The 54,509-nt window shown below is 43.4% G+C and carries 52 protein-coding genes, 4 tRNA genes and 1 pseudogene (1 of these 57 only partly in view); 15 read left to right on the forward strand and 42 right to left on the reverse strand.

Going from position 1 to position 54,509, the window contains the following annotated elements; all coding sequences use genetic code 11:
• The 4 genes from JMF81_RS15340 to JMF81_RS15355 form a co-directional block, all read right to left on the reverse strand.
• Positions 1 to 513, reverse strand: partial view of a PTS transporter subunit EIIC gene (locus JMF81_RS15340; protein ID WP_201312301.1) — the start only. 840 nt of this gene lie to the left of the window's left edge; only the first 513 of its 1,353 coding nucleotides appear in the window; it begins with the start codon at positions 511 to 513; the stop codon falls past the left edge of the window.
• Positions 514 to 703: 190 nt separating this feature from the next.
• Positions 704 to 1,531 (reverse strand): PRD domain-containing protein, encoded by an 828-nt coding sequence (locus JMF81_RS15345; protein ID WP_201312302.1) that lies wholly within the window; start codon positions 1,529 to 1,531, stop codon positions 704 to 706.
• Positions 1,532 to 1,718: 187 nt separating this feature from the next.
• Positions 1,719 to 2,270 (reverse strand): CDP-alcohol phosphatidyltransferase family protein, encoded by a 552-nt coding sequence (locus JMF81_RS15350; protein WP_201312303.1) that lies wholly within the window; start codon positions 2,268 to 2,270, stop codon positions 1,719 to 1,721.
• Positions 2,271 to 2,383: 113 nt separating this feature from the next.
• Entirely contained in the window at positions 2,384 to 2,803 is a 420-nt protein-coding gene (locus JMF81_RS15355) for an EamA family transporter (protein ID WP_201312304.1), read from the reverse strand.
• 215 nt (positions 2,804 to 3,018) lie between these two features.
• On the opposite strand from JMF81_RS15355, the gene JMF81_RS15360 reads away from it, so the two are divergent.
• The 3 genes from JMF81_RS15360 (at position 3,019) to JMF81_RS15370 (ending at position 6,123) form a co-directional block, all read left to right on the forward strand.
• Positions 3,019 to 3,873, forward strand: coding sequence for a hypothetical protein (locus JMF81_RS15360; protein ID WP_201312305.1), 855 nt, complete (start codon positions 3,019 to 3,021; stop codon positions 3,871 to 3,873).
• On the forward strand, positions 3,870 to 5,372 hold the full coding sequence (locus JMF81_RS15365) for a PEP/pyruvate-binding domain-containing protein (RefSeq protein ID WP_201312306.1): 1,503 nt from the start codon (positions 3,870 to 3,872) through the stop codon (positions 5,370 to 5,372). Before JMF81_RS15360 ends, JMF81_RS15365 begins: the two co-directional genes overlap by 4 nt.
• A gap of 70 nt (positions 5,373 to 5,442) precedes the next feature.
• Positions 5,443 to 6,123, forward strand: a complete 681-nt coding sequence (locus tag JMF81_RS15370) for an HAD family hydrolase (RefSeq protein ID WP_201312307.1) — start codon at positions 5,443 to 5,445, stop codon at positions 6,121 to 6,123.
• A gap of 50 nt (positions 6,124 to 6,173) precedes the next feature.
• Here JMF81_RS15370 and JMF81_RS15375 read toward each other — a convergent pair whose 3' ends face one another.
• The 9 genes and pseudogenes from JMF81_RS15375 to JMF81_RS15410 all read right to left on the reverse strand — a co-directional run bounded on the left by JMF81_RS15375 (position 6,174) and on the right by JMF81_RS15410 (position 17,398).
• Positions 6,174 to 8,060, reverse strand: coding sequence for a heavy metal translocating P-type ATPase (locus JMF81_RS15375; RefSeq protein WP_201312308.1), 1,887 nt, complete (start codon positions 8,058 to 8,060; stop codon positions 6,174 to 6,176).
• Between the two features lie 122 nt (positions 8,061 to 8,182).
• Positions 8,183 to 8,401: a cation transporter gene (locus JMF81_RS15380; RefSeq protein WP_201312309.1), complete on the reverse strand. Its 219-nt coding sequence runs from the start codon at positions 8,399 to 8,401 to the stop codon at positions 8,183 to 8,185.
• A gap of 206 nt (positions 8,402 to 8,607) precedes the next feature.
• Positions 8,608 to 9,027 (reverse strand): arsenate reductase ArsC, encoded by a 420-nt coding sequence (locus tag JMF81_RS16950; protein WP_243282713.1) that lies wholly within the window; start codon positions 9,025 to 9,027, stop codon positions 8,608 to 8,610.
• Positions 9,016 to 9,681: pseudogene (locus JMF81_RS16955) on the reverse strand (DUF5714 domain-containing protein); the annotation flags it as partial. The gene JMF81_RS16950 and the pseudogene JMF81_RS16955, both read right to left, overlap by 12 nt.
• Before the next feature lie 61 nt (positions 9,682 to 9,742).
• Positions 9,743 to 12,220, reverse strand: a complete 2,478-nt coding sequence (locus JMF81_RS15390) for an excinuclease ABC subunit UvrA (RefSeq protein WP_201312348.1) — start codon at positions 12,218 to 12,220, stop codon at positions 9,743 to 9,745.
• Positions 12,221 to 12,275: 55 nt separating this feature from the next.
• The gene (locus JMF81_RS15395) at positions 12,276 to 13,064 is read right to left on the reverse strand and encodes a helix-turn-helix domain-containing protein (protein ID WP_201312310.1); all 789 of its coding nucleotides are present in this window, start codon (positions 13,062 to 13,064) and stop codon (positions 12,276 to 12,278) included.
• 142 nt (positions 13,065 to 13,206) lie between these two features.
• Complete coding sequence (locus JMF81_RS15400; RefSeq protein ID WP_201312311.1) at positions 13,207 to 15,027, reverse strand: DUF262 domain-containing protein; 1,821 nt, start codon at positions 15,025 to 15,027, stop codon at positions 13,207 to 13,209.
• 41 nt (positions 15,028 to 15,068) lie between these two features.
• Positions 15,069 to 16,448, reverse strand: a complete 1,380-nt coding sequence (gene rlmD / locus JMF81_RS15405) for a 23S rRNA (uracil(1939)-C(5))-methyltransferase RlmD (RefSeq protein WP_201312312.1) — start codon at positions 16,446 to 16,448, stop codon at positions 15,069 to 15,071.
• Positions 16,449 to 16,456: 8 nt separating this feature from the next.
• Entirely contained in the window at positions 16,457 to 17,398 is a 942-nt protein-coding gene (locus tag JMF81_RS15410) for a CRISPR-associated endonuclease Cas3'' (RefSeq protein ID WP_201312313.1), read from the reverse strand.
• A 285-nt stretch (positions 17,399 to 17,683) separates the two neighbouring features.
• On the opposite strand from JMF81_RS15410, the gene JMF81_RS16455 reads away from it, so the two are divergent.
• Complete coding sequence (locus tag JMF81_RS16455; RefSeq protein ID WP_243282710.1) at positions 17,684 to 18,178, forward strand: PD-(D/E)XK nuclease family transposase; 495 nt, start codon at positions 17,684 to 17,686, stop codon at positions 18,176 to 18,178.
• 157 nt (positions 18,179 to 18,335) lie between these two features.
• Positions 18,336 to 18,533, forward strand: coding sequence for a hypothetical protein (locus JMF81_RS16460; RefSeq protein ID WP_243282711.1), 198 nt, complete (start codon positions 18,336 to 18,338; stop codon positions 18,531 to 18,533).
• A gap of 83 nt (positions 18,534 to 18,616) precedes the next feature.
• Here the strand turns inward: JMF81_RS16460 and ppk1 are convergent, their stop codons facing one another.
• Positions 18,617 to 20,674 carry a polyphosphate kinase 1 gene (gene ppk1 / locus JMF81_RS15420; RefSeq protein WP_201312314.1) on the reverse strand — a complete coding sequence of 686 codons (2,058 nt, stop codon included), beginning with the start codon at positions 20,672 to 20,674 and terminating at the stop codon, positions 18,617 to 18,619.
• A 236-nt stretch (positions 20,675 to 20,910) separates the two neighbouring features.
• Between ppk1 and JMF81_RS15425 the strand changes: the two genes are divergently transcribed.
• From JMF81_RS15425 to JMF81_RS15435, 3 genes are all read left to right on the forward strand, one after another.
• The gene (locus JMF81_RS15425; RefSeq protein ID WP_201312315.1) at positions 20,911 to 23,310 is read left to right on the forward strand and encodes an endonuclease MutS2; all 2,400 of its coding nucleotides are present in this window, start codon (positions 20,911 to 20,913) and stop codon (positions 23,308 to 23,310) included.
• 21 nt (positions 23,311 to 23,331) lie between these two features.
• The gene (locus tag JMF81_RS15430; RefSeq protein ID WP_201312316.1) at positions 23,332 to 24,123 is read left to right on the forward strand and encodes an EAL domain-containing protein; all 792 of its coding nucleotides are present in this window, start codon (positions 23,332 to 23,334) and stop codon (positions 24,121 to 24,123) included.
• A gap of 84 nt (positions 24,124 to 24,207) precedes the next feature.
• Positions 24,208 to 24,585: a DUF3783 domain-containing protein gene (locus JMF81_RS15435; RefSeq protein ID WP_201312317.1), complete on the forward strand. Its 378-nt coding sequence runs from the start codon at positions 24,208 to 24,210 to the stop codon at positions 24,583 to 24,585.
• 55 nt (positions 24,586 to 24,640) lie between these two features.
• Here JMF81_RS15435 and JMF81_RS15440 read toward each other — a convergent pair whose 3' ends face one another.
• The 23 genes from JMF81_RS15440 to JMF81_RS15550 all read right to left on the reverse strand — a co-directional run bounded on the left by JMF81_RS15440 (position 24,641) and on the right by JMF81_RS15550 (position 45,602).
• Positions 24,641 to 25,033: a pyridoxamine 5'-phosphate oxidase family protein gene (locus tag JMF81_RS15440; protein WP_201312318.1), complete on the reverse strand. Its 393-nt coding sequence runs from the start codon at positions 25,031 to 25,033 to the stop codon at positions 24,641 to 24,643.
• 52 nt (positions 25,034 to 25,085) lie between these two features.
• Entirely contained in the window at positions 25,086 to 25,628 is a 543-nt protein-coding gene (locus tag JMF81_RS15445) for a GNAT family N-acetyltransferase (protein WP_201312319.1), read from the reverse strand.
• A 27-nt stretch (positions 25,629 to 25,655) separates the two neighbouring features.
• Positions 25,656 to 26,192, reverse strand: coding sequence for a cysteine hydrolase family protein (locus tag JMF81_RS15450; RefSeq protein WP_201312320.1), 537 nt, complete (start codon positions 26,190 to 26,192; stop codon positions 25,656 to 25,658).
• On the reverse strand, positions 26,189 to 26,635 hold the full coding sequence (locus JMF81_RS15455; RefSeq protein ID WP_201312321.1) for a GatB/YqeY domain-containing protein: 447 nt from the start codon (positions 26,633 to 26,635) through the stop codon (positions 26,189 to 26,191). The genes JMF81_RS15450 and JMF81_RS15455 overlap by 4 nt, the downstream gene beginning before the upstream one ends.
• A gap of 63 nt (positions 26,636 to 26,698) precedes the next feature.
• On the reverse strand, positions 26,699 to 27,307 hold the full coding sequence (locus JMF81_RS15460) for a hypothetical protein (RefSeq protein WP_201312322.1): 609 nt from the start codon (positions 27,305 to 27,307) through the stop codon (positions 26,699 to 26,701).
• A gap of 62 nt (positions 27,308 to 27,369) precedes the next feature.
• Positions 27,370 to 28,755 carry an asparagine--tRNA ligase gene (gene asnS, locus JMF81_RS15465; RefSeq protein ID WP_201312323.1) on the reverse strand — a complete coding sequence of 462 codons (1,386 nt, stop codon included), beginning with the start codon at positions 28,753 to 28,755 and terminating at the stop codon, positions 27,370 to 27,372.
• Between the two features lie 28 nt (positions 28,756 to 28,783).
• Positions 28,784 to 29,203, reverse strand: a complete 420-nt coding sequence (locus tag JMF81_RS15470) for a PPC domain-containing DNA-binding protein (RefSeq protein ID WP_201312324.1) — start codon at positions 29,201 to 29,203, stop codon at positions 28,784 to 28,786.
• A gap of 178 nt (positions 29,204 to 29,381) precedes the next feature.
• Positions 29,382 to 30,500, reverse strand: a complete 1,119-nt coding sequence (locus tag JMF81_RS15475; RefSeq protein WP_201312325.1) for an iron-containing alcohol dehydrogenase family protein — start codon at positions 30,498 to 30,500, stop codon at positions 29,382 to 29,384.
• Positions 30,501 to 30,511: 11 nt separating this feature from the next.
• On the reverse strand, positions 30,512 to 31,849 hold the full coding sequence (locus JMF81_RS15480; protein ID WP_201312326.1) for an aminotransferase class III-fold pyridoxal phosphate-dependent enzyme: 1,338 nt from the start codon (positions 31,847 to 31,849) through the stop codon (positions 30,512 to 30,514).
• A 128-nt stretch (positions 31,850 to 31,977) separates the two neighbouring features.
• Positions 31,978 to 33,144, reverse strand: a complete 1,167-nt coding sequence (locus tag JMF81_RS15485; protein ID WP_201312327.1) for a PucR family transcriptional regulator — start codon at positions 33,142 to 33,144, stop codon at positions 31,978 to 31,980.
• 33 nt (positions 33,145 to 33,177) lie between these two features.
• On the reverse strand, positions 33,178 to 33,888 hold the full coding sequence (locus JMF81_RS15490; RefSeq protein WP_201312328.1) for a sulfite exporter TauE/SafE family protein: 711 nt from the start codon (positions 33,886 to 33,888) through the stop codon (positions 33,178 to 33,180).
• Positions 33,885 to 34,697 carry an ABC transporter ATP-binding protein gene (locus JMF81_RS15495; protein WP_201312329.1) on the reverse strand — a complete coding sequence of 271 codons (813 nt, stop codon included), beginning with the start codon at positions 34,695 to 34,697 and terminating at the stop codon, positions 33,885 to 33,887. Before JMF81_RS15495 ends, JMF81_RS15490 begins: the two co-directional genes overlap by 4 nt.
• A gap of 19 nt (positions 34,698 to 34,716) precedes the next feature.
• Positions 34,717 to 35,760: a taurine ABC transporter substrate-binding protein gene (locus JMF81_RS15500; protein ID WP_201312330.1), complete on the reverse strand. Its 1,044-nt coding sequence runs from the start codon at positions 35,758 to 35,760 to the stop codon at positions 34,717 to 34,719.
• A 27-nt stretch (positions 35,761 to 35,787) separates the two neighbouring features.
• A complete protein-coding gene (locus tag JMF81_RS15505) occupies positions 35,788 to 36,567 on the reverse strand; it encodes an ABC transporter permease (protein ID WP_201312331.1) in 780 nt (259 codons plus the stop codon).
• Positions 36,568 to 36,613: 46 nt separating this feature from the next.
• A complete protein-coding gene (locus tag JMF81_RS15510; protein WP_201312332.1) occupies positions 36,614 to 36,952 on the reverse strand; it encodes a P-II family nitrogen regulator in 339 nt (112 codons plus the stop codon).
• Between the two features lie 12 nt (positions 36,953 to 36,964).
• Positions 36,965 to 37,291, reverse strand: coding sequence for a P-II family nitrogen regulator (locus JMF81_RS15515; protein WP_201312333.1), 327 nt, complete (start codon positions 37,289 to 37,291; stop codon positions 36,965 to 36,967).
• A gap of 233 nt (positions 37,292 to 37,524) precedes the next feature.
• Positions 37,525 to 38,676 (reverse strand): iron-containing alcohol dehydrogenase, encoded by a 1,152-nt coding sequence (locus tag JMF81_RS15520; RefSeq protein ID WP_201312334.1) that lies wholly within the window; start codon positions 38,674 to 38,676, stop codon positions 37,525 to 37,527.
• 10 nt (positions 38,677 to 38,686) lie between these two features.
• The gene (locus JMF81_RS15525; RefSeq protein WP_279323902.1) at positions 38,687 to 40,051 is read right to left on the reverse strand and encodes an aminotransferase class III-fold pyridoxal phosphate-dependent enzyme; all 1,365 of its coding nucleotides are present in this window, start codon (positions 40,049 to 40,051) and stop codon (positions 38,687 to 38,689) included.
• Between the two features lie 87 nt (positions 40,052 to 40,138).
• A complete protein-coding gene (locus tag JMF81_RS15530; protein WP_201312335.1) occupies positions 40,139 to 41,287 on the reverse strand; it encodes a PucR family transcriptional regulator in 1,149 nt (382 codons plus the stop codon).
• 165 nt (positions 41,288 to 41,452) lie between these two features.
• Complete coding sequence (locus JMF81_RS15535; RefSeq protein ID WP_201312336.1) at positions 41,453 to 42,499, reverse strand: glycerol-3-phosphate dehydrogenase; 1,047 nt, start codon at positions 42,497 to 42,499, stop codon at positions 41,453 to 41,455.
• 46 nt (positions 42,500 to 42,545) lie between these two features.
• A complete protein-coding gene (locus tag JMF81_RS15540) occupies positions 42,546 to 42,896 on the reverse strand; it encodes a DUF1667 domain-containing protein (protein WP_201312337.1) in 351 nt (116 codons plus the stop codon).
• Position 42,897: 1 nt separating this feature from the next.
• A complete protein-coding gene (locus JMF81_RS15545) occupies positions 42,898 to 44,163 on the reverse strand; it encodes an NAD(P)/FAD-dependent oxidoreductase (RefSeq protein WP_201312338.1) in 1,266 nt (421 codons plus the stop codon).
• Complete coding sequence (locus JMF81_RS15550) at positions 44,163 to 45,602, reverse strand: NAD(P)/FAD-dependent oxidoreductase (RefSeq protein ID WP_201312350.1); 1,440 nt, start codon at positions 45,600 to 45,602, stop codon at positions 44,163 to 44,165. Before JMF81_RS15550 ends, JMF81_RS15545 begins: the two co-directional genes overlap by 1 nt.
• A 372-nt stretch (positions 45,603 to 45,974) precedes the next feature.
• On the opposite strand from JMF81_RS15550, the gene JMF81_RS15555 reads away from it, so the two are divergent.
• From JMF81_RS15555 to JMF81_RS15585, 7 genes are all read left to right on the forward strand, one after another.
• The gene (locus JMF81_RS15555; protein ID WP_201312339.1) at positions 45,975 to 47,054 is read left to right on the forward strand and encodes a LacI family DNA-binding transcriptional regulator; all 1,080 of its coding nucleotides are present in this window, start codon (positions 45,975 to 45,977) and stop codon (positions 47,052 to 47,054) included.
• A gap of 185 nt (positions 47,055 to 47,239) precedes the next feature.
• Positions 47,240 to 47,701, forward strand: a complete 462-nt coding sequence (locus JMF81_RS15560; protein ID WP_201312340.1) for a PTS sugar transporter subunit IIA — start codon at positions 47,240 to 47,242, stop codon at positions 47,699 to 47,701.
• A 1-nt stretch (position 47,702) separates the two neighbouring features.
• Entirely contained in the window at positions 47,703 to 49,151 is a 1,449-nt protein-coding gene (locus tag JMF81_RS15565; protein ID WP_201312341.1) for a PTS mannitol transporter subunit IICB, read from the forward strand.
• A gap of 73 nt (positions 49,152 to 49,224) precedes the next feature.
• Entirely contained in the window at positions 49,225 to 50,421 is a 1,197-nt protein-coding gene (locus JMF81_RS15570; RefSeq protein WP_201312342.1) for a mannitol dehydrogenase family protein, read from the forward strand.
• A 26-nt stretch (positions 50,422 to 50,447) separates the two neighbouring features.
• Positions 50,448 to 51,974 (forward strand): BglG family transcription antiterminator, encoded by a 1,527-nt coding sequence (locus JMF81_RS15575; RefSeq protein WP_201312343.1) that lies wholly within the window; start codon positions 50,448 to 50,450, stop codon positions 51,972 to 51,974.
• Positions 51,967 to 52,401, forward strand: a complete 435-nt coding sequence (locus tag JMF81_RS15580) for a PTS sugar transporter subunit IIA (protein WP_201312344.1) — start codon at positions 51,967 to 51,969, stop codon at positions 52,399 to 52,401. The genes JMF81_RS15575 and JMF81_RS15580 overlap by 8 nt, the downstream gene beginning before the upstream one ends.
• 88 nt (positions 52,402 to 52,489) lie before the next feature.
• Positions 52,490 to 53,173, forward strand: a complete 684-nt coding sequence (locus JMF81_RS15585) for a transaldolase family protein (protein ID WP_201312345.1) — start codon at positions 52,490 to 52,492, stop codon at positions 53,171 to 53,173.
• Positions 53,174 to 53,241: 68 nt separating this feature from the next.
• On the opposite strand, the gene JMF81_RS15590 is transcribed toward JMF81_RS15585, so the two are convergent.
• From JMF81_RS15590 to JMF81_RS15610, 5 genes are all read right to left on the reverse strand, one after another.
• On the reverse strand, positions 53,242 to 53,871 hold the full coding sequence (locus JMF81_RS15590) for a PepSY domain-containing protein (RefSeq protein ID WP_201312346.1): 630 nt from the start codon (positions 53,869 to 53,871) through the stop codon (positions 53,242 to 53,244).
• 177 nt (positions 53,872 to 54,048) lie between these two features.
• Positions 54,049 to 54,122, reverse strand: a tRNA-Met gene (locus JMF81_RS15595).
• A gap of 36 nt (positions 54,123 to 54,158) precedes the next feature.
• Positions 54,159 to 54,229 (reverse strand) — tRNA-Cys (locus JMF81_RS15600).
• A 35-nt stretch (positions 54,230 to 54,264) separates the two neighbouring features.
• Positions 54,265 to 54,336 (reverse strand) — tRNA-Glu (locus JMF81_RS15605).
• A 53-nt stretch (positions 54,337 to 54,389) separates the two neighbouring features.
• A tRNA-Asn gene (locus JMF81_RS15610) sits at positions 54,390 to 54,462 on the reverse strand.
• Between the last annotated feature and the right edge of the window lie 47 nt (positions 54,463 to 54,509).

A 54,509-nucleotide genomic window follows, 5' to 3' on the forward strand; every position in this document is an offset into this window, starting at 1 on the left:
AGCAGAAAATGCAAGCCATACCGGAAGATAACTAAATGCCAGCTGTGCGAAAGAATTCCAGACGGTATACGTGCTTCCCTGATTATCCAGTCCAAACTGGACTGCGATCGCAAGAACCGCATTGATCAGTCCTGCTGCCACGATGACGGTGATCGTTGGCGCAATGCTGGCAGAAACATAACTCATGACTGTCTGCAGCGGACTTTTCTTTTCCTCTGTACTTTCTTTGGCTTCCTCTTTTTCTCCTTCCGGATTATCCTGCTCTACATTCGGTAAAAACGGGGCAAGCTCATTAAAAACTCTCTCTACATCGCTTCCGATGACAATCTGATATTGTCCTCCACGGTCAACAATGCCCATAACTTCCTTTAATTCTCTCAGCCCGTCTTCGTCTACCTTGCTCTTATCTTTCAGGATAAAGCGAAGTCTGGTGATGCAGTGTGTATATAAGGTTACATTTTCACTGCCTCCTATTTTTTCTACAATGGTCTTTGCCAGTTCTTTGTGTGTCATAATACGTCTTATCCTCCTTTTTCTTTTTACATTGCCTGTATCTCTGGATTTATCCGCAAAACCGTACGCTTTCTGCCAAAATCCGAAAAAAAACGGACCTGACCACAAAATGACATTTCTGTCTTTCATAGTCAGATCCTGCCTCTTTCTAAAGAGTAACAATTCTGTTTATCTATGCTCCATATTTTATTTAAGGGTTTAGAATCAGCTGTATATGTACGATCAGATAGGTAATTTCCTCATCGTCAATCTTACAGTTGAGTTTCTTTTCCACAAATTTCTTCACTTTTTCCGCAATCTCATATGCCTGTGGATACTGTTTTACCACAATATCATACAGCGGATTTTTCGTTTTCTGCTTTTCCTTTTTATATAATCTCTGTACAAAAAATTTTACATGAGTGACAAGTCTTTGATAGTTCAGATTATCTTCATCCTGTTTCGAACCGGTCTGAAAACAAATGATCTGCAGAATATCGTCTACCAGATGGATCGATTCCATTCCCTGATGCACCGACTGTCCGCCAATCTCCGCATTTACAATATGGAGTGCGATCGACGCCGCCTCGTCATCATTTAGCTCGATCTCGAATTCGTCTTCCAGCAATTCCACCACTTTTTTACTCAGTCTGTATTCTTCCTGATAATAGCGGCTGATCTCCCATTTCATTGTGTTTTTCGGAAGCATTCCTTTTTCCGCTCTTTCCTTGATGAAAGAAATATGATCCATCAAAGTCAGATAAATGGAATTTCCAAGTTCTACTTTAAGATTTCCCTGTATATATTCTATGATCTCACAGGATATATCAAAATATCTCTGCGGGATATCTTCAATCAGCTGCCACAGCAATGTCTTTTCTTTTTGATAGAAGACTCTCTCGATCTTTTCTTCAGGAATGATTTCTTTTTCCTTTACCTGAAATGCAATTCCCTTTCCAAATACAACGCATTCTGCTCCGTTTTCATCTGCCGCAGTGACCGCGCTGTTATTTAACCGTTTTTTTACTACCAGGGTCAATGTTCTCCTCTCTCCTTTTCAAAAAAATTAAAAAAGACCAAAACTGAAAGTCATGCACTTCACCTGCACTCCTTCAACTTTGGTCTTGCCTTTCGTAACAGCCACAATTGAACTATGTTTTAATTTAGTTATGACTATAACGTACCAATATGCTTTTGTCAAGTATTTCTGGATTTTTTTATTGTATTCAATATTTCCTGTTTTTTAACAGTTTCAGATTTCTTATTCCATACAGGATAAAAGAAATCAGCATCATTGCCGTACAAAGCGCCGTCAGTGCGATGGACCATACATCCGGAATCTCATACCATGCCAGATGCAGAAAAATCGTTATGTACAACAGTACTGTCGTTACTTTTCCATGCCAGTCAGCGCCTTCTACGATTCCGGTTTTCCGAATGACCGCCATCTTCAAAATACCCGTAAGGATCTCTTTGACCAGGATCAGGCACATTGGTACCAGGATCCAGTGAAATCTCACTGCCAGACAGACCAGCATGGCAAACTGTGTCAGTTTGTCCGCCACCGGATCAAATGCCTTTCCAAAATTACTTACCATATTAAAACGCCGTGCAACAATCCCATCTGCAACGTCTGTTATTCCTGAAACCACAAGAGTAAAAGCCGCAAGACCGTACATTTCCTTTTTATGGTACAGCCACACGATCAGCGGAATCAGGCATAATCGAAACAATGACATCAGATTAGGAATCGTCAGGATTTGATGTTTCCTTTTCATACCTTTTTCCTTTCCATTTGATTATTTTTATCTGTTTTCTTATTCTAGCACAATGGATTTCTTCTTTCTACCAGATATCTGCTTCGCTTAAAAGAATCCCGCCCTGCAGGGTTCTATGAAATGAACGCCATCGCCGCTGTTCCTGCCGTCAAAAGAATCAGCCCTATACCGGCTTTCCTGCTTAAAGTCTCCCCAAACACAAAATAAGAAAATACTGCCGTCACCAGCACACTCAGCTTGTCAACCGGCGCCACCACACTGGCCGGACCTTCCTGAAGAGCACGGTAATAGCACAGCCAGGAAGCCCCTGTCGCAAGTCCTGATAAAATCAGAAACCACAGAGTCTTCCCGTCAACTGATCTGACCTGATCCACAGATCCCGCAGCCCCGGCAATCAGCCAGGAAAAAATCAGCACTACCTCAGTCCGCACCGCTGTCGCCACTGTAGAATCTGTTTTCCGTATCCCGCATTTGGCAAGAATTGACGTAATGCCCGCAAAGAACGCGGAACCCGCCGCATACATAAGCCACATATATCACTCCTTCTTTCTCTTTTCCCAAAATCTCAGATAAAAAACCTGAATTACCAGAATACAGCCGCTGCATATCCGTCATGCATGGCTGCAAACCAGTATAAAATACTGTAATCTTTATTATAATCCCTCTGTCATCAGACTGCCACCCTGCCTCGTGCCGCCCAGAGTCTGATCCAAAATACAGCCAGAATTCCGGACATGCCGAAAAATCTTTGAATTTGATCCAGACAAAGGATTCGAAGCCTTTAACTGTTGACATTTACAACAGGATCACAGAAGAAGGCCGGGACGCATTTTATATATTTGACAGCCTGTCCTCTCTCCAATCTGTCTGGTATACAGATCTTATGATGGGAAATTTCTTCCGCGTTACATGCCCTTATTTGTTCAAATTAAATACCGCGGCCTATTTTCCTGTTATCCGCGGCCGTCATTCCCTGGACGCCATCGCCAAAATCCGGGACACTACCCAGCTCTTTCTGGACGTTTACAGCGGCGACCAGGTTTATCTCCACCCTTTGAAGGTGTGGAACCGCTACTCCTCCAAAATGTTTATGGTACATACCTGCGGCCGGCAGAATAAGGAATTCCAGCCCATCACCGGCGGTGTGGCCATGAGCAGATATTATCAGCTTCTGGAAAAAGAAAATGATACGCTTCAGGATCAGAACTATGACAGCTATGACCGCTTCTTTTCCCTGGCGAAACTGGAATATCAGCACGGTAATTTCAGTGAGGAAACGGAACAGCAGATCCTTGAAAGCACTATGACCAAAGACCCTCATCTTCAGAAAATGGTAAAACAGTATTTCAAACCCAGGGACTATTTTAAACTGCGGGACCGCATGATCGGAAGCGGCGCAATCGGGGGCAAGGCCTGCGGCATGCTCCTTGCCCGGAAAATCATTCATTCACACATTCCTGAATATATGCAGTATCATGAACCTCATGATTCTTATTACATCGGCTCCGACGTATTCTATACTTATATCGTTTCCAATAACTGCTGGGAAACCCGTATCTCCCAGCGCACAGACGAAGGATATTTCAAGCGGGGGAGGCTTTGAAGGAAGCTCTCCTTTCCGGGGAATTTCCTTCCAACATACAGGAACAATTCCGCACTCTTCTGGAATATTATGGTCAGAGCCCGGTGATCGTCCGTTCCTCCAGTTTTCTGGAAGATGGTTTTGGAAATGCTTTCGCCGGCAAATATGAATCTGTTTTCTGTGTCAATCAGGGAACGCCGGATGAACGGCTGCATGCTTTTGAAGATGCCGTCCGCACGGTCTACGCCAGCACTATGGATATTTCCGCCCTGGAATACCGCAAGATTCAGGGACTGGATCACCATGATGAACAGATGGCGGTTCTGGCGCAGAGAGTTTCCGGTTCTTATCACGGCAGCTATTTCTTCCCGTCAGCGGCAGGCGTTGGCTACAGCCGCAGTTTCTATAAACTGGATAAAAATATGGATCCTTCTGCCGGACTTCTCCGTATCGTAACCGGACTTGGAACCCGCGCCGTAGACCGCACAGAAAATGATTATCCGCGGCTTGTTAATCTGGACCGTCCATCTGTTTCCATGTATGGAAGCCTGGCAGAACGGCACCGATTCTCCCAGCGAAACATGGATGTTCTGGATATTGAAAACAATACTCTGCGCACCATTCCGGTTGACAGCATCCTGGATCAGCTTCCTCTCTGGTTCAAAAAAGCCGTCATGGAACGGGACTATGAAGCTGAAAATTCTCTGAAGCGGATGGGAAGATGGCGCGAAGTGTGGTTCGTCACCTGCCAGAAACTGCTGGAAAATGAAATCTTTACAAATTTTATCCAGAGAATTCTAAAAACCCTGGAAGAGGCTTATCAGAATCCTGTGGATATTGAATATACTGTAAATTTAGATGAAAATGGGGATTTTGTTCTAAATCTGGTGCAGTGCCGTCCTTTGTACACCGGAGAAGAAGGAAAAAGAATTTCCATTCCTGAACTTCCGCAGGAACAGACATTTTTCCATCTGAAAGATTCTTCCATGGGAAGTTCTGCGAAAAAACCAATTACTGCTGTCGTTCAGATTGATCCGGTGCAGTACTATAATTACCCTTATACGTCCAAACCGAAAGCCGCAGAAGCTGTCGGACGGATTAACCGTTATTATCAGGGCAGGCATGCCAATCTGCTTCTGATGGCTCCGGGCAGACTGGGCACTTCTTCTCCGGAACCGGGCGTCCCGGTAAGTTTTGCCAATATCTCCGGCTTCTGCTGCATCTGTGAAGTATCTGACAACCGGGCCGGCTACATGCCGGAACTAAGCTGCGGAAGTCACATGTTCCAGGATCTTGTAGAAGCCAATATTTCCTATAATGCCATTTGGAATGACCACCGGACTCTCTGCTATAATGAAGATTTCCTGGAAGATCTGGAAAATATTTTCCCAAAAATATGTCCGGACATGAAGGATCTTTTCCCGATGTTCCGTGTATGCGAGACTCCGAGATTATATTACTGGAACGATGCTCTGTCCGCCAAAACTTTGTGCGGATACGCTCCGGAAAACCTGACATAAAATAACAAGTTTCTGATAGGATAAATCCTCTCCATCCGTTATAATTTTTATAAAAAGGAGGTCTCACCAGATGTTAGGAGTTATTTTTGATTTTAACGGCACTATGTTTTTTGACGAGGATTTTCAGGAAATATCCTGGAAAAATTACATCCGCCAAAAAACCGGTCATGATATTTCTCATGAAGAATTTCAGCACTGCATTCACGGGAGGAACTCGGCTGATTCCCTGGAATATTTTCTGGGACATCCGGTTTCCCGTGATCTCATGGATGCATTTGAAGAAGAAAAAGAAGCCATATACCGGAATCTCTGCCTGAAAAGCAAAGACTTCAAACTTGCTGACGGCCTTACGGATTTTCTGGATCTATTAAAAGAACACAAAATCCCTATGACAATCGCAACAGCATCCGGCTGGAACAACGTGAAGTTCTTCTTCGAGCATTTAAACCTGGATCACTGGTTCGATATCCGCAATATTGTATATAACGATGGAACCATCCCCGGAAAACCTGAACCCGATCTGTATCTGAAAGCCGCCGAAAAACTTCATACGGACATTCACCAATGCGTTGTCTTCGAAGACGCCTTTTCAGGAATTGAATCTGCTAAACGCGCTGGTGCGGGAAAAATCATCCAGGTACTTTCCATGAAACATTCCGAACGCTATAACCATGCAGATTGTTATATTTCCGACTATCAGGACACAGAAAATCTAATGAGGCAGGCTGAACTGCTTCCCTGGCTTTTCTGACAGATAGATCGTGCATCCGCAAATGAATGCACGATCTATTGTTGATCCTGTCATAGTTTTTTTACAAAAAGAGCCCGAATGGCATTCAGAACCGCAAGGATCATAACACCTACATCCGCAAAAATTGCCAGCCACATACTGGCAATTCCGACAGCCCCCAGAACGAGACAAATCACTTTGATTCCAATAGCAAACACAATATTCTGATAGACAATTCTAAGACATTTCCGTGAAATTTTAATGGCTTTGGAAATCTGCATTGGATCATCATCCATCAGTACAACATCTGCCGCTTCAATGGCCGCATCGGATCCCATGGCTCCCATGGCAATTCCGATATCCGCACGGCGCAGAACCGGCGCGTCATTCATTCCGTCTCCCACAAAGGCCAGTTTCTCTTTTTCCGGCTTGTTCTTCATCAGTTCTTCTACTTTCTCCACTTTATCTGCCGGAAGGAGTTCACTGTATACTCCATCCAAACCAAGATCTTCTGCCACCTGCTCTGCCACTTTTTTTGCATCTCCGGTAAGCATCACTGTTTTCCTGATTCCCGCTTTCTTTAATTCCTGAACTGCTTCTTTTGAATGGGGCTTTACCACATCAGAGATTACAATGTGACCGGCATATTTATGATCCACCGCCATATGAAGAATGGTTCCCACGGAATGACAGTTAATAAATGAAATTCCCATATGTTTCATCAGTTTATCATTGCCTATAGCAATTTCACGCCCGTCAACCTTCGCAATTATACCATTTCCGCTGATCTCACGGATATCACTGACACGGCTTCGGTCAATTTCTTTTCCATAAGCCCGCTGCAGACTCTTACTGATAGGATGGGAAGAAGCGCTCTCCGCAAGAGCCGCATATTCAATCAGCTTCTCATTCTCCATTTCACTGTGATGGATTCCATTGACTTCAAAAACTCCCTGCGTCAGTGTGCCTGTTTTATCAAACACCATAATTTTCGTCTGAGAAAGAGTTTCCAGATAATTGGATCCTTTCACCAAAACTCCGGCATTGCCGGCTCCTCCGATTCCTGCGAAAAAGCTCAATGGAATACTGATCACCAGAGCGCATGGACAGCTGATAACCAGGAATGTTAATGCCCTGTAAATCCAGGTCCCCCACTCTGCTGCCATCCCCATTCCCAGCATCCGCACCAGCGGCGGCAGAAATGCCAGCGCCAGCGCTGCGCAACAGACTGCCGGCGTATAAATACGGGCAAATCTTGAAATAAAATCTTCTGATTTCGATTTGCGGGAGCTGGCATTTTCCACAAGATCCAGAATCTTAGATACCGTAGATTCCCCAAATTCCTTTGTGGTCCGGATTTTCAGGACTCCCGTCATGTTGATGCATCCGCTGATGATCTCATCCCCCTTTTCCACATCTCTCGGAAGACTTTCTCCCGTCAGCGCGCTTGTATTCAGGCTGGATTCCCCTTCCTCTACGATTCCATCAATCGGCACTTTCTCTCCTGGCTGCACTACGATCACACTGCCGGTCTCCACTTCATCCGGATCTGTTTTTTCCAGTCTTCCATCTTTCTCAATGTTGGCATAATCCGGACGGATATCCATCAATTCACTGATATTTCTGCGGCTTTTTCCCACTGCATAGCTCTGGAACCACTCTCCGATCTGATAAAACAGCATAACCGCAATGGCTTCCGTATAATCACTGCTTTTTTCATACAATGCCAGCGCAATGGCTCCTATGGTTGCCACGGCCATCAGAAAATTTTCATCAAATACCTGATGGTTTTTGATTCCTTTCAGCGCCTTCCATAAGATGTCATATCCGACCACCAGATACGGAATCAAATACAGCAGAAATACTGCCGTTCCTGTAACCGGAATGAAATTCAACAGGACGAGAAAGACCGCTGCAATTATAATACGAAACAGCATTTTTCTTTGTTTTTTATTCATATTGTCACCGCCTTTTTCTTTCAATTAAATATTTGCTTATTTATTTAATCGTTGTTCAAAATAAAAACCCCTTCTCTTTTTTATGCTGTCACCGGGGCTCTTTTCTTCTTTCCATTTCTTTCTCAAAGATAAATTTCACAGTCATCTTCTACTTTTTTGCAGTTCTTTCGTACTTCCTGCATCACTTCTTTTGGATTATATCCATCTTCAAATTCCACATTCATTTTCAGCATCATGAAATTTACAGAAGCGTTTTTCACCCCGGCTGTCTTCTGAGCAGCTTCTTCCATCTTATTTGCACAGTTTGCGCAGTCTACATCGATCTTATAACTTTTTTTCATTTTCTTCTCTTCCTTTCTGTTGATTCATTTCAATAATTAAGCAATTGTTTAATTGATACTTATAATCTACTCTCTCTTTTCTTAAAAGTCAACTTGTTTTACAAAATTTTTTTAATTTTGCTAAGATTTCCACCTGACAGCTAATCCGGAATGCGGATCATTTTATGACCGCATCCGCTCTTTCTGTTCTGATATCAGATATTCTGTTATAATTTTTCTTTCAGTTCTATGATTTTTTTCTCTATCTCCCGGATTGTGTCCATAAATACCTGATCATCCTGTCCGGTAGGATCTTCCAGACCCCAGTCCACAGTTTTCTTCCCCGGAACATTCGGGCACGCCACATTGCATCCCATGGTTACATAAAGATCCGCCTCCGGTATCTCATCCAGCAGTTTGGGATACTGTTCTTGTTCCATATCAATCCCATACTCCTGCTTCATCAGTCTTACTGCATCCTGGTTGATCTGCGGTTTTGTCTGAGTCCCGGCAGAATAACAGTCAGCAGTGTCTGCCAGATATTTTTTCCCAAGAGCTTCCGCAATCTGGCTCCTGCAGGAATTATGAACACAGAGAAAGGCTATCTTCTTTTTCGCCCGGTTAAAAAACGGACATCGTTTTCCAATACACTGATTGTTCTGTCCACTGTGGGAACAGATAATCTCTGACTGCCCCATATCTACATTTAAATTTTCTTTCACAAACTCCACAGCTTTCTGAATGGAAAGATAAGAATCCCTCTTGCAGCAGCGCGGTCCCCCAACCTCTCCAATGGCTCCCAGAGCCGCGGATGTCATCTTGTGAGACAGGGCAAAATTATCTGTTCCAAGAGGCGTAGAGCCAGTCACAATGGAAATAAACATTCCGGCGCTGATTCCCGCTCCGCAGGCGCCCCAGAATCCGCAGGCTCCGCCTGGCACTGATTTTCCTCTGCTGTTCATCTCGATCAATGCTTTTTCAAGATCAATCTCTCCTCCTGCGTTTTTATAAGCAGTCAGCAGAGCCATTCCCACCATCACATGATGCTCCGGTCCGTGCATATGGCAGAACGGCAGATCCATCATTTGATTCAGAATCTCTGCCGGATCTTTGGATGTTTCCTTCAGACACAGACCTACAAGACTGTCAATTCCCTGCATATGACATTCATTGCAGACGTAATGTCCGTTGACACACCGGGTTTTGCTCTTTTCTTTTTTATGGCATAATTCGCACTCCATCTCAATATCTTCATTCAGATATTCCAGAGGCGCTTTACAGATCAGACACTCTTCTTTCATAAATTTTCCTTACTCTCCTTCATTTTATATATCATTCTTTTCTAAAACTTTATTTTCATTGCTATAGGAATCTTCCGGTGATGCTTTCCGGCGTTTCTTTTATCATCTGCGGCGTTCCTGACGCCACAATGCGCCCGCCGGCTTCGCCTCCGCCCGGTCCCATATCAATGACATAATCCGCATTTCGTATCACATCCAGATCATGTTCGATCACAATGACCGTTGCCCCATGACGGATTAATGTCTGGAAAACTCCCAGCAGAGTTTCCACATCCAGCGGATGCAGGCCGATAGTCGGCTCATCAAAAACGAACACAGAGTCTGACTGGGCTTTTCCCATTTCACTGGCCAGTTTCAGACGCTGAGCCTCACCGCCGGACAGGTTCGGCGTTTCTTCTCCTAATGTAAGATACCCCAGTCCCAGATCTTCCAGTACCTGCAGACGGCGGTGCACTAATTTCAGATCTTTGCACGCTTCCAGTGCAGTGTGAATGTCCATCGCCATTAAATCCGGGAGCGAATACTTCTGACCCTCTTTATTCTGATAATGAATCTTTCCCGCATCTTTTCCATAGCGGGAGCCTCTGCATTCCGGACAAGGAATATCCACATCCGGCAAAAACTGCACATCCAGACTGATAACTCCTGTACCATCGCAGACCGGACATCGCAGACATCCTTTGTTATAAGAAAAATCTCCTGCTTTATATCCATGCTCTTTCGCTTCCGGTGTACGTGCAAAAATCTTCCGAAGCTCCGCATGCACATTAGCATAGGTTGCCACCGTTGAACGAACATTAATGCCAATCGGCGTTGCATCAATCAGCTTCACCTGTGAAATTCCCGCAGTATCCACAGCGTGCACATGTTCCGGCAGTTTTTCCCCCTGGATCTGAGCCTCCAGCCCCGGAATCAGGCTTTCCAGAATCAATGTTGTTTTCCCGGATCCGGACACCCCGGTTATCACAGTCATTCTTCCTTTCGGTATCTCTGCTTCCAGCGGCTTCACTGTATGGATGGTTCCTGTAGAAAGATGGATTTTCCCTTCGTCAAACATCGCCTCCATCGGAGTCTGCTCCCGCAGGCTGGCTCTTGGATGATCTGCCAGAAATGGACCGATTTTGGAATCTGCATTTTTCGTCAAATCATCTACCGTTCCCTGAGCAATCACACGTCCTCCGTCAGATCCTGCGTCCGGCCCCATTTCAATGATCCAGTCAGCTTCTGATAAAATCTGCGTATCATGGTCCACCAGCACCACTGAGTTTCCATCATCGATCAGGTCATGCATGACTCCTGTCAGACCAATGATATTGGATGGATGCAGCCCGATGGACGGCTCGTCCAGCACATACAGAACTCCGGTGGTACGATTTCTTACTGCACGTGCCAGCTGCATTCTCTGACGTTCTCCCGTTGAAAGCGTGGATGCCGCACGATCAAGAGTCAGATATCCAAGTCCAAGATCCATCAGCCGCTTTGCCACGGTCTGAAAAGACTCACAGATGCTCTCTGCCATCGACCGCATTTCTTCCGGCAGACTTTCGGGCACACCTGATACCCAGCCGGTCAGATCTTCCAGTGTCATTTTACACGCCTCATCCAGAGATATTCCTCCAAGCTTCGGTGCCCTGGCGTCCGCGCTCAGGCGGCTTCCTCCGCAGTCCGGACAGATGTCTTCTTTCAGGAACTTTTCCACACGCTTCATTCCCTTTTCATCCTTCACCTTGGAAAGGGCATTTTCAACTGTCCGAACCGCACTGTAGTAAGTAAAATCCAGTTCTGAGACGGCATCCGTTTTTTTCGCACGGTAAAGAATGTGCTTCTTCTCTGCCGGACCATCAAACACGATTTCTTTTTCTTTATCCGTCAGATCCCGAAACGGCACATCTGTACGCACTCCCATTTCACGGCATACATCCGTCATCAGATCCCACATCAGCGATCTCCATGGCGCCACCGCTCCTTCATCAATCGTCAGACTTTCATCCGGGACCAGAACAGACCGGTCAACGGTACGCACAATGCCGGTGCCGCCGCAGGTCTTGCAGGCTCCCTGGCTGTTAAAAGCCAGTTCCTCCGCAGAAGGCGCATAAAATTCCGTGCCGCACTCCGGACAGACAAGAGGTTTCTCTGCGGCAGCCGCCAGAGAAGGCGGTACATAATGACCCTTTGGACAGCGGTGGCTGGCCAGGCGGGAATACATTAGTCTGAGACTGTTTAACAGCTCAGTTCCCGTACCAAAAGTACTTCGGATTCCCGGCACGCCGGGACGCTGATGCAGCGCCAATGCCGCCGGCACATACAGCACTTCATCCACCTGAGCTTTTGCCGCCTGGGTCATTCGGCGTCGGGTATAAGTAGACAGTGCTTCCAGATAGCGCCTTGAGCCCTCGGCATACAGAACGCCCAGCGCCAGAGATGATTTTCCCGAACCGGAAACTCCGGCAATCCCTACGATCTGATTCAACGGCACATCCACATCAATATTTTTCAGGTTATGAACCCGTGCGCCGCGGATTTGGATATGATCATGCATTGTCATCTACGTCCTTTCTTCTTGTAACTGAATCTCGTACTTTTCTTACTATTGATTATAATCCTTTTGGTCCGCTTTTACTATTCTCAAAAAAATCCGCTTCTTCTTTTTGGCGTACAAATTCTTTATTTGCTTCTTCTAGTTCTTCCATCGCAGGCTTCATATGTTCTTTCACATACTGCGCACACTCTTTGATAAATTTCCTTTCGATGCTGTATACAGAGTCATCTATGGAAGCTTCTTCTATTTTTTTATACATTGTATCAGCAGTTCCAAGTACTTCTCCCAAAACAATCTGCATTTCTAATATTTTATAAAAATAATACATTTTCAGATGCAGCTCTTTCTGCATTATTTGTTCAAAATTATCTGCGCACAATTTATAATAATCATTCCACCGGTTCAGGGAGGCTATCCTGCTGTTTATATCATTTCCTTTTATTTGATCCGCCTGACTTTTCATTCTTTCCAGCAGAACCTTCTGTTCTTTCTTTTTCTTATGTAATTCTTCTGATATCGTATTCTTTCTTTCCTTTTTTTCAAGCCATATTACGGGTTCTTCAGCATCTTCTTTCTGCGGTTTAAATCTGAAATGTTCTGTTTTATCATTCCGCCACCGATAAATCGTTCGGTTCACAATGTCTCTCTTTTTCTGTTCATTGATTTCTCCAATTAACTCCGGCTCAACTCCAAAATACTCGGCTAATTGCATTTTCCTACTCTCAGGTATGCTTTTCTTTCCGTTTTCCCAGGCACTTATCATCTGGCGCGATACACCTATTTCTGCTGCCAGTTCACCAACTGAATAATTGCATTGAATTCTTATTATCTTTAATCCGTTCATTACTTACCTCCATATTCATTTCTGTTCAGGAGAGCGCTCTCTTGATATATCAACAATAAAAAAGGTTGACAACAAGTGTCAACCTGGAACCGCAAGCGGTTCTTAAAAACAAATTGAATTTTTCTGTAATCCTTACTTCTTCTTACCGAAACATCTCATCGTTCCATATGAGTTTTGTCAATTCTACCAGCACTGCTGTTCTTTCTGTTATTTCCGTCTTGCCAAATTTAGCATATGCCCTGAATCCCAGATTGTGATCCGCAATGAATTTTTTAAACTGCGGATGATTCTGATATGCTGAATCTCCAAGTGATTCCGTATAAATATTTCCTTCATTGGAACAATACTTTTTCAACTTATACTCATATCCTGCGTCATTCAGACTGGCATTGATGCTCTTATGAAGCAGCAACAATGCTCCCACACTATTTCTCCATCGTCTGAAATCATCCTGATCCGAATATTCACTGGTAAACCACTCATAATGATCGGCAATGATATGCTCTATCTCGAATGGATTCTTCGTCTGCGTATTCATATAATTGCAGTAATTGGATGCAACCCCTGTCTGTTCCTCAATATAGCCGGTAACTCGCGCCAGAAAATGTTTTATATATTTTTTTGTAAAGCTGTTAAGTCCCCAGTTATAAAGTGCTGTTTCAGACACGAATGCAAGATTGATATACTGCTGCTGCAATTTACTTTTTAATGCAGGAATATCCGTCATACGAATATCCTTTGTCACATTGAATACAAAATTCTTAATAGTGCTGTAATTTACAGATCTGTAATTTATAACTCTTGAGATAATCAAAAGATCAATAAACCTTGCTGTCAGATTGATCTTCTCTGTAATCACCGGCCATGGATCTTCGTAGCATATCGGAGCCAGCAGCAGCTGAGGCTGTAATGTAAAGTTAACCCGGGCATTATAGTAAACATACTTTGTTTCCTCTGAAAATACTGCTTCAGCTTTGCGGATCAATTCGTATACATCAGCAAATTTGGCAAACTTCTTTATAAACAGTTCATAATCATCTGAACTGTTCAGTCCAAGTTTTTCACGTTCATCTCTCACCCATTTATGAAATGAACCGCTAATAATATCAAAATCTTTATTCTTCGCTTTTGCCCTGTTTTCACGGATGGTTTCCGCATAATGCGCCCTCAGCCATACCTTTATAAAAACTTCATCGCCCTTATCGTCATCCCGCTTTAGCAAGAGAATCTTGTCTTTCCAGAGATTGTTCATTTTTTCTCTCACAGAATCAGATTTAATTTCCGAAAGCAGGTAGCCTTTTAACATTTCCGTGGAAGTCAGGCTAAGTCCCCGGTCATTCATGGTAACAAAGATTTTGTGAGCGTCTTGTTCTGTCGTTGCTACAATTTCAATAAAAAATACTTTTTCCGCCAGCCAGTCACAGAAATGCAGTAAAAGATCATCCGATATATCCTCAGGAAAAACCTCCTGAATATCCTGATATCTTCCATAAAGATTACATACCGATTCGCCTGCTCCGGTAACGTCAAAATCCACATTATTAAAAATAGCTTCCATACATTCCTGGCGGTCATCGACATTGATATTAAATGACTTCGTGCCAAAGGATTCAGAAAAAATCATAGTTTCGATCATATTGTAACTCTGCCCGGCTGCCTTTAATCTGTTATTCAGGTACATCAGAAGCAAAGTTAAAGATGATAATCTCTGCTGACCGTCAATAATCGCATTTTCTCTGCCGGCTAATATAATCGATCCCATGAAATAGGTCCCATAATCAGCAACTGCCGGTCTTGTATCCCCAGGTTTATAATAGTCCAGAAATTCTGAAGTCAGATCATCGATCAGTTCTTCGATATGTTTCCGCTGCCACATATATTCCCGCTGGTAATAATGAATTGAATATTTCGTATTTTGAAGCAGCTGTCTTAAATTCTTCGGTGAACCCTCAATCTTCTTCATAAGTCCATCCTTTCTGCCTTTGTTTTATTGAAACGGTTGATTTACTTATCTTTTCTTGATAAAAGGCACACTGTCTCTACATGCCCGCTGTGTCCGAACTGGTCTACGACACTGACTTTGTCCACCTGATATCCCTGCTCTCCCAGTATTTTCACGTCTCTCGCCAGTGTAGCCGGATCACAGCTTACATAGACAATTCGTTTCGGCGCCATTTTTACCATGGTATCCAGCAGTTTCCCATCGCATCCTTTTCGCGGCGGATCCACAACGATAACATCCGCATACACACCGTTCTTTTCATATTCTCCCGGCAGTACTTCCTCTGCTTTTCCCACGAAGAACTGTGCATTGTCAAATCCGTTCATTCTGGCGTTCAGTCTTGCATCGTCAATAGCTTCCGGCACGATTTCCACGCCGTAGACCTGTTTTGCTTTCTGAGCCAGGAACAAAGAAATAGTTCCAATGCCGCAGTACAGATCCCATACGGTTTCCTCTCCTTCCAGCTGCGCATACTCCAATGCCTTTTCATAGAGAATCCTCGTCTGTCTCGGATTCACCTGGAAAAAAGACAGAGGTCCGATCTGATATTTTACATTCCCAATGTAATCATAAATATACGGCGGTCCATACACTTCTTCAATCTGACTTCCCAGAATCTTGTTGGTCCGCTCCCGGTTGACATTCACACAGATGCTGGTCATTCCTTCGATTTCCCGCAGAGAATCAACAAGCTGTTCCGCATTTTTCAGCTTTTTCCTGTTTCCGTTAAGCACAAGACAGACCATCACTTCTCCAGTGGTAAATCCGACTCTCGTCACGATATGGCGCACCAGTCCCTTCCCGGTCTTTTCATCATACGCGGAAATATGGTTTTTCCTCATATAATGCAGTACTTTTTCCAGGATTTTCTGATTCACCGGATGCTGAATGGCACAGTCGGTACACGGAATGATCTGATGCGATTTGCCCGCATAAAATCCGGTTACCAGATTGCCTTCTTTGTCTGTCCCCACAGGAAACTGGGCCTTGTTTCTGTAATGGTACGGTTCATCCATGCCATAGACCGGTTCCATTTTTTCCTCAATATTTTCCAGGCCGCCAATCCGCTCCAGGCAGTTTTTTACCTTGCGGAACTTATATTCCAGCTGTTTTTCATAAGATAAGTGCTGCAGGGTGCAGCCTCCGCACGGTCTTGCCACAGGACAAACCGGTTTCACACGGTCTCTGGACGGCTCCAGCACTTCTTCCACCCGGGCATAGCCGTATTTTTTCTTGGCTTTCATGATCTTTGCCCGGACTCTGTCTCCCACTACAGCGTCCTTTAAAAAGAGGGCATAGCCGTCCACATGGCCGATGCCCTCTCCTTCATTTCCTATGTCATCAATATACAGTTCAACCATCTGATTTTTCTTAAATTCCATATTCACCTCTAAATTGATGTTTTTCGGATTCTTGTATCCAGAAGTCTCTGGAATCCGGACCATTCCTGGTCTTCTTTCTGTTTTTCAATGATTTCTGCAAATGTTTCCATTCTGGCGTCCAGATTATCTGCCTGGCTCAGTGCAATGGCTTCCAGCAGCGCCGGTTTTTTCGGAGAACCGAATTCCAGTTCCCCATGATGTGCCAGAATACAGTGTTTCACTTCGTTTGCCAGTTTCGGCGGAAATCCCGGGATCTGACGCATCAGGCGGTCTAATTTAATCGCTCCCATCACGATATGTCCCACCAGCTGTCCTTCATCCGTGTAATCATTTTCAGGAAATCCTGATAATTCTTCTACTTTTCCCATGTCATGCCACAGCGCGCTCATAACCAGCAGATCCCGGTTGATCTGCGGATACAAAGCCGCATAGCTTTCACAGATTTTCGCCACAGACAGGCTGTGTTCCAGAAGTCCTCCAATGTAACCGTGATGCACGCTCTTAGCTGCAGAATGAACTTTGAATTCTCTGGCGAAATCCTGATCTTCTATAAAAATCATTTCTGCCAGTTTCCTTAAATGCGGTTCTTTTGTTCTCTGAATCATCTGAACCAGCTCATCATACATGCCGTCAATATCTTTTTTCGTACTTGGCATATAATCGGTCATGCTGTATTCCCCTTCCTGCGCCTTGCGGATCCGGTGGATGTTCAGCTGATTGGATCCCTGATAACTGGTCACCTGTCCTCTTACATGGATATAATCCATTGCCTCGAAATGACCGATGGCATTGGTCAGCTCCCATACCTTTCCGTCAATGACTCCCGTTTTATCCTGAAGGGTAAGAGAATAATAAGACTTCCCATACTTTGATGTCCCCGGAGATTTGGTCTTGCACAAATACACCTCAGAAACCTGATCGCCTTCTCTTAACTCACTAATATACCTCATAACATTGCCTTTCTAATTATAAAATCACTCCATGCTCTTTCGGGCACTTTTACATTTCATTATGCCACAGATTTTCTCTAAAATCCATATAAAACGCCTCTTATCCTAAAAAAGAACAAGCGCTGTTTGTTTTTTACTCTTTTGCCGTTTTACCTATAGATTTATTTATGCTATACTATATTTATTTCCAGTTATTTCCATTTATTTTGTTAAATTTCTATACATTTTATTTCTCTTCTCTTTACACATTTCTTTTCTTTTTCTATAATAAAAGGAGACATCATTATGAATACAACCAATGACAAAGCAGCCAGACAGCCAAAACCTTTAACTGAACTAACGCTTCTAAACCGTTTTCTGTTTAACGAAGTAATGGAACAGCCGGAAAATCTCCGGGTATTATTAGAAATCATTCTCGGGAAAGAGATTTTGTTAAAATATCTGCCTGAAACTGAGCGGGAAACCCGCACTTCTCCCATTCACCGTTTTATCAAACTGGATGTCTGGGCAATGGATGAAGAAGATACTGTATACAATGCTGAAGTACAGCAGAAAAATACGCAGAACCTTCCAAAGCGAAGCCGCTATTATCAGGGGATGATTGACAGTAAACTCTTAAAACCCGGTGTAGTTGATTTTAATGAGCTGAACGATATTTTTATCATTATAATCACTCCTTTTGACCTGTTCGGTCAGGCCGCTATCTGTACACATTTCAGATGCAGTGTGAGGAAGTACCAGAGCTTCATCTGCAGGATGGGGCAGCAAGAATTTTTATAAATACCCATGGAAAAATCCTGAAGATATCAGCGATGATCTGCTTGAGCTGCTTCATTTAATTGAACATACAAATGATCATGATACCACCTATCATAATAAAAACTTACAGAAAATGTCAGAAAGAGTGCGTGAAATTCAAAATAATGCGGAAGTGAGTGTGAAATATATGCAGGCATGGGAAGAACAAGTCCTCGACCGTCAGGAAGCGCGGGAAGAGGGCCGGAAACAACTATTATCAGAACTCATTCAAAAGAAACTGGAAAAAGGACTGACCATGGATCAGATCGCAGATACGCTGGAAATTGACGCTTCCAGAGTAAAGGAACTGATCCGGGAAATGGAAACATCAGGTTAGTCTGTTTTCTTTTAAACAAAACATCTCCGGAGTGCCGCTTCTTTTTACAGGAAGTGTACTCCGGAGATTATTATATTTTCATATTATAAATTTTTGCGTTCCATTGCCTGATCATACGCCTGCTGATAGAAGAATTCCTGAGAATTTAAAGGTGTATCCTGATTTTCCGGACGTTTATAATTTCCTTCAGAATCTTCTTCTTTTGCTTTCTGGTTATCACTGAGCATCGTAATGAACATTTCAATGATCTGCAGTTTCAGATCCGGGTCATAAACCGGAGCCGCTACTTCTACACGGCGGAGAGTATTTCTTGTCATAAAGTCTGCGGACGCAATATAGACTTTTTCTCTTCCCTTCGCACCGAAAATATAGATGCGGGAATGTTCCAGAAATCTTCCGACAATGCTTCGAACAGTAATATTCTCTGTTTTTCCTTTGACTCCAGGAATCAGACAGCAGATACCGCGAACGATCATGTCAATCTTCACGCCTGCACAGGATGCTTCGATCAGTTTTTCCATGATCTTCTTATCCGTCAGAGAATTCATCTTAAGGCCAATATACGCCTCTTCGCCGGCTTTTGCGTAATTGATCTCTTCATCAATCATATCAAGAATCCGGTTCTGCAGACAGTTTGGAGCCACCAGCAGATGTTCAGATTCCTGGACCGTCTCACCCATGGACAGTGCCTGGAAAACATTGGCTGCATCTTCCGCAATCCCTTCATCTGCCGTCATCAGAGACAGATCCGTATACAGACGGCTGGTTTTTTCATTATAGTTTCCGGTTCCGATCTGCGTAATGCAGCGGATTCCGCCTTTGGTCTTTCTTGTGATCAGGCAAAGTTTGGAATGTACTTTATATCCGTCCAGGCCATAGATCACACGGCATCCGGCATCTTCCAGACGGCGGGACCAGCGGATATTATTTTCCTCATCAAAACGAGCTTTTAACTCCATCAAAATCGTGACTTCTTTTCCGTTGTCTGCTGCTTCGATCAATGCTGCCGCAATCTGGCTCTGTTTTGCCACACGGTAAAGAGTCATCTTAATGGAAACTACATCCTCATCTTCAGCCGCTTCACGGAGCAGATTCAAAAATGGTCTCATGCTCTCATATGGATAAGACAGAAGCTTATCTTTCTTTTCGATCTGCTTGATAATGGATTTGTGATCTTTAAACTGCGGAGATTTCTGAGGCACCCTTCTTTCATAAAATAACTCTGATTCTCCTCTTAAACAGTCTCTGATTCCGTCCACAAAGGACAGGTCAAGAGGAGAACGGCTGTGGAATACATAATCTGTGCTCAGATGGAGATATCCGCAGATTGTTTCAATACTTTCGCCGTCCATTTCCCTTGTATATTCCAGACGGATCGGCGCCAGTTTTCTTCTCTTCTTGATCAGATCCTCCATGAAATCTCTGTAGTCCAGATCTTCATCATACAAAGCATCTGCATCAATATCTGCATTTCTTGTAACACGGATCAGACACTTGGATTTTACATGATAGCCTTTAAATACTCTCGGCACATAGTGAAGAATGATCTCTTCAGACAGCATATATGCGTCTTTTCCAGGAATCTTGATCAGGCGCGGAAAAACTCCGCTTCCGCATGGAATGATCGCCAGTCGTTCCTTTCCGTTTTTCGTTTCCAGTACGGCCACTGCATAGATTTCCTTATTTTTCAGAAAAGGGAATGGCTGTCTCTTGGCAATAATTGTCGGAGAAATCAGCGGCGCAATCTCTGCCTTAAAATATTTTCTTAAATATTCACTTTCTTTTTTTGAGATCTTCTGAAAGTTAACCAGCTTCATCCCATAATGCTCCAGCTTTTCCATCAGATCTTCATAAATAGTATCTTTCTTTCGGTTCAGTCTCTTTACTTCCGGAATGATGGCGTCCAGCTGTTCCTGCGATGTCATCTTCGTCTTATTTTCCCTTATTTCACGGTCGATCAGCAGCTGATCTACCAGTGTCCCCACACGGACCATAAAGAATTCATCCAGGTTGCTCTGATAAATTGACGCAAATGACAGCCTCTCACACAAAGGGACCTGAGGATTCTGAGCCTCTGCCAGAACTCTCTCATTAAATTTCAACCAGGATAATTCCCTATTCATATAAATCTTTTGTTTCATCCATTTTCACCTTTCAGTCTTTTTGCGTTTTACCCCTACATCATACGATGATTATGTTAAATTCTGGTAATCATTATGTTAACTTCCTGTAAATCTATTTGGTATTTTGAAGACCTTCCGTTCCCCCTTGCATTTACACCCAAAATAATGTATGTTACACTTTTAATAAATCATTACTTTTATATTATAATATGTAACATTTTTTATTTCAATATTATGAAAAGGGAACATCAATTATGAACCAAAAAGTTTTTCAGACACTGGAATTTGATAAAATCATAAAGATACTGACCGGATATGCCTCTACTGAAATGGGCAGGGATTTATGCCGGAAACTAACTCCGATGACAAAGGAAACTGATATCCTAAATGCCCAGGATCATACCCAGGACGCACTGACCCGGATTTACCGCAGAGGCAGTATTTCTTTCTCCGGAATTACCGATCTGAAACCTTCCATTGCACGGCTGAACATGAAAGGAAGTCTCGGTGCCGGGGAACTCTTAAATATTGCAAAACTGCTGGAAACCGTAAAAAACGCGGCTGCGTACAACTCCAGTGAGGACGATGATATGGAAGCAGATTCTCTCGATGAGATTTTTGAGGCTCTGGTTCCTTTAAATGACCTGCTTCGGGAAATCAGACGCTGCATTATCTCGGAAGAAGAGATCAGCGATGACGCGTCTTCTGCTCTGAAAAGCATCCGCCGCTCTATGAAACAGGCCAATCAGAAAATCCACAATCAGCTGACAGCTGTTGTCAGTGCATCCTCCAATCAGGATAAACTGCAGGATGCCATTGTTACCATGCGAAACGGCCGGTACTGTATCCCGGTGAAACAGGCCTACCGCAATTCTTTCCCGGGAATGATCCATGATCAGTCTGCTTCCGGCAATACTTTGTTTATCGAGCCAATGTCCGTGGTCACTTTAAACAATGAACTGAAAGAACTGGAGGGACGGGAACAGGCGGAAATTGAGAAAATTCTCTCCCTCTTAAGCGAAGAAGCCTCTTATGCAGCGGATGATCTTGCACGAAACCAGGATCTTCTGGTTCAGCTGGACTTCATTTTCGCCAAGGCCAAATATGCCAAAGATCTGGATGCTTCCCGTCCGATCTTCCGGGAAGACGGCGTGATCAATATCAAGCAGGGGCGTCACCCTCTGCTGGACCAAAAGAAAGTCGTTCCGATCAATGTGTCACTGGGACAGGATTTTTCCATGCTGATCATCACCGGACCAAATACCGGCGGAAAAACCGTTTCCTTAAAGACCGTTGGCCTTCTGACACTGATGGGACAGGCCGGTCTTCATATTCCGGCTTTCCAGGGTTCTTCTCTTGGTATTTTCCGGGAAGTCTTTGCCGATATCGGAGATGAACAGAGCATCGAGCAGAATCTCAGTACTTTTTCTTCTCATATGACAAATATTGTCTCCATCATTCAGCAGGCATATAAAGATTCCCTTGTACTTCTGGATGAGCTGTGCGGAGGAACGGATCCGATCGAAGGAGCCGCTCTGGCAATTTCGATTTTGACAGATCTCCATGACCGGGGGATTAAGACAATGGCAACGACTCATTACAGCGAGCTTAAAATGTTTGCCCTCTCTACAGACGATATTGAGAATGCATCCTGCGAGTTCGATGTTGAAACTCTGTCTCCAACTTACCGGCTGATGATCGGAATTCCGGGTAAGAGCAATGCCTTTGCTATTTCCAGAAAACTGGGACTGGATGAACATATCATTGAAGGTGCTTCCGGACAGATTGATGAATCTGTAAAAGATTTTGAAACAATCCTCGCTGATCTCGAAAAAAGCAAACAGACTATTGAACAGGAACAGGAAGAAATCCTTGCCTATCGAAAAGAAATTGAATCCCTGCGCAGAAGTCTTAAGGCCCGTCAGGACAATATAAAAGAAAAGCGGGAAAAAACTCTTCGAAATGCCCGTGAAGAAGCACAGCGGATTCTGCAGGAAGCAAAAGATGTGGCAGATCAGACCATCCGTGAATATAATCAGCTGAAAAAGCAGACAAATAAAGATACCAACAAAAAGATGGAACATATGCGAAGCGATCTCCGCGGCCGGATGAACAAGCTGGAAAATCAAATGACGTCCAGGAAGAAGAAGCGTTCCGGCAAACGGCATGACGCAGGCGATTTTCACGTAGGGGATGAAGTGTACGTATCCAGTTTATCTTTAAATGGTACAGTGCAGACTCTCCCGAACGCCAAAGGCGATCTCTATGTCCAGATGGGCATGATGCGGTCTCTGGTCAACATCCGGGATCTTGAAATCACAAAAACCGCAAAAGAAGTGAAACGTGAAAACCAGCGGAACGAAAACAGAGGACGCGCCCGCACCGCCATGAACAAATCCGCCACCATCAAACCGGAAATCAATGTGATGGGAATGACCGTTGACGAAGCAATTGCTGAACTGGACAAGTACATTGATGACGCCTGTCTTGCAAATCTGGCGCAGATCACGGTTGTCCACGGAAAAGGAACCGGAGCCCTTCGAAAAGGCCTTCATAATTACTTCAAAACTCTGAAAAAGCAGAAACGCATTTCCGGCTACCGGGACGGCGAATATGGAGAAGGCGATCTCGGCGTTACCGTTGTAACTTTATAATATTATCAGTAAGGAGACATCATGAAGCGACATCCATGTAATATAACAGAAAACCAGATGCACCAGGCGCTGCGGGAAGAAGAATTCAAACTTTTTCTCCAGCCTAAGGTGCACCTGAAAAACGGTACAGTAACCGGAGCAGAAGCTCTGGTCCGCTGGATTTCCAGCGATGGCCGGACCTTCTTTCCTAATGACTTTATCCCTTTATTTGAACAAAACGGTTTCATTCTCTCTCTCGATCATTATATGCTGAAACAGGCCTGCCGCCTGATTCACTTCTGGATCAAAAACCATCTCCCACCAGTTCCGGTTTCAGTCAATCAGTCCAGGCAGACCTTTCTGAAGCCGGATTATGTTTCCCGGCTTCAGGAGCTGATAAAAACCTGGCAGATTCCAGATGGTTTCCTGATTCTCGAAATTACAGAAGGAATCGCTTTAAAAAATGAAACAGAGCTTAATTCCCTCCTCTCACAAATCCGGACTTTGGGAATTCTGACTTCCATGGATGATTTTGGCACTGGTTACTCTTCACTTACAGTTCTCGGAAACCTTCGGATTGATGAGCTCAAACTGGACCGGGGATTTCTTCTGAACGCGGCAGAACCATCCAATACCCGTGCCCGTATCATTATGGAACACACACTCCAGATGGCTGCCCGGCTCCAGATCCCCACAGTCACAGAAGGAATTGAAACAAAGGAGCAGGCAGAACTGGCCCGGGATCTGGGAAGCATTTATGGTCAGGGATATTTCTATGGGAAACCCATCCCTGCAGAAGAATTTCATAACAAATATATCATTTGCAAAAAATAGAATTCCCGGAATTTCTATGGCTTAGAAGTTCCGGGAATTTTTTATTTATGTTATAATGATTTTTCAGATATACAGGAGGCAGATATGATGAAAAAACAGATTTTATTATATAATATCAAAAATAGAAAAAGAGCCATGGACATCCGCCGGGTTTTAATGCCGTTAAAAATCCGCATCAAAACTATTTCTCCGGAAGAATTTGCCCATCCCATCGGATATCTTCTGGGGCTGGATGGATACGAGGCGTCAGACGCTCCTGCCGATGCTTGTTTCTTTGAAGATGAGATGATGGTCATGGCCGGATTCACCAGCTATGATATTGATCAGGTCATCCACGGATTCCATAAACGCAGAATCCAGGGAATTCCCCTGAAGGCGGTCGTCACACCTCACAATCAGGAATGGACTTCTTATAAATTATACGGAGACCTGAAAAAAGAACATGAAAAAATGACGAAATAGCAAAACCCCCAAAGTTCCAGTCCATGACGCTTTGGGGGTTTTTATCAAATAATTTCTAAAAGGTTACCGTTTTCGGTTCTTTGGTAAAGGATGAAAATGTCGCTGCGGCATCTTTCATATAGAATACCTGAGTATTGCCGTCATCCGGCGCGTACATCTCTTTCAGAGATGGATATGCATCCAGCAGAGAAGCTTTCGCTTCTGTCCGGTCATCTTCCACCAAAGTTGCCGCTACACGAAGCCAGTCTCCATCTTTCATGGCGCAGATCTCAACTTTTCCATTCTTCATGATCTGTTTGGATACATCTTTTACTTTTCCGGTCTGAATATACAGTTTCCCTTCAAACATATGTATCGTCCCAAAAGGACGCACCCTCGGCTGATCGCCGTCCATCGTAGCCAGATAATAAGTTTCCGCATCTTTCAGGAACTGATAAACTTCTTCCATGTTCATTCCTCACTTTCTGTCTATGCTTTGATTTCCTTACTTCCTGTCTGGATCAAATCTGCTCTACTTTCATTTTTTCGAACCCGTCCCTCCCAAGAACCGCAGACAAAGCCTGTTTGTATTCATCATACGTAAGACTGCCTTCCGGAACTAAAAGTTCAAAATCCGTGCCATATGCATTGACGAACAGGTTTGTTTCCTTCAAACCGTTTTTCATATAAAATTTTTTCCTGCCGGCCCTCTGCTCCGCATTGGACGCGGACGCATCCTGCTTCTCAATTTCCAGGATCAGCTTCCTGCCGCGGAACCTGTCCATAATCTTCTGAATTCCAATGCTTCCGTATCCTCCGCTGCGCTTTTCCGGCAGTATGGCATAATAATCCAGAATTGCCAGATCTCCTGCCAGCATATTAATATTTAATCCTATCAATTCTTCCTCTTCCATCAGAGATAAAATTTCCATCTTCCCTTCCTGCTCCAGTTTCCGCATAAAGTCAAATGGCTTTTTTTCTTCTGCCGGAAATGCCTCTTCATACAATGTCTTCAATCGATTTGCTGTCTCTCTTTTCATGTCATCAAATCGTATCAAATCCATATGTTCCTGACTCCTCTTTCTTTATTTTTATTCTTGTATTTTAATCTGACACGCCTTCATGGCTTCCAGTGCATTGGCATGACTCTCCGGTGTCACTCCCGCACAGCATTTTGCATCTATCATAATTTCCGCTTCCGGGAGCACAGATTTCAGAATCATCGCGTTAGAAATCACACAGATATCCGTACATAATCCGATCAGCTCAATTCTGCAGTCCTCTGTACCGCATGCTTCTGCCAGAACATCTCCCAGTTCTCTGGAACCAAACGCTCCCTTTTTGCAGAAATCATGAACCTCTGCCTTCGTCTCTGCCAAAGCCTGCAGAATCTCTCCATTGAGCGCCCAGCCGTCTTCACCGTAAATACAATGAGCCACCGGCAGATTCTTCCCTTCCTGAGTTTCCAGATAATCTTCCCCATGGGTATCCAGGGTTCCGTAAATATCCCCCTGGAAATTCCGGATCTTATCCGCTGCAGCAGTGACAATATTCTGAGCTTCTTCTGTTCCAAGAGCGCCATCGATAAAGTCATTCTGCATGTCCACAACAACTAAAATATGTTTCATTGAAGTTTTTCCCCTACCAGCTGATTGACCAGTTTTCCGTCTGCCTTTCCTTTCACTCTCGGCATCAGATTTTTCATGATATTTCCTTTATCCTTCATCGTTGGGGCGTCGATTCCAAGCTCAGATAATACGGCGTCAATCTCCGCCTTAATCTGGTCTTCGCTCATCTGCTCCGGCGCGAACTCTTCCAGAACCGCAAGTCTTGCTTTGCACTCATCAATAATGTCCGTGCGGTCTGCCGGACAGGAATCCATCGTCTCTTTTGTCTGTTTCATTTCTTTTGCGATAATTCCGTTTTCTTCTGCCTCTGTCAGATCTTCTCGCTTGTCAATCTGAGCGTTCTTTAACGCTGTCAGCAGCATGGAAAGGGCATCTTTTCGCTCTTTGTCCTTATTTTTCATTGCTGCCATCATTTCTTTTCGAATTACATCGATCATACTCATGTTTTTTTTCCTCCTCCTGCAAATCTCATATTGTGTCTATCTTAACACACCAGCTGCGGTTCTTCAAATCTCCCAAAAGTACAGATACCCTTCCACATCTCTTCTTGCACTTCCCGCAAGCCAGAAATTTTTATATCTGCGCATCTCCTCAAATTCTCCCTCTGGCATTTTTCCGGAACCGCTTTCCGCAAAAACATACACATAAAATGGTTCTTTTCTTTTTTCCGCTTCTATGATTTCTGCCGCATCTACATAAGCGCTTCCGATATCCAGCCGCTTCCCCTGGCGGGAGCAGACCGCTGTCTGCTCATATATTTCAATTCCTTCTGTCATAAACAAAAACAATTTTACCGGATGGATCCAGATACAGTCGTCTGATATCACTTCCATTTCACATGGAATCTGTCTTCCGGAAATATAATCTCTTAATTTCCAAAGACTCTTTCTTTCCCTGCGGTTTTCGGCCCGGAGGATTCCCATTCCTCCGAGTTCCGGCATCTGAGAGATTACTTTCTCTTCCAGCATCATCACCGCTTTCCCCTGAGCATGCTGGAAATGTGCTTCTACCGCATTTTGCAAAGTCGCTCCAATATACAAAACATCTGCCTTTTTATCTCTTTTTAAAATAGGGTACTCTGGAAATTCTATCTTCTCCTGCCAGATTGAATGCATGATGCCGCCTCTCTTTCTTCTCTTCCGGATTTTTCTAAGAGATAGCATATGCATTTTATCTTTTAATATTTACACTTTCCAACAGTTCTTGGATACGGAATCACATCTCTGATATTTGCCATACCGGTGACGTACATAACCATTCTTTCAAATCCAAGTCCAAAGCCGGAATGTCTGGTGGACCCGTATTTTCGAAGATCCAGATAGAAATCATAATCTTTTGGATCCATACCCAGTTCTGCCATTCGCTTCTCCAGTTTCTCCAGAGAATCTTCTCTCTGGCTTCCTCCGATGATCTCTCCGATCGCCGGTACCAGAAGGTCCATGGCAGCCACAGTTTTCTCATCATCGTTCATTTTCATATAAAACGCTTTGATGTCTTTTGGATAATCTGTCACAAAAACCGGCTTTTTAAATACTTTCTCTGTCAGAAATCGTTCATGCTCTGTCTGCAGATCAATTCCCCAGGATACTTTATACTGGAACTGATCATTATGCTGTTCCAGTATTTTTACAGCTTCTGTATAAGTCACTCTGCCAAACTCTGATTCCGCTACGTGATGCAGCCGCTCCAAAAGCCCTTTGTCTACAAATTGATTAAAAAATTTCATTTCTTCCGGTGCATATTCCAGAACATAACCGATGATATATTTGATCATCTGTTCCGCGATTTCCATGTTGTCTTCCAGATCCGCAAATGCCATTTCCGGCTCAATCATCCAGAATTCCGCCGCATGTCTTGTTGTATTGGATTCTTCTGCCCTGAATGTCGGTCCAAACGTATAAATATTGCGAAACGCCTGGGCAAAAGTCTCTCCGGCCAGCTGCCCGCTGACGGTCAGATTTACCGGTTTTTCAAAGAAATCTTCTTCATAATTGATCTCGCCTTTTTTCACTGCTGCTTCCAGATCCAGTGTCGTTACCTGGAACATTTCTCCTGCGCCTTCGCAGTCCTGGCCTGTAATGATCGGCGTATGAACATAAACAAAATCCCGTTCCATAAAAAATTTATGGATAGCATACGCTACCAGAGACCGTACCCGGAATACTGCCTGAAATGTATTGGCTCTTGGCCGCAGATGCGCGATCTTTCTCAGATATTCAAATGTATGACGCTTTTTCTGAAGCGGATAATCAAAGGAACAGCTTCCTTCAATTTCCACGCTTTTTGCCTGAATTTCAAATGGCTGTTTTGCCTCCGGCGTTGCCACCAGGGTTCCGGTTACAATTACGGCCGTCCCCACATTTAACTTTGCAGCTTCTCCAAAGTTGTCTAATTCTTTATCGTATACTACCTGAACCGGGTTAAAAAAAGTTCCGTCATTTATAATTAAAAATCCAAAATTTTTCGATCCGCGGTTGCTTTTCACCCAGCCGCATATTTCCACATCCTGCTGATCATACTCTTTATAATTTTTGTACAGCTGTCTTCCTGTTATCAAATTCATTTACAGAATATCCTCCAAATCATCATATTTAAAATTCAAAAAGATTCAGTCCGGTTTCTTCATCAAACTTTCGATCTACCGTGCCGTTGATTTCCGTCAATACCAGTTCTCCGGTTCCGCTGATCACAGCTTCCTGCAGATGTCCGCCAAATACATTTCCCTGCTCATCCGCAGCACTAATATGAAAATGTGCATAGGTCTCCCCGTTCATGGTGTTGATATTCCCGCCAATAGAAACGATTTCCAGATCACCTTCCCACGTATGACCTTTAAATACTTTTTCTTTCGTATCAAAAACGCCTGCTGTGACCTTTCCTGCAGCGCCAATCCCTGTCAGATACGCAAGCTTTATCTTCTCTTTTTCCGCAACGAATTTTAAGCTTTCTGCGATTTCTTCTCCGCGGTCCAGACGGATCACATACTGATTTTCAAATTTGCGATAGTCCATTGTCTGCCTCCTTCTAAATGTACCGGAATTTCTCCGGTTTTCCTATGATTAAGATTATAAAACAATCCCTTGCATCCAACAAGATACAAAAAGTCTCCGGCGGCTCCCTTTTTGCCGCACAGAGACTTCCTGTACTGTAATATCTGTTTCTTTTTATTTAGATTCCGGACTTTTCTGATTATCTCATGCTTTCATACAGATCTCTCAGTATTTCATCCGTAATTTTCACCGGATTGTTTTCAAGATTCGGATGATGGCTGATCCGAATCAGCTCATCAATCTGTTCATCTGTTAAATTTAAATCTTTCAGGTCAGTTCTCAATCCCATTTTTTCTTTCAGGTCGTGGATGGCGTCTGCCATTTCATCCACATCCTGAAATCCAAGCTTTCTGGCAAAATCCTGTACCCTTCCGTTTTCCACATCTTTATTGACTCTTGCGAAATAATCCAGAGTCAGGCCGCAGGCCTCGCCATGCGGAATATGATACAGATTGGTCAGCGGGAAAGAACATGCGTGGGATGATGTGGTTTTCGGCAGTGTGAACGCCAGCCCCGCGATGACCGATGCCTCACACATTTTTTCTCTTGCTTCTTCATCTTCCGGATTCTGATATGCCCGGTACAGATACTGAAATACCAGACCTGCCGCATGGACCGCACATGCGTCACAAATTGGCTGATGCCCTCTGCTCCAGTATCCTTCCAGAGCGTGGGATAAAACATCAATCCCGGTTCCCGCCGTTACTTTCGGCGGCATCGTATAAGTCAGTTCCGGATCGATAATGGCATAAGAAGGATAGAAACTGTCAGATACGATCGGTGATTTTTTCTGGTTTTTATGATCCGTTAAAACCGCCACACAAGTCACCTCACTGCCGGTTCCTGCTGTTGTGGGAACTGCAATGATCGGAAGATGTGTTTTTGGCAGAACCTTTCCCGTTCCATGATATTCCCGGATGGAGTCACCTGTCATGGCTGCCGCTGCCGCTGCTTTTGCACAGTCCATGGAACTTCCGCCTCCCAGTGCCACGACAAAATCAATCTTCTCCTGACGGATTATTTCGGCACAGGCGTCCACTTCCTCCACATCCGGATTCGGTGATATTTTTCCAAACGCACCTACCAGAGTTCCTTTGCTGTCTCCAATGATCCGGTCTGCCAGTCCATTGGTAAAGAAAAACGGATCTGCTGCCAGCAGGCCTCTTTTGCATCCCATAGCTTCCGCCAGATCTTTAATTTCTGAAACCCTTCCTTTTCCAAACCGGATCTTTACCGGCTGTAAATAATCCCAATTCATATGTCCCTCCTCTAATCGCAGTATTTCTCGTCTACCATTGTCAGTACTTCATCCAAAATCGGAAGATATTCTTCCAGCTCTTCTTTTGTAATGATCAGCGGAGGACAGATTTCAATGAAGTTCTCTCTTCCGAATGTCGCAAATCCCCGTTTCTTCAGTTCTGCAAAAATCCATGGCATTACCGGTCCCGGAACACCGTATTCCTGCATTGGTTCTCTTGTCTCCTTATTTTTTACAACTTCCAGTGCCCCAAATAATCCAATGCATCTTGCCTCTCCAATGCACTTATGTTTCTCTGCCATTTCATTCATAAAAGCGGAAACGATTTCGTGCATCTCTGCCACGTGCTCCCCAATTTTATGTTCTTTATAATAATTCATGGCTGCGACGCCTGCTGCGCAGGCAAGAGTGTGACCTGAATAGGTAAGACCGCACTGCAGAACATTTTCTTCAAAATATTCCGCGATCTTTTTATTTACAATCACTCCTCCCAAAGGAACATATCCGCAGGTAACTCCTTTGGCAAATGTGATCATATCCGGTTTAAAATCAAAATTCTGCCATGCAAACCATTTTCCTGTCCGGAAAAATCCTGCCATTACTTCGTCACAGATCATCAGGATTCCATATTTGTCGCAAAGAGCCCTGACTCCTTCCATATAACCATCCGGCGGAAGAATAACGCCGTTGGCGCCAACAATAGACTCCATTAAAATGGCTGCTACATTATTGGTTCCCTCATATCGAAGCTGCAGATCCAAGTCTGCCAGAGCCTTCTTTGTCACTTCCGCATCATCTTTTCCCTTTGTATATCCGTCCCGGTACATATGCGGATTCATAAATTTTACAAATCCATTGGCGCCTCCGATCTCTGCCGCAAATCTTCTCCAGTCACCGGAAGCATTGGAAGATCCGAGTGTCGCTCCGTGATAGCTTCGATAACAGGAGAAGATTTTTGTTCTTCCTGTTACCATTCTTGCCATTTTAATGGCGTTTTCGTTGGATTCTGCCCCTGCATTGGTAAAAAACACTCTCTTGTAAGTATCTTCTCCTGCTGCTTCCACCAGCATTTTGGCCAGCCGGCTTTTTGGTTCACTTGCATAAGCCGGAGCCATAAAGCACATTTTATCTGCCTGTTCTTTGATTGCATCTACGATTTCCGGAAGCTCATGTCCCAGATTGGAACATACCAGCAAAGATGCCATATCTGCATATTTATTTCCATCATAATCCCAGAAATAAATTCCTTTTGCCTTTTCCACCGGCAGAACATCCTGCCCTGCTTTTCCCCATGACTGGAGAATATATTTTTTATGCATTTCCTGTATTTCTTTTCCTTGTAAGCTCATCGTTTCTGCCCCTTTCTTTTATTCATTGTCATTTGCTTTTTTGTATCGTATCCCCTTTTATACCTTGATTCAATGTGTTGAAGCCTGGTTTTAAATAGGCTTTGGCACATTTCGAAACGTGCGCCTGCCTACAGGATTTCCTGGATCATAAACGCAATTTTAAACCTGGCGCGCACGTCCAGGCTGGACAGATTAAATCCTGTGATTTCCTCGATTTTATTAATTTTCTTGTTTATGGTGTTGCGATGCACATATAACTCCTCCGCCGCTTCTTTTACACTTCCGTCATGATTCAGGTAACACTCCAGCACCTTGCAGTAATCAGTCTGTTTCGCTTCGTCATATTTCAGCAGCGGCCCCATCATCTCCATATAATATTCCCTGACAATCTCCGTATCCTCCATGGCAAGGAGCAGCTTATACAGTCCCAGTTCATTGTATACAACCGCTGTTTTGTTCTGATTCCTTCTCTTTTGCAGCTTTAAGACGCCCTGAGCCTGACGGTAGCTCTTGGCAATACATTTCATGTTTTTTGTACACCGCCCAATTCCAATATAGCTTTTCTCTTCTTTTCGCAGCATACATTCATACTGCCTCATCATCTGCTGCAAAATTTCTTTCACTTCTTCGTCCGCCATCTGATGAAAAATCAGCAGGATTTCTTCGTCCTGTTCAAAGATAATCACGTCCCGGTATCGGTAAGAAAGCTGATTTTCAATATATTTTTGAAATCGCTGACGGCGTTCTTTCTCAACCGGCTGGGCGCCTTCCAAAATCTCTATGGCTGCCACACAGTACGACCATCCGGGAGAATAATGGTATCGTTCCAGAGCCGGAATATACAGATCTTCCTGTGTCGGGAAAAAGATCGCATTTTTTACCGCGCTGGATAATTCCATATTGGCTTTATCTTCCTCTGTGATCTTCAGGCAGAAAATCTGCATAATATGAGCCATATGCGTCTCCCACGGCACCGTGATCAGCGGGAAATTCCTTTCTTCACAATACTTTATGATTTTTTCCGGCACCTCTTTGATATACGGCCCGATATTTACAATGATTGCCGTTGCCTGATTATTGATAATGCATTTTACCATCTCAAAAAAATCTTCCTCTGATTTTAATGCCGCCCCTGTAGTAAATGCAATTTCCTGTCCTTCCAGAAATGTAGAAATTTCTATTGACTCTACCATATGTGTCCATCGTACCGCACGATCCAGATTATTCTTCCCCGCTAAGATCTGAATTCTTTCTTCCTCTACAGATTCCAGAAGCTTCCGCAGCGTTACTGCCATATGCATCCCTCCTTTTTCCCGCAGGCCCCGTTTCTATGGCACCAGCACAGATAGGCCGGAAACTGCCAGAAGAATATATGTCAGTTTTAAAAAAACTGACTGATTGATTTTCTTTTGTATTTTGTTGCCAATATAAATCGCCAAAAACAATGGTATGATTCCCAGGCCGGTTATTTTGAGAACCTCCGCCGTCATGCTTCCGTGAAGTTCATCTGAAATCATTAAAAATAAATTTAATATGACCCAGACCGGAGCCACGGTCGCCCGAAACTGATCTTTGTCTTTTATGACTGCAGAAGCATAGACCACCAGAAGCGCTCCTCCGGACACAAACATTCCATGCAGGATTCCCGCAGCCAGAAGACTTCCTGTTAAAAGCCAGCCCGGCATCTGAATTTCCCTTGGTATCAGAAGCTTTTTCAATGCGATCAGCAGAATGAAGATTCCATAACAAGGCAGAAGAAAATCCAGTGAAACCTTGTCAAAAATCCAGATTCCTATGATCATTCCGCTTCCCATCCAAAGGATGATTTTCCCAAGAATTTTGTACTGGATATATCTGCGGTTTTCCACCGCGATCCAAAGGCATGAAACAAAGGCCATAATATTTAATATGACCTTTGCCTCTGAAACACCAATCAGCTGTATGGATACCGGCATTGCCAGCAGCGTACCGGCAAATCCCGTAATTGCCTGAATGACGTTTGCCGCAAACAGAACAAGAAAGAAAATCATCGTTCTCATAGTTTCAGGGTCTCATTCTGTTCATTGATAATGTTTAGGATTTCCTCACGAATCTGCATGTATTTTCTCGTATATCTGGCGCTTTCTTTATTCACACCATCGATATCGTAAGTGAAATCAGTTTCAAATTCTTTTACGATTCTTCCCGGCCGGCTGGACATTACAATGATTCTCGTTGCCAGCGCCAGCGCTTCATCTACATCATGGGTGATCAGGAAAACCGTATTCTGTGTCTGACTCCAGATCTTCCGGATCAAGGTCTGCATATTCTGCCTTGTCAGGGCATCCAGAGCTCCAAATGGTTCATCCATCAAAATCATTCCCGGCTGATTGACCAGCACTCTCGCCAAAGATGCTCTCTGCCTCATGCCGCCGGACAGTTCATACGGCTTATGATCGCCAAAGTCCCCCAGTTCCACCAAATTCAGATATTTCCTGGTCAGTTCCTCCGTCTCTTTCTTTGGCAGATGCCGGACATTGGGGCCAAACGCCACGTTGTCATGGATATTCAGCCATGGATACAGCGTTGGTGTCTGAAACACGACTGCCCTCTCCCAGCTGGCGCCTTCGATTAGTTTCCCATTCATTTTTGCCTCACCTTCTGTTGGTTTCAGGAACCCTGCCATAATATTCAGCAGGGTGCTCTTTCCACATCCGGAAGGTCCCAGAACACAGATGAACTCTCCTTTTTCAATGTTAAGATTTACATTCTGGAGGGCTGTTACTTCTCCTCGTTCCCCATTATATTTCAAATTGATATTTTCCAATGTCACCACATGCTGCGGCGCTGCGTTTAAAATTTCTTCCATAAGCTGATCTCCCTTTCTGTTACTCTCCTAAGACTGCTTCAATATATTCCGGAGCGACTGCTTTTTCAAAGGTTGATTTATCCGGCACGCTGGTAATATTCTTCTGATCTTTCAGGAAGTTTGCAGTATCCAGCAGGTTGTCTGCCAGCTCGCCTACCTTATCACTGGTTCCCAGATATTTGCTGCTGATCTGATCTTTTGCAGATACCCACTCAGCTCCTGCAATCTGGGTTTTAATTTCATCTGCAGTTAATCCCAGCTGATCAGATAACGCAGAAACTGCCTCATTCTCATCCTTACTGTAAAGATCTCTTGCTTCCTGCATTGCCTTAATATATTTCTGTACCAGTTCCGGATGTTTCTCTGCGAAATCAGAACTTACAACTTCCACATTGGCTGTCATATAACCTTCTTTTGCTGCATCGCCATTGGATACAAGAATTTCTCCTCCATCATCCAGAATGCTCTGAAGCGCCGGCTGCCATACCCAGGCCGCATCAATGTCTCCTCGTTTCCATGCAGCATATGCACTATTCGTATCCATATCCAGCAGCTTCACATCAGATTCTGACATTCCCTGAGAGTTGAGATAACGAAGCAGACAGTAATGTGAAGTTGTCGCAAATGGCACCGCAATGGTCTTTCCTTTCAGATCTGCTATGCTCTTAATGTTGTCTTTCTTTCTTACTGCCAGAGACTCAATATTTCCAAGCACTTCATGGATCCAGATAACCTTTATGTCAATTCCCGTGGAAAGCGCCAGAGCAGCGGATGTGGTTCCTTCCAGTCCAAAATCAATACTGTTGGCTTTCAACGCATTATTGACGTCTTTTCCTGAGTCAAACTTCACAAGCTTTACTTTAACTCCAAGCTGGTCTTCCAGATAATTTTTTGCTTTTGCAATTCCTTCATCATTTGGCATTTCCTGCGTTCCGATTCTTACGGTATCCACTGAATCGGAATCAGAAGAACTGCCGCCGCTTTTACATGCCGTCAGTCCGGTAACTGCCATCGCCGCCGCAACGGCGCAGGTTCCTAATTTTTTCCAAAATCTCTTTTTCATATGCATTCTCCTTTTCTTTCTCGGTTCTCAGTCTTTTCCTTTCCACGGAACAACGCATTTTTCTGCAAAAAGAATAATTCCATTTAAAATAATTCCTGTTGCACTCATGACAATGATTCCCATGAAAATGATGTCATACCGCAGATAATTACTTGCATCCAGAACAAGCCATCCAAGTCCTGAACTTGCCGCTACCATCTCGGCAGCAACCAGCGTTGTATAACCTACGCCCAGCGCTGTTCTTAATCCCATAAAAATGTCTGGCAGACACGCCGGGAAAATAACTTTTGTAAAAACCTGTTTTTTCGTTGCTCCCAGAGTATATGCGCTGTTAATGTAATCCTTCTTTACCCTCATAACTGCGGATGTACACTGAATGTAGATCGGCGCGAAACATGCCAGAAACAGCAGCGCAATCTTAGATTCATTTTCAATTCCCAGCAGCAGTACCAGCAGTGTATAATATGCCAGCGGCGGAAGCGGACGATAAAATTCAATGATCGGTTCCAGCACTGCGCGGAATTTACTGCTGCTGCCGCTCAAAAGTCCCAGCGGCACGGCTACAACTGCTGCCAGCAGGAAAGATACCAGAAGCCGGTACATACTGGCTCCGATATGCTGCGCAAATGTAAAGCCTTTATATCCGTTCACCGCAATGTCCATAAATGCTGCCCACACCATCTGAGGAGTCGGAAGCAGTGTCGTATCAACCAGCCCCAGATTTGTTACCAAAAACCATGCGGCTAATATGATAACGACTGTCGCTATGGTTATGATCCTTTCTGTCGATAACTTCTTTTTCTTCATTGCATTACCTCTTTTTATTTTTGCTCGATTTATTGTTCCTGCGTTGCTAATAAGCATCGGCACCACCCTCTCCATTTCTGACCTGATAAGATTCAAAAATCGGCATTACAAAGATTTTTCCATCTCCAGGCGTTCCTGTATGATTGACTTTTATGATCGTTTCCACGGCTCTCTGAGCTTCTTCTTCCGGCACGATCAATGTAATCAGACGTTTGGGAAGCAGCCGGTGTCTGGCATTTTCTGATATGTCCCCGGCAAAATTAAATGGTTTCTTTCCCCGGCCTCTGACCCTGATACAGGTATAAGCCGGAAACCCTGCCTTCTCCAGCGCGTCTTTTGTTGCGCCGGTCATGTTCGGCCGGATGACCGCTAAGATTTCTTTCATAATCTCCTCCTTCTACAGGCCTTCATCTTCTGTGCTGATCGTATACGCCTCATCTACCGGGCTGATAAAAATACGTCCGTCGCCAGAATTTCCATTCTCGCCTGTTCTGGCATGTTCCATGATGATATTTTTTACTTTTTCTTTGTCTCCATCTTCAATTACCATGAAGATCATTTCTTTTGGAATTTCATCATAAAAAACATCTCCTATCTGAATTCCTTTTTGTTTTCCTCTTCCGTAAACCTCCATTTTTGTCACAGAGGAATATCCTTCCTGTAATAAAGCATCCAGCACTTCTTTTACTTTTTCCGGCCGGATGATTGCTCTCAATAACAGCATATCTGTCCTCCTTTCATTTTCCATCTGTGTTCTAATATATGTACATTGCATACATAAAGAACAGCGTTCTGTTTTCCCTAAAAATCCCCTACATGCAGGAAAGGCGCCAGCTGATCCGCTGACGCCTTTGCCAAGTTGTTTGTAATGAATTTAGGTCTTATTATAACCTTTTGTAAAAATAAGGCAAGGTGCTTCAGCACATTTATTTTTGTGCTGAAGTCTTTTTTTACAAATTACCATAATGACTGATATATTTTTATAATGTCTTCTTTCTGAATCTTCTTTCGCGTATTTGCCGGACTTCCGCTTGCGACAGCATCTTCTGCCATCTTAGGGACAGCTTCTAAAAATGCTTCTTTTTCTATCCCGTAACAATTTGGTGATCCGATGCCGCACTTCCGGCATAATTTTCTCACTTCTTCTATAAATTTTTCCGCTGCAGACTTATCATCGTCCTGACTGCCGGCAGCCTTAATTTCCCTTCCAAGTACAGCAAACCGCTCAACTGCCCCATCCATAACATATTTCAGACATGGGTGCAGCAATATCGCATTGGACGTCCCATGAGGCACATGAAACAAAGCGCCGATGGGCCGGCTCATCCCATGAACAATCGTTACGGACGCATTATTAAAGGCAATTCCCGCCTCCAGCGCCGCCAGAGCCATCTCTTTTCTGGCATTCCGGCTGCTGCCGTTTTCATATGCTTCCGGCAGATTTTGAAAAATCCTTCGAACCGCTGAAACCGCAAAAATATCGGTTAACGGCTGGGCTTTCCTGGAAGTGTAAGCCTCAACCGCGTGTGTCAGAGCATCCAGACCTGTAGATGCAGTCACACCGCGTGGTGCTGAAACTGAAAACTCCGGATCTACGACTGCCAGATCCGGCATAAAAGATTCTCCTTTCAGCAGCATTTTTACATCATTTTTTGTGTCAGTGATAATGGTAAACTGGGTAGCTTCTGATCCGGTTCCCGCTGTTGTCGGGACCGCGGCCATAGGCGGGAGTTTCGCTTCTACTGACACTCCCATATAATCCGCCATTTCTCCCCCGCATACAGCTTTCAGGGCAATTGCTTTCATCGCGTCCAGAGGACTTCCTCCCCCGATCCCAATCAGAAAATCGCAGGCTTCCTCTAAATATACTCTGGCTCCATTATCAATCATCCTGTCGGTCGGCTCTCCTGTTATGTCAGAGTAAACAGCATACGCGGTCTCCCTTTTTTCCAGTTCTTCCATGACTTTCTCTGCTGCCGCCATTTTTCTCACATTAGGCCCGCATACAATCAGGGCTTTCTTCCCCATATTTGCGATTCTGTCTCCTGCTGCTGCCAGCGCGTCTTCCCCTGTGATAATTTTTTTCGGGATAAAAAACTGCTCTGCCATCTTTCCCTCCCTATCTCATTGTCTCATCTGCAATTTTTAATACTTCATCCATTTTTTCCATTTCCTCCCGCAGCTGCTGCTCCGTAATGATCAGCGGCGGCGCGATCAGAATCATATTTTCATGGGAATATGTCATAAATCCGCGTTCTTCCAGCATTTTAATGATTTTTCCCATTTTTCCTTCGGGGTCTCTTCCATAAGGTACCAGAGGCTCTCTGGTTTTCCTGTCTTTTACCAGCTCAATGGCAGAAAATAATCCAATATAACGGACGTCCCCGACAATCTGATATTTTTTCTTTAACTGCTCCAGAATTTCACCCAGCACTGCGCCCACTTCATTAACATGATCCAGTATGTGATGTGTTTCATAATAATCAACACAGGCATTTCCCGCGGCACACGCCAGAGGATGCCCGCTGTAAGTCAGTCCGCAGGACAAAAGATGATCATCAAAATATGCCGCGATCTCACTGCTGACTGCCACACCTCCTAACTGCACATATCCACATGTAATACCCTTTGCAAAAGTAACGATATCCGGTTTTACATCAAAATTTTCAAAGGCAAACATTTTTCCGGTTCTTCCAAATCCGGCCATAACCTCATCGCAGATCATTACGATTCCATACTCGTCACAGAGTTTTCTGACTCCCGGAAGATAATTTTTCGGCGGAATGATCACCCCATTGGAACCTGTGATTGTCTCCATGACAATTGCCGCGATCCGGTCTGCCCCTTCATATAATATCTGCTCTCTCAGTTTTTCTACATAATATGTTCCGGCTTCTTCTTCACTGTCAAAATGAATCTTCTCCCGATACACATACGGATCAAAAAATTTTATAAATCCCGGAATTCCCGGCTCCAGAGGAAACCTTCTTGGTTCCCCGGTTAAGTTACCCGCTCCAAAAGATGATCCATGGTAGCTGCGGTAACGGCTCATTACCTTATTTCTTCCTGTATACATTCTGGCTATTTTAATTGCATTCTCGTTGGCATCGGCTCCTGCATTGGTAAAAAATACTTTTCCCATGTTGTCCGGCATCAGCTGAATGACCTTCTTAGCCAGCTTAGAGCGGCTTTCCGCTGCGTAGCTTGGAGCGATAAAGCAAAACTGATCCACCTGTTTCTTAATCGCCTCTCCAATCTCTTTATTTCCATGTCCAAGATTCATATTCACCAGCTGCGCTGACATATCGGTATAGCGGTTGCCGTCATAATCCCACAGATAAATATTATCTGTCTTTTCAATTGCTTTTGGATCCAGAGAGCCCTGAACTGACCAGGACTGAAGATTATATTTTTTGTGGTTTTCAATGACTTCTTTTCCATTCATTGTTATACTCCTCCTTCTGTGATTCTGTTTCTGATGTATTTCGTAATTTCAGTATAACAATTCCCACGGCCGCCACAAGAGCAGTACAGCCCTGATTCTATTCTCTCTTTTATCCAGTCAGCACATTTATTTCTTTTCCAGATCCAGGATTGCAAATGCCATCATAAGCTCGACTTTATCATGGATTCCTATGGTTCTTTTCCCCAGGATTTCCTTAATCTGATGAATCCGGTGATTGATCGTATTTCTGTGGCAAAACTCTCTTCTTGCTGTCTCCTGTACGCTGCAGTCCGTTTCCAGATAGGTTCTTAAGATTCTGACATAATCCGTCTGATTCTCCATGTCATAATCCAGGAGATTTTTCAGCTTCTGTTCTGCATATTTCTTCAAGGCTTCTTTTTCCGGATTGGTCACAAGCAGCTGATATATCCCTATATCATCATATATCAGCTGTTTCTGACCGGATTTTTCTGCCAGATCGATCATTTCCTTCGCGATCTGATAACTGCCTGGCAAATGTTCCACACCATTCAGATTTGGACCGGCCGCAGCTGCCTTCATCCAGAATGAGGCATTTTGTTTTTCATATTTTCGTACTTTTTCACAGCATTCCAGAATCTGGCTCTTATCCGCACAATATAAAATAATCACAATGTACTGATTAAATTTAAACACTATGATCCTGGCAAAATAAAAGGACAAAATATCTTCCAGCGAGGCAGCCAGCACCTCTCTTTCATGTTCCGGAACCATCTTCATATCCAGCAGGATCGGACAGAATTTATGATTCAGATCATATCCGTACCTTTCCAGTTCTGATTTATAAATTCCATGATCTGAAGCATAAAAGAGAGCATCTTTCATTGCGTTCACAATGCCCGCTTTGCGTTTTTCCTGATCCAGCAAAAGAGTGGAAATATATTTAAACACATCCACCAGATGTACTTCCCACGGCATTTCCATCAGCGCAAACTCATGCTTTCTCCCATATTCTTTTACGTTATCCGGTATTTTTTCAATATATGGTCCGATATTGACTACAAGACCGCTCGCATGATTTTCATGCAGCCTCTGTACAAACTTTAAAAGCCAGGATTCTTCATAATCCGCGATCCCCGTTGTAAAGATCAGCTCATTTCCATTGATATATTCTGCCACCTCCAGATCCTCTACCATGTGAACCCACTGTACCGGCCGCGCCATCCCTGCACTTCCATTGACCGAATGAATGGGAAATTTCTTTTTTATACTGTCATAAATTTCATCTAGTCTCATCTCTGCCTCCGTTTCCCTTACTTTTCATCCTTCTTTTCTGTGAGTATAAAACAAATGGCAGGTATAAAACAAGACAGCAAACCAAACAGAAAAAATCCCTCTGTCATGATCTTTCATCTGACAGAAGGATTTCTTCCGCTGTTTTATAATAACTTATTCAGGATTCTATTTTTCTACGATCGTCGTAAATTTCTCCCATGGGATATTAACTTCCGCGCCTTCGTTGATGATTGCATCCACATGCATCAGCAGTGGGAAATCATCCAGTGAAACAATGCCTCTCTCTGCCAGTTTGCGGACAGCGCGTGCCGTACGTGTGGCAATTACAATAGATTCCAGAGTCACTCCCTGAAGTTCTTCCATTGCCTGATCAAAGGTAAGTCCTCGACCAAGCAGAGTACCAATCTTACGTGTACGTCCGCCGAATACAGTTACATATAAATCTCCCGCTCCATGGATGATATTTTCCGGTCCTCCATGGATGAGATCCAGCAGATGGATCATTTCTTTTACGCCCTGTCCAAACAACGCTGCCTGAGAGTTGTAATGAACTGCTCCGATCTTTCCATCTCTCTTTTCTGCCAGTCCTACGGCAAGAGAAACGCCCAGTGCATAGGCATTCTTCATTGCAACTGCACATTCAACACCAACCACATCGGTAGAAAGGCTGATATGATAATAATCTGTTGCCAGCAGGGATTTGATATATTTCAGTGTTTCCATGTCATTTCCGCAGAAAGCTACATGGCTGTCGTCGTGGTCTGCCAGCTCATAGCTGGTACATGGTCCGCCGATAGCATTAAAATTAATGTGTTTTCCTTCCGGCTGTCTCTGGGCAAAGATATGCGGATAAGGAACCAGGGTTCCATCCTCTAAATCCACCATACCTTTTGTGACTGTAAGCAGCGGAACATCTTCCGGAAGTACCGGGAGAATTTCATCACAGAACCAGTCCAGTCCGAAACTGCTGACTCCTCCTAAAATCAGATCTGCGCCCTCTAAAGCTTCTTCCAGTTCTTCAATCTGATAATATTTGATTCCGTCATGCAGGGTTCTTTTTAATGTAATGTGGAAGTTATCTTTTCTTAATCCATCAATGATATCTCTGTCCAGAGGTGATCCTACCAGACGTACTTCGTGTCCGTTCTCAAATGCCGGAAATGTGATTGCAGAGTTCATCTGACCTGCACATACAAATGTTATAACGCTCATTTCTTTTCCTCCTGAATTTTAAGTTATTCTGTTACCTTATTTTAAATTATTCTGTTACCTTCTTGCAGGCAACAATATCCACACCAAGGCCTAATACATCCGGGATCACCACATCGCCAATCTGTATCGGCGCCTTGACAGTTACCTTATCTAACTCTTTCATAATATCATAAATTCTGCCCTTTGGAATATCTCCGGCTGTTTTTACCGGCACCCTTCTGGCTGTTTTCGCTTCGATCTTTACGGTGGAAGTGATGACTCTGGTCGGATTTACCAGTTCCTTCTCTCCATAAGCGGCTCCTCTTGGGCATCCGTTTCCGGTTACCTTATATCCGTTTTCTTCGTCTACTTTCAGATGGCATCCTTTCGGACATACAATACAAATTAACTCTGTCATGTTATGCACCTACCTTTTCTACTGACACGGTAATCTCACCATTTTCCACTTTATCTAAAAATGCCTTTGGAATTACGATCTTCTCCATCTCACCTGGGGCCATATGTTCCCGCTTGAAGGAAGCTAATTCTTTTCCATCAGATTTTACCTTGATCTGTACATCTTTGTAGACATTACGGGCACGGAACATAACTTCAACCATCTTATCCACATTGGATGGACGTACTTTCTGAGGTACGATTCCATTGACTCCGTCTCCATTTTTAATCTCAATATAAGTCTGATCTTTGGTCTCTCCGTTTTTGACATACTCTGCAGCGCTCTTTCCAGCCTTCTGGCTTTCTGCTGTTACAAAGTCTACCAGGTCATGCACATGAACTACATTTCCACTGGCAAAAATTCCCTCAGCGGAAGTCTCCATATTTTCAAATACGACCGGACCGCTGGTTGCCGGATCCATCTCGATTCCCGCAGATCTTGTCAGCTCATTTTCCGGAATCAGTCCAACAGACAGAAGAACCGTATCAACATCAAATTCAATCTCCGTTCCAGGAATCGGCTGATTGTTTTCATCTACTTTTTGAACGATAACTTTCTCAACTCGTTTATCTCCCTGAATATCTGTAATCGTATGAGACAGATACAGAGGGATATTATAATCTTCCAGACACTGTACAATGTTTCGTGTCAATCCGTTGGAATATGGGCAGAGTTCTACGCATCCAACGACTTTGGCGCCTTCCAGGCTCATTCTTCGTGCCATGATCAGACCAATATCTCCGGATCCGAGGATCAGGACTCTCTTTCCAACCATGTAGCCTTCAATGTTTACATATCTCTGAGCAGCGCCGGCTGTGAAAACACCTGCCGGACGGTCTCCAGGAATGGCAATGGCTCCCCTGGTTCTCTCACGGCATCCCATATTTAAGATGATCGCTTTTGCTTCCAGCTTCATGTATCCGTTCTTTTTATTCATGGCGTGTACACATTTTTCTGTCTCATCAACGTCAAGCACCATCGTATCCAGCATAACCTCAATGTTGGTCTGCTCTAACATATCAATAAATTTCCCTGCATATTCAGGTCCTGTTAATTCTTCCTTAAAATAATGGAGTCCGAATCCATTATGGATGCACTGGTTTAAGATTCCGCCCAGTTCCTGGTCACGCTCAACAACCAGTACTTTCTCTGCGCCGTTTTTATTGGCTTCTACTGCTGCCGCTAATCCCGCAGGACCTCCGCCGACTACAATTACATCATATTTCATTATCTGGCACCTCCGTCCTTGGTTTCTCCTGTAATAATATCTGTTCCCTTACGATCCTGAGGAACATCTTCCAATGGAATGTTTAATTCTCTTGCAATGATTTCCTGAACTCTTGGTCCGCAGAAACCGCCCTGGCATCTTCCCATACCTGCATTGCATCTTCTCTTTACAGCATCGATGGAAACTGCAGGAATCGGACGGTGGATCGCATTTATGATTTCTCCTTCCGTTACTGTTTCACAGCGGCAGATGATCTTTCCATAAGCCGGATTCTCAGCTACAAGTTTTGCTCTGTCTTCATGGCTCAAACCTCTGAAACGCGCAATCTTTCTTTCATCTACGATTTCTTTTTTGGCTTCCAGTTCCAGTCCGGATTCTCCTAACATTTTTACGATGTCAAGAGCAACAGCTGCAGCAGAAGACAATCCAGGAGATTCCATTCCTCCGATGTTGATAAATCCCTTATTCTTCTTATCTTCATAAATCTGGAAATCGTGTTCTTTTGTTCTTGCCCTGACTCCGGCAAAATTACGGATGGACTCTCTGAAATTGATTCCAGGCACAGATTTTAATGCAGTATTGCGGACAAAATCCAGTCCCTGTCTCGTTGTGGAAACATCGTTTCCGGATGTTGGCTGTGAATCCGGTCCTACGATCAGATTTCCATGAACAGTCGGAGCAACCAGAACTCCTTTTCCATTCTCATTTGGACATTGGAAAATAACATGGTTTACCAGATTTCCCTGGCTCTTATCCAGCAGATAATACTCACCTTTGTTTGGTGTGATCTCAAATGTCTTTTCATTGACCATTTCATTTACTTTATCCGCAAATACCCCGGCTGCGTTGCAGATATATTTTGCTTCTACCGTTCCCTGATTGGTTTCAATCTGATATCCTTCTTCTGTTTTCTCAATGCCGGTTACCTCGGTATTCAGTTTATATTCTACGCCATTTTGTACTGATACTTCTGCCAGTGCGATGGCAAGCTCCCAAGGGCTTACAATTCCTACATTTGGTGAATACAATGCTGCCAGTGCTTTTTCTGATACATTCGGCTCTTCTTTTCTGAGCTTTTCCTGATCCCAGATTTCCATATCCGGAACACCATTTATCTTTCCTCTTTCTTTCAGCTCCTCAATGGTCTTCTTCTCTTCTTCACTGAACGCTACGACCAAAGCTCCGATCTGTTTAAAAGGTACATCCAGTTTTTCACACAATTCTTTTGTATACTGATTTCCCTTAATGTTATATTTGGCCATCTTCGTTCCAGGTTTTGGATCATATCCGCCATGGATGATCGCGCTGTTTGCTTTTGTTGTTCCTACAGATACATCATTTTCTTTTTCTATCACGACCGCGTTCACCTGATACTTTCCAAGTTCATATGCTATAGAACAGCCTGTGATTCCCGCGCCGATAATTGCTACATCATACACTGTTTTTACCCTCCTGTTTTCGCTTGCTTTTGTTACTTTCTGACTTAATCTAATCACACTTTTTTCCCACTGTCAAACCCGCAAAACCGCTATTTTACGCGGTTTTCCGCTATTTCTAATTAATCATTATCTTTGATTAATTCTTTGAAAACCGGAGTCTTCTTTCTCTGTTTTTCACCATCTTCGAAAATCCTTGCATTCTCTATTAATCATTTATATAATATTAATAATCGAACTTTTAATTCAATTAATAATTTGTATTAATCAAAATAAATCACGACTTTTTGCACACAGATACCAAAAAATCAAAAATTTTACAAAGACTTTTCATTTGCGTATTTGAGACTTAACAATTAGAAAGGAGACTTCCTCATGGGCAAAAGGAATAAAGTTACCACAAGAGATATTGCAGAATATACCGGGGTTTCCCAGTCTACTGTTTCTATGATCTTAAGTAAAAAACCCCATGTATCATTCTCTAAGGAAACTGTGGATAAAGTGCGGGCTGCCGCCCAGGAACTGGGCTACCGCAAACCACAGGCCGGAATTAAGAAAAAAGACACTGCTTTATCCAGAAGCATTATCGTTATCTGTCCTATTCTTTCCAACGGCTACTATTCCATGATCATTCATTCTATTACAGAACGGGCTCAGGAATATGGATATACTGTTTTCACCATTTCTACTTTAAGAGATGTATCAAGAGAAGAACTCTATTTCAATCTTCTCTCCGGATTTGAACTGGCCGGAGTCATCTCTCTTTATCCTCCTTCCAAGATCGCCGAAGCCAATGCCCTGTCCAAGCAGGTCCCTGTTGTTTCCATCGGCGATAAGCCGGAAGCATGCCGTTTTGATTCTGTAGAACTTGACAGCAAAAAACCCGGATATATTATTGCAGAACATCTGATTTCACTGGGTCATACGCATATTACTTATGTGTCCACCCCAATCCGTCCAAAGGAAATCGGACGAATTCATCGTCTGAGAGGACTAAAATCCTGTTTCCGGGATCATGGCCTGAATCCTGACAATATAGAAGTAAAATCTCCGACTCTGGCTGCCTATGGAAGATATTCCTCTGATAATTCTGAATATCAAAATGGGTACGATCTTGCCGCAGAAGCTCTGGATGAGCACACCCGGTCTACCGCCTTTGTCGGCAACAACGATATGACCGCTTTCGGAATTATGGCAGCAATTTCAGACTACGGATACCGGATCCCTTCCGATTATTCTGTATGCGGTTTCGACAATATTCCTCTGTCCGCCATGCCTCAGATTTCTCTGACGACGATCGAACATGCGTCTATTTTCAAGGGACAGGAGGCTGTCGACATTATTTATAAGAAAAACGCACAGAAAGATAACTCTTCCAAACGCCACTATATTATGCGGATGGAGTACGAACCGGAACTGATTGTCCGCAATTCCACCGGAAAATGCAGACATTAGGCCTATTTTCTTCTCCATTTCGAATTTTTTCATTTGTATTAATTTTTTTGTTCCAGATATGAAACAAAATTTTGTCACTGGATCATCTGAAAAAAATGTCATTAGTGTGTATTGATTCCTGTACAATCTCTGGGTTATGATATAAGCATGATAAACGTTTATGCAAGTAAGAACAGGGAGGGCGCATGGCCAGCAAACTTCTAAATGATGATTTTCTGAATTTAATATGTCTGGATTTTTCATGCAGCACGGCAGAGGAAGCCATCCGTCAGGCTGGGAATCTTCTTCTTAAGAATCAGTATATTACCGAGAATTATATTGACGGCATGCTGCGCAGGGAACAAGAGCATCCAACTTATCTGGATTACGGCGTCATGATTCCTCATGGTACACAAGATACTTTGTCCTGCGTGCTTCATCCCGGAATTAGCATCGTTTCTATCCCACAAGGTTTTTCATATTTTGGACACAGGGTTTCTTTTGTCATTGGAATTTCCAGCCAGGAAGAGGATCCTCTGCAGGAATTAATGCAGATCACGGACATTCTTCTGGAGCCGGAAAAGCGCATCCGGCTTCTCAATCCTTCTTCAAAACAGGAAATCATCGATGTAATCAATGAAAATTATTTTGAAAAAGGAGAATTATAATATGGCAGAAGAAAAAACTACTGTATCACAGAAACTCCAAAAATTTGGCGCATTCCTCGCCGGAATGGTAATTCCAAATATCGGAGCTTTCATTGGATTCGGATTAATCACAGCCTTCTTCATGGAAACCGGCTGGACTCCTAATGCCAAGCTGGCAACACTTACAACACCAATTCTTAACAATCTGCTTCCTATCCTGATCGGTCACACAGGTGGTAAAATGACCGGAGGAGACCGAGGCGGCGTTATCGGTGCCTTTGTCACAGTCGGTGCAATCGTAGCCGTAGATGGAACCCCAATGTTCCTGGCAGCTATGATCCTTGGACCACTTTCCGGATGGATCATCAAGAAATTTGACCAGGCAGTTGACGGAAAAATCCCTGGCGGATTTGAAATGATCGTAAACAACTTCTCTTTAGGTATCATCGGCGGAATTCTCTGCTGTATCGCATATCTTGTATTCGGTCCTGTTATGGAAACGATTACAAGAGTACTGACAAACGGAGTTAACTGGATCGTTGCTCACAATGCTCTTCCATTATCTGCAATCTTTGTAGAGCCTGCGAAAGTACTGTTCCTGAACAACGCTCTGGATCATGGTATTTTCGGACCAATCGGTTACGAACAGGTAAAAACACTTGGACATTCTGCCCTGTTTCTTCTGGTTCCTAACCCTGGCGCAGGTCTTGGATTATTACTTGCTTACTGGTTCTTTGGAAAAGGCGAAATGAAGGATGCCGCTCCTGGAATGATCCTGATTCATTTCTTTGGCGGTATTCATGAAGTATATTTCCCATATGTATTATCCAACCCTCTTACGATCATCGGTATGATCGCCGGTGGTATAGTTGGAACAGGAACCCTGACGGTTCTTGATGTTGGTACTGTTGCCACACCATCCCCGGGAAGTATCTTCTCCGTCCTTGCATTGTCACCAAAAGACTGTATGCTCGGAGTTATTTTAAGCGTTGTTCTCTCCTGTATTGTATCTTTCGTAGTTAATGCGTTCTTCGTAAAACGAATGGTTGCAAAAGGAGGAGACACCTCTCTTGGAGAATCTGTAATACCAAAAGAAGCTATGGGAAGCGGAAGTTCTGCTTCTGAAGAATCTTCCAGCAATGCCAAAACAAATGACACAAGTCTCGGAGTTGACGGACTTGACGTATCCAACATCAAAAAAATCGTTGTAGCGTGTGACGCTGGAATGGGATCTTCCGCAATGTCCGCCGCAGCATTGAAGAAAAAAGTAAAGGCGGCTGGTCTTCCAATCGAAGTCATCAATACCGCGATCTCAAGAATTCCGGATGATGCAGACCTTGTCATCACCCATGTAGAACTGACAGGTACCGCAAAAGCTGCTCAGCCAAATAAGCAGCACTTATCCATCTCTAACTACTTAAAAGCTCCAGAATATGATCAGCTGGTAGAAAGATTAAAAAACGAACAATAAAATACATAACCATCAAAGACTAAGAGTCTTAGATTCTTAGTCTTTGATTCTACTATCAAAAAGAAAGGCATCTATGAAAGCAATTATGTATGGCGCAGGAAGCATTGGCCGTGGCTTCATTGGCGCATTATTATCCGAAATCGGCTACGAGGTCGTATTCATTGATGTCAACGAACAGCTCGTTGATACAATCAATAAAGAAAAAACTTATCCACAAATCATCATGAAAAAAGATCAGGAAATCCACTGGATCAAAAACATACGGGCAGTTAACGGAAATGACCTGGACGCAGTGCGTGATGAAATTGCAGATGCAGATCTTCTTGCCACTGCTGTAGGAGCTTCCGTTCTCGAAAAGATCGCTCCGATCATTGCCAAAGGTCTGATCAAACGCTGGGATGCAGATTCCGAAAACGCATTGGATCTTCTCATCTGTGAAAATCTCATGGATGCGGATGTTTTATTAAGGAACTGGCTTCTCCAGGCTCTTCCGGAATCCTATCATCCGATTATGGAATCCCGTCTGGGACTTGTGGAAACCTCTATTGGAAGAATGGTTCCTCCTCCAAGTCCGGATATTGATTCAGATATCCATCACCCTCTGGCCGTCCGGGTGGAAGCCTATGATTATCTTCCAGTGGACAGCGCGGCATTTAAAAATGCGATTCCTGATTATAAAAAAATCGTACCTTACACACCGTTTCACTATTATCTGGAACGCAAACTATATATTCACAACATGGCTCATGTAACAACTGCATTTCTTGGAAAACTGCTTCACCTGACTTACATTGATGAAGCTGCCGGGAATATTTACATTCGAAAAATCGTACAGGGCTGTATGACAGAAAGCGCTATGATGCTGTCCCGAAAATACCATATTGATTTCGCGCAGCTGCAGTTTCACATCGATGACCTTCTTTTCCGTTTCCGCAATCCTTATCTTAAGGATACCGTAGAACGGGTGGCAAGGGATCCGGTCCGGAAATTAGGTCCGACCGATCGTCTGGTAGGATCTGCCAGAAGCTGCGAACAACAGCAGATTGAACCTGTTTATCTTTCATTTGCCATTGCTCTGGGACTTTACTTTCTTGGCAGTGATCAGACGGAAGATTTTCTTGAACAGAAATGTCAGATTCATAAAAACGAACCGTTATTTGACCGAGTCATGTATTTTTATCATTTTATCGAACAAAATAATAAATCGTTGAATTCTATTATAAACTGTATTGAGGAAGTTCAATCAGATCTCAGGGGAGCAACTATTTAAAACACAGAAGAAAGAAGAGGCGAATCATGCTGATTTCAGATCGCTCTAAAGAAATAATCGAATATTTAATGAATGCAGCCGGTCCTCTAACTGTATCGGACCTTGCAAAAGAACTCCAGGTTACGGAACGAACGATTTATCGTCAGATGCCGGAAGTCACCAAAATCATCGAGTCTTTTGGCCTGACTTTGGATCATTCATCTGGCAGGGGCATGATGATTTTTGGATCTCTTTATAATATTAAACGGCTGAATACAGCCTTTGAAGGAGTAAAAACAGAACAAAATTATACCGCAAAAGAACGGGTTGATATGATCATTCTGATTCTCCTGAATGCAGACGGATATGTAAAAACCCAGTCTCTGGCAATCGATCTGAATACTTCTTCTCAGACAATCCGAAATGATTTTTCTTCTGTTAAAGATAAAGTTCATACACACAATATTGATTTTGAGACAAAAAAGAGTGAGGGTGTACGGCTGGTTGGAAAAGAAATTCCCAAACGGCATCTGTTTATCAATATCATCTTACAGAATATATCGCCTGACAATTTTTTCGACTGGCTGAAAGATGAGAAGTATAAACAAAATCCTTTTATCTCTCTCCTCCAAAAATTTGACTGTGAAAAATCTTTGAGGATTTTATATGAAGCTGTCCAGCCGGTGATCCACAAACGTCATCTGAATATTTCAGACAGCGAACTTCAGGAATTTCTGCTTCTCATTGGAATTTTTATCCGGCGGCACCCATTGGTTAGTGATATGGGAAGTGAGTCAGACCCATTAAAACTGAATCTCAATGTACCCGCCACAGAATCTGATTTCCAGGAAGATATCCTCTCGATTTTAAAAAAGAAGTTTGATATCATATTATATAAGAATGAAGAATCCTATTTTCACTGGATCATCAATTTATACGTAGGACGCACTCATTATCAGGTAAATCATCCCGCTTCCGCACTTCAGCTTCTTGATAATATCAGCCGTCTGATTGGAGAAATTGAATCCAAACTGCATGTTCCATTCAGTCAGGATAAAAATCTGGCAGAAAATCTGATGCTTCATGTTAATATGGCAATGGAACGAATCCAAAACGGCATCAATGTAACTAACCCTATGCTGGAAGAGGTATATCAGTCAAACCCCCAATTATATGAAATCGTAAAACAGAGTTTTCTGGATATTTTCCAGGCTGTCAATGTCCCGGAAGATGAAATCGGCTACATTGTGATTTATTTTATCGCTTCCATGGACTATTTAAGTCAGAAATCCATCTCTGTTCTCGTTGTCTGCTCCAGCGGCATTGGCTCTTCTAAGATGCTTCGCAGCCGCCTTGAGCGGGAGTTTACGGAAATTGATGTAAAAAAGATCATTTCCCTTCATAAGCTGCACGATGAAAATCTGGATGATTACGATTTTATTGTTTCAACTGTTCCTTTGGACCTGGACGAGGACAAGTATTTATGTGTATCACCATTGCTGAACGAAAAAGAAAAAGAAGAAACAAGAAAACGATTAGACGCTTTAAACAAAAAAGGAGATTATTATGAATGAGATTTTTAATGAAAACAATATCGTACTGAATGTATCTTTACGCGACAAACCGGATGCGATTGAAAAAGCCGGCAGAATTCTCTATGAGCAGGGTTATGTGGACGAACAGTATATTTCCTGCATGCATCAGCGTGAAGAGGTCATTTCCACTTATATCGGAAATAATGTGGCAATTCCTCACGGCATCGATGGATCAGAAAAATATATCAAAAAATCAGGAATTTCTTTCGTTCAGTGCCCGGACGGCGTTATGTATGGCGATGAACCTGCTTATATTATTATGGGAGTTGCCGGAAAAGATGGAACACATCTTGATATCCTTATGAAATTAGCTGAAGTAATCTGTGAGGAAGAAAATATCGAAAAACTCCGCAATGCAAAAACAAAACAGGAAGTTTTAGATGTCATTGGAGATTTAGAACTGTAATCATACACAAAATTTCTGAACAAAGGAAATTTTATGTATTATATATCAAATTGCTGATTTTTATAATAACTTACAGGAGGACTATTTTATGTTAATTTTAATTGATGACGCAGATTTAACAAAAATTGAGGAACTTTATAATATGTATCCTTATGATGGGGTTACAACCAATCCGACCATCTTAAGCAAAACAGGAAATCCAAATCCTATGGATCAGTTAAAAAAGATCCGTGCTCTGATTCCTTCTGATGCCATGCTTCATGCCCAGGTTCTTTCAACAGAAGCTGATGATATGGTAAAAGAAGCAAAACATATGGTTTCTGTTCTGGGCGAGAATACATATATTAAAGTACCAGTTACAGCAAATGGTCTGAAGGCCATTTCCATTTTAAGCAAAGAAGGCATCAATGTGACGGCCACCGCTATTTACGGCGTTCTGCCCGCTTTTATGGCAGCAAAAGCCGGAGCAAAATTCCTGGCTCCTTATGTGAACCGTCTGGACAATCTCGGATATGATGGTGTTCAGATTGCCAAAGACATTCATACAATGGTAAAATCTGCAGGATATGAAGCTGAGGTTCTGGGAGCTTCCTTTAAGAACTCACAGCAGGTTCTGGAAATGGGCAAATTCGGAATCGGTTCCGTTACAGTAAACCCGGATACATTAAAAGCTCTTGCATTCAATGGTGTCGCTGAAACTGCAGTAAAAGATTTCATCCATGATTTTGAAGGATGCTGCGGCGAAGGCAAAACAATGCTTGATTTTGAATAATTTTATACTACTTCTAAAAAAGAGCAGTCTTATTTTCCAGACTGCTCTTTCCTTATTTTCACTATTCTCTACATTCTCAGATCCGCATTCCAGTCAAAAATAATCCCTGTCGCCGCATCCATCTCGAACTCATATACTATGGAATCATACTGCAGCCGCCCTTCATAGCGTTTTTCTCCATCTTCTGATTCCTCCTGGACCTGAATCTCATCCGCAGAAACTCCAGATACTTTATCTGCCACAATATTTTTTGCTTCTTCTGTCGTAACAGCCTGACCGTTCTGCTGACGAACCCATTCTTCTTCTACTTCATAGTCGGCTCCCACGATTTTTCCGCCATGGATGGCAATCTCATAGTCATAATCACCATAATCCGTCTCAAATTCAATGTCGTAGATTGGAATACTGTTATCCCCATCGGTTTCTATCTTTATATTATATGCCTGATCTGAAGATACCTCCGCATCTTTCAGCGCTGTCTCCAGCGCCTGTTCTTTACTGATTTCTGCCTGAGCAGATGTGTTCTCACCCTGCTGTGGTTCTGCAGCCTGGGACTGATCTGCTGTCTGTGCGGAAGTATCCTGACTGCTGGTTTCAGAAGATACTGCTGTATCTGATGATGCGGCTGAACCTCCATTTCCACAGCCTGCCAGGATAAGCACGGCTGATAAAAGAATTAAAATTCTGATTTTTTTCATTGTTCGACCTCCTGATTATTGAATAAAAATTCATTTTATTTGTTTTCAATAAAATAACGTCGGACCCTGCTTTTTTATTGCATGAAAATACAGATTTTTATAAAAAAGAAAGAATCCTGCAAAGCAGAATTCTCCCGAAACAAAAAAAGACTTTGATATAAATCAAAATCTTAGAAATTGCGGGGGCCGGATTTGAACCAACGACCTTCGGGTTATGAGCCCGACGAGCTACCAGACTGCTCCACCCCGCGACAATATATAATGAGTGTATTTATAAAATGTCTCGAAGGCGCCGACCAGATTTGAACTGGTGATCAGGGAGTTGCAGTCCCATGCCTTACCACTTGGCTACGGCGCCACATGATATAGTATATTCAACTAGTAACAAAAAGATGACTCCAACGGGATTTGAACCCGTGTTACCGCCGTGAAAGGGCGGTGTCTTAACCACTTGACCATGGAGCCTCATCTTCATGGCCGCTTCACGGCCTCTCCTGAAGCGCTCTCACGCTTCCCAACTCCCCGAGCCGGGCTCGAACCAGCGACAGCACGGTTAACAGCCGTGTGCTCTACCAACTGAGCTATCGAGGATCATCTGAGATACTCATGTACCTTCAAAACATCATACAAAACCATTC

The organism is Anaerostipes butyraticus (assembly GCF_016586355.1).
GTDB lineage: Bacteria > Bacillota > Clostridia > Lachnospirales > Lachnospiraceae > Anaerostipes > Anaerostipes butyraticus.

Bases quoted from the DNA above. Each gene is read 5' to 3' on its own strand.
- JMF81_RS15395 (WP_201312310.1), bottom strand. From the start codon at position 13,064: ATGAACGGATTAAAGATAATAAGAATTCAATGCAATTATTCAGTTGGT.
- JMF81_RS16455 (WP_243282710.1), top strand. From the start codon at position 17,684: ATGAATACAACCAATGACAAAGCAGCCAGACAGCCAAAACCTTTAACT.
- JMF81_RS15495 (WP_201312329.1), bottom strand. From the start codon at position 34,697: ATGGAAGAAATTTTAAACGCAGCGCCGCAGCATGTGGTGACATTGGAA.
- JMF81_RS15540 (WP_201312337.1), bottom strand. From the start codon at position 42,896: ATGACAGAGTTAATTTGTATTGTATGTCCGAAAGGATGCCATCTGAAA.
- JMF81_RS15560 (WP_201312340.1), top strand. From the start codon at position 47,240: ATGGCCAGCAAACTTCTAAATGATGATTTTCTGAATTTAATATGTCTG.
- JMF81_RS15570 (WP_201312342.1), top strand. From the start codon at position 49,225: ATGAAAGCAATTATGTATGGCGCAGGAAGCATTGGCCGTGGCTTCATT.
- JMF81_RS15440 (WP_201312318.1), bottom strand. From the start codon at position 25,033: ATGGAAGAAGTTTATCAGTTCCTGAAAGATGCGGAAACTTATTATCTG.
- JMF81_RS15565 (WP_201312341.1), top strand. From the start codon at position 47,703: ATGGCAGAAGAAAAAACTACTGTATCACAGAAACTCCAAAAATTTGGC.
- JMF81_RS15380 (WP_201312309.1), bottom strand. From the start codon at position 8,401: ATGAAAAAAAGTTATAAGATCGATGTAGACTGCGCAAACTGTGCAAAT.
- JMF81_RS15590 (WP_201312346.1), bottom strand. From the start codon at position 53,871: ATGAAAAAAATCAGAATTTTAATTCTTTTATCAGCCGTGCTTATCCTG.
- JMF81_RS15435 (WP_201312317.1), top strand. From the start codon at position 24,208: ATGATGAAAAAACAGATTTTATTATATAATATCAAAAATAGAAAAAGA.
- JMF81_RS15450 (WP_201312320.1), bottom strand. From the start codon at position 26,192: ATGAAACATATTTTAGTTGTTGTGGACATGCAGAATGACTTTATCGAT.
- JMF81_RS15520 (WP_201312334.1), bottom strand. From the start codon at position 38,676: ATGGCAGAGCAGTTTTTTATCCCGAAAAAAATTATCACAGGGGAAGAC.
- JMF81_RS15470 (WP_201312324.1), bottom strand. From the start codon at position 29,203: ATGGACTATCGCAAATTTGAAAATCAGTATGTGATCCGTCTGGACCGC.
- JMF81_RS15410 (WP_201312313.1), bottom strand. From the start codon at position 17,398: ATGAGGTATATTAGTGAGTTAAGAGAAGGCGATCAGGTTTCTGAGGTG.
- JMF81_RS15445 (WP_201312319.1), bottom strand. From the start codon at position 25,628: ATGGATTTGATACGATTTGATGACATGAAAAGAGAGACAGCAAATCGA.
- JMF81_RS15585 (WP_201312345.1), top strand. From the start codon at position 52,490: ATGTTAATTTTAATTGATGACGCAGATTTAACAAAAATTGAGGAACTT.
- JMF81_RS15505 (WP_201312331.1), bottom strand. From the start codon at position 36,567: ATGAAGAAAAAGAAGTTATCGACAGAAAGGATCATAACCATAGCGACA.
- JMF81_RS15475 (WP_201312325.1), bottom strand. From the start codon at position 30,500: ATGAATTGGGATTATTTACAGCCGGTAAAGATCCGGTTTGGAAAAGGA.
- JMF81_RS15530 (WP_201312335.1), bottom strand. From the start codon at position 41,287: ATGAGACTAGATGAAATTTATGACAGTATAAAAAAGAAATTTCCCATT.
- JMF81_RS15350 (WP_201312303.1), bottom strand. From the start codon at position 2,270: ATGAAAAGGAAACATCAAATCCTGACGATTCCTAATCTGATGTCATTG.
- JMF81_RS15425 (WP_201312315.1), top strand. From the start codon at position 20,911: ATGAACCAAAAAGTTTTTCAGACACTGGAATTTGATAAAATCATAAAG.
- JMF81_RS15480 (WP_201312326.1), bottom strand. From the start codon at position 31,849: ATGAGCTTACAAGGAAAAGAAATACAGGAAATGCATAAAAAATATATT.
- JMF81_RS15430 (WP_201312316.1), top strand. From the start codon at position 23,332: ATGAAGCGACATCCATGTAATATAACAGAAAACCAGATGCACCAGGCG.
- JMF81_RS15515 (WP_201312333.1), bottom strand. From the start codon at position 37,291: ATGCTGTTATTGAGAGCAATCATCCGGCCGGAAAAAGTAAAAGAAGTG.
- JMF81_RS15455 (WP_201312321.1), bottom strand. From the start codon at position 26,635: ATGAGTATGATCGATGTAATTCGAAAAGAAATGATGGCAGCAATGAAA.
- JMF81_RS15500 (WP_201312330.1), bottom strand. From the start codon at position 35,760: ATGAAAAAGAGATTTTGGAAAAAATTAGGAACCTGCGCCGTTGCGGCG.
- JMF81_RS15460 (WP_201312322.1), bottom strand. From the start codon at position 27,307: ATGCATTCAATCTGGCAGGAGAAGATAGAATTTCCAGAGTACCCTATT.
- JMF81_RS15535 (WP_201312336.1), bottom strand. From the start codon at position 42,499: ATGAGCGTTATAACATTTGTATGTGCAGGTCAGATGAACTCTGCAATC.
- asnS (WP_201312323.1), bottom strand. From the start codon at position 28,755: ATGAATTTGATAACAGGAAGACAGCTGTACAAAAATTATAAAGAGTAT.
- JMF81_RS15400 (WP_201312311.1), bottom strand. From the start codon at position 15,027: ATGAAGAAGATTGAGGGTTCACCGAAGAATTTAAGACAGCTGCTTCAA.
- JMF81_RS15355 (WP_201312304.1), bottom strand. From the start codon at position 2,803: ATGTGGCTTATGTATGCGGCGGGTTCCGCGTTCTTTGCGGGCATTACG.
- JMF81_RS15580 (WP_201312344.1), top strand. From the start codon at position 51,967: ATGAATGAGATTTTTAATGAAAACAATATCGTACTGAATGTATCTTTA.
- JMF81_RS15375 (WP_201312308.1), bottom strand. From the start codon at position 8,060: ATGAATAAAAAACAAAGAAAAATGCTGTTTCGTATTATAATTGCAGCG.
- JMF81_RS15490 (WP_201312328.1), bottom strand. From the start codon at position 33,888: ATGAGAACGATGATTTTCTTTCTTGTTCTGTTTGCGGCAAACGTCATT.
- JMF81_RS15555 (WP_201312339.1), top strand. From the start codon at position 45,975: ATGGGCAAAAGGAATAAAGTTACCACAAGAGATATTGCAGAATATACC.
- rlmD (WP_201312312.1), bottom strand. From the start codon at position 16,448: ATGGAATTTAAGAAAAATCAGATGGTTGAACTGTATATTGATGACATA.
- JMF81_RS15545 (WP_201312338.1), bottom strand. From the start codon at position 44,163: ATGAAATATGATGTAATTGTAGTCGGCGGAGGTCCTGCGGGATTAGCG.
- JMF81_RS15370 (WP_201312307.1), top strand. From the start codon at position 5,443: ATGTTAGGAGTTATTTTTGATTTTAACGGCACTATGTTTTTTGACGAG.
- JMF81_RS15510 (WP_201312332.1), bottom strand. From the start codon at position 36,952: ATGAAAGAAATCTTAGCGGTCATCCGGCCGAACATGACCGGCGCAACA.
- ppk1 (WP_201312314.1), bottom strand. From the start codon at position 20,674: ATGAAACAAAAGATTTATATGAATAGGGAATTATCCTGGTTGAAATTT.
- JMF81_RS15390 (WP_201312348.1), bottom strand. From the start codon at position 12,220: ATGCATGATCATATCCAAATCCGCGGCGCACGGGTTCATAACCTGAAA.
- JMF81_RS15485 (WP_201312327.1), bottom strand. From the start codon at position 33,144: ATGGCAGTAACGCTGCGGAAGCTTCTGGAATCTGTAGAGGAAGAAAGA.
- JMF81_RS15575 (WP_201312343.1), top strand. From the start codon at position 50,448: ATGCTGATTTCAGATCGCTCTAAAGAAATAATCGAATATTTAATGAAT.